The sequence below is a fragment of the Streptomyces avicenniae genome (assembly GCF_000719135.1).
GTDB lineage: Bacteria > Actinomycetota > Actinomycetes > Streptomycetales > Streptomycetaceae > Streptomyces > Streptomyces avicenniae.
In genome coordinates, this window is record NZ_JOEK01000008.1 from 167343 (window position 1) to 225013 (window position 57671).

Here is a 57671-nt window from a genome sequence, read left to right on the forward strand (position 1 = left end):
GGTCCCGGCCGTGGTGAGGTTCTGGCCCGACGAGCGGAAGACCGTGGAGTTGATGACGACGCGCAGGGCCTTCTCGAAGCGCGCGGTGGTGAGGCGGTCGGCGAGCGGCCCGGTGGGGTTGACGGGCGGCGGGGTGTCGGTGGTCAGCGACAGGTCACGCCCGGCCTCGACCTGGCGTCCGGCCGTGACCGGTTTCGGGTCCTCCCCCGGCAGGCCCCACAGCATCATCGCGAGGACGGTCACCGTCATCAGGAGCAGCAGCCAGCACATCGCGCGCGACGCGCGCAACCCGTAGCCGGACAGCGCCCAGTAGGCGGCGAGGAGGCCGCGTTCCGCGGGGGTCGTGCCGGTGCGGTCGTGGCGGCGCATCTCGCACTCGCCGTAGTAGAAGTCGGCGGCGCCCGGCTCGTCCTTGGCGTCCTCGAACGCCTTGCGCAGCTGCCGGTACGTCGCCGCGAGCGCCTCGGGGCCCGGCGTACGGCCCGGGTCGGGGTGGTGGGGGCCCGGGCGCCAGGCGCGGCTGGGCAGCTTGCGTCCCGGCACGTGGAAGGGCTGACGGCCCGCCGCCGCGCGCCAGTGGTGCTCCTCGGCGAGCGTGCGGCGGCGCGCCCAGCGCAGCGGCAGGAGGCGCCGGTGGTGCTGGCCCCTGGGCGGCGGGTCGAACCGGGTGCGGCCCTCCATGCGGATCTGGTCGAGGTGGAAGGCCCCGGCGAACAGGCAGTTCGACAGGTCGGTGCCGTTCAGCACGAGCAGCGCCGCGTCCACGCCGCGTACGGACGCGACCCGCACCGCGTCGTCCCGGCCCGCCAGGGCCGCCTCCCCGACCTCGACGGGCGAGCCTGGCGTCCACTCCCGGGTGAAGGGCGCGGGGTGGGCGGTCACGGCGATGGGCGCGGCGAGCACCGCGTCGGTGAGGTCCACGGTCGCGTGGCGCAGCCGGAGGGTGGCGGTCGATTCCCAGCGCGTCCGCACGCAGGAGACCTCGGCTGCCGCCAGCTCCAGCGTGACGGGCGCCCCGAAGAGCGCGCCGTCCAGCACGACACGGCCCGCGCCCACCAGCGGCCCGAGCCGCTGCGTGGCCTCGAAGCGCGCGCCGCCGAACACGGCGTCCCCGGCGAAGGAGGCCGCGTCGAGCGTGACGTCGGCGCGGAACGCGGCCCGCTCGAACGCGGCCCACTCGGCGAAGGACGCCGCCACGAAGACCGCGTCCCCGCCGAACTCGGCGCCGAGGAACAGCGCGTCCCCGCGGAAGTCCGCCTCCCAGAACCTGGCGCGCGTCAGGGACGCCTGGGCGAACACCGCGTCGCCCTGGAAGGTGGCCTTCCCGAACAGGGCGTGCCCCGCGAAGGACGCCGCCCGGAACACCGCGTCGCCGCCGAACGTCACGCCGCCGAACGCGGCGTCGCGCGCGAACACCGCCCCGTCGAACCCGGCGTCGCGCGCGAACGTGGCCCCGGAGAAGAGGGCTTCGCCCTGGAACACCGCACGGCCGAACCTGGCGTCGCCGCCGAACGTGACGTGTCCGAACGCGGCGTCCCCGGCGAACGTCGCCTCCTCGAAGCGGCAGTTGCCCAGGAGCCCCTGCGGATTCTCCATTGTCCGCGAGGCGTTGACGAGGCCGCGCAGCAGGCTGGGGGTGAAGGTGGTGCCGCGGTGGTCGAGGTCGGCGCCGGGGGCGAGCGCGGCGAGATGGGCGGTGCGGTCGGCGTCGGCGAGGTGGACGAGGCAGGCGGTGTGGCCGCCGACGCAAATGCCGCGGCAGCCCACGGGGTCGTCGGGACCGGCGCCGCGCCCGCAGTGCGGCCAGGGGGGCGGAGTGGTCATACGAGGGAGGACGAGCCCCGCCCGCCCGCCGGTTGCCGGTGAACGGCCGTGGTGGACAGGGCCGTTCAGCGGGCGTCGCCGTTGCGCCCCGGGTCGGCGCGGGTGCCGTCGCGTCCCGGGTCGGGGACCGGGCCCGGCACCAGGCTGCTGTCCGGGACGAGCGACAGCGGGACGGAGACGGGCGAGCTGCGGCCGGTCACGTCGAACTCCTTGGCGAGCCCGGTGGTGTGCAGTCGGCCGACGTCGCTGTCGTTCATGGTGGTCGGGCCGATCTCGATGCTCTTGCCGCTGTCCCAGTTGTAGCGGTCCCAGATGTTGACCTGGTACTCCAGGCGGGCCTGCGGCCTGCCGTCCGCGCCCGGCTCCACGGTCACCACGCCGGAGACACCGCGATCGAGGCCGCCCACCGCGAGGTTCCAGTTGTCGTCCTCGAAGGATCTGAACCCCCGGGCCCGGCCGTGCACCGGGATCGAGACGGGCTGACCGCCCGACTTCTCGAACGCCTCACCGGCCTTCTCGACCCACTTCGGGCGGCCCTCCGCGATCGCCGCGTCAACGGAGAACCGCAGCCCGGCGGAGTCCCTGAGCATCCGATCGACGTCCGCCTCCAGCGGGGTGCCGCGGCCGCTCAGGTAGTGGTCCATGAACCGGGACGCGTCCGGCATACCGGCGATGTCCAGGAGGGCGGAGCCGCCCCGCAGCTCGGCCCACAGGGCGTAGTCGCCGCGCCGGGCGTCCTGCGAGTCGTAAGGGCCGGCGCCGGGGTCGTGGTGGTTGTCCGGCGGGGCGGAGAGCAGCCCGGCGTCGAGCAGGTCGTCCCGGTGGGCCCGCCAGAACTCCGCCCGCGCCACCGGGTCCATCGCCGCGAAGGCCGTCCGCAGGGCCGCCTCACGGCCGGGCCGCGTGTCGTCCCCGGCGTCCTCGCGCGCCCACAGGGCCACGACCGTGCGCTGGACGTCCAGTTCGCGGGCCAGCTCGCCCCCGGGTGTGGCGGTGGCGGTGGACATCAGGTCGGCGAAGTCCTCGAACTGTTCCCTGCCCAGCTCCCCGGTGTCCCGGGGCGGCAGGTCGGCGTCGTCGTTCACGCCGAGGTAGGCGGCGACGGCGAGGGGGAGGCGGTCGATCGACCCGCCCACGGCGGGGTCGGTCAGCGTCACGACGCCGTCGGCGACGCGGCCGAGCGCGTCGGCGAGCGAGTCGCGGGCCGCGGGGCTCAGGACGTGGGGGCCGCCGCCGGACAGCGCGCCGAGAGCGGCCAGTTCACGGGCGTCGAGCGCGGCGTAGAACCGCTGGAGGTAGGCGATCTCCCCCGCGGTCAGCGTCACGCCTGGCAGGGGGCGGCCGGTGAGCGGGTCGTACAGCCGCGAGCCGATGGCCGCCAGGGTCGTCGTCCAGCGCTGCAACTCCTCCACGTCGGGCACGTCGCCGCGCAGCGCGTCCGTCAGCCGGTCGGCGGCGAAGGCGGCCATGCCGGTGGTGGTCCACAGGTCGAGGGGGCCGCCGGTGATGTCGTAGCCCAGGCCGTCGAGTTCGGTGCCGTACTCGGCCAGCTTCCGCCGGTAGGCGGCGAGGGCGTCGCCCATCTCGCGGTCGGTAAGGCTCGCACGGTCGGCGACCACGCCGAGGTGGCGGAGCCTGATCATGGCCGCGCGTGACAGCTCGCCGCCCGCCACGGCGCCGGGGGTGAGCAGGTCACCGCCCTCGTAGGTGCCGCCGGTCAACAGCAGCGGGGGCGCGGCGAGTTCGGCCCGCGCCGCCTCCAGTTGCGTCCGGTGGCAGACGTCGAGCCCGCACGGCCCCTCGACGAGGACGTCGATCTCCTCCACGGCCTCCAGGGCCCGGTTCATGGCCCGCACCAACAGGCCGGTCACGGCGTCGAGTTCCGCGCCGTTGCCGTGCAGCCCGCGTGCGGTGGAGTCGATCCGCTCGCGGTCGTCGATGAGGGAGCCGCCGTCCAGGTGCCCCGAGGTCTCCGCCGCCCGGGTCGCCGCCCTGGCCAGGTCCCCGGCGTCATCGGCCTCGGCCGCCGCCCGCGCGTACTGCGCGGCGGTCTCCGCCATGCCGTCGGGGTCGATCTCGTCGAGGAACGCGTGGCGGCGGCTCCACGGCCGCGCGTCGGCCGCCGTCTCGACGTCCTCGCGCGTGAAGTCGGTCTCTGCCACGGCTGGTCACCCCCGTTGCGCTGCGGTACGTCGGCCATCGTACGGACGCCATCCTGTCAGCAGCCGTGCGCCCGGCGGGAGGCACGGATCGGCGGAGCGGGTGTGGACGGGACGGGCGTGATGCAGCAGAGTGACGAATGTTGCCTTGTACACGTCATTACTCTGTCTCGAAGTGAGGACGCACCCATGATGCGGTCACGGCTCATCCCCGCTTCCTCCGCGGCCGTCACTGCCCTGCTGGCCGCCGGTCTCGGCGCGACACCCGCCGCGGCGCGCGACGCCACGACCGTCGGCGCCGACTGGTCCGGCCTCGTGCGGACCGTCACGTTCGAGGGCGGCCCCGAGGCCAACGACCTGCACGTCTTCCCGATGGACACCGGCGCCGAGGTGCGGCGCGTCGGGTTCCGCGACGTGGTGCCGATCGTGCCGGGCCCGCACTGCGCCCATGTCACGCCGGGGGACGCGACGTTCGTCGCCTGCGAGCTGCCGGTGGGCGGCGGCCTGGCGGAGAGCGTACGCGTCCGGCTCGGGGCGGGTGACGACGCGGCCGTGACGAGCGAGGACGCCGTCACCCTGGTCCAGGGCGGCGAGGGCGACGACGAACTGCACGCCCACACGGCCGAGTTGGTGCTCGGCGAGGGCGGCGACGACATGCTGATGGGCAACGGCGTCCTGTTCGGCGGCGACGGCGACGACCACCTGATGGGCCAGCCCATCGACGAGGTGTTCCACGGCGGTCCCGGCGACGACATGATCGAGGGCTGGGACGGCAGGGACCTCGCCTACGGCGACGCGGGCGACGACCACATCTCGGGCGGCGAGGGCGACGACGTCCTCGTCGGCGGCCCCGGGGACGACATGATCAGCGGCGACGGCGGACGGGACATCGTCATCGGTCGGCCGGGCAACGACCACGTCATGCCGTGACGGGCAGCGCCCGGCCACGTCGGCGCGCTACAACTGATCGCCGCGGCGCGCCGGTTCGGGAGGATGCGTCCCGCCACCGTCCTTGACGTCCTGCGCACAGGTGCGCCCCTGGTAGGACTGGTCGTCGGGGATCAACAGCACCCCGGCGACCCGGTCGGGGTGCTCGACGTGGAGCCAGTCGTCGCCCGTGCGGGAACCGTCCGGCTCGGGCCAGGCGCCGGACGCATGGACCGTCAGGCACATCAGCGCCACGCGCCTCCCATCGACCGCGCAGGCGTCCACCGCGGGGCCGCCGTCCGTCCCGGCGACGCCGTCGAAGCGGTAGGTGAAGTGGACCCTGTCCCCCTCGGTGGGCGTCTGCGGGTGCGGCTCCAGACGCCACCCGACGACCTCGGCGGTGACACCGAGAGCCTGCCCCGACGTGTCCACGATCCGCACGCTGGCGGTGGCCTCGCCGCGCTCCGCCCACGTGTCCGTGCAGCCCCAGGGGAAGGAGCAGCCGGGCAGCGCGAGGATCGCCAGGGCCGAGGCGGCGCCGACGAGTATCCGTGCGGGTGACACCGGGACGACCTCCGGTCGGGGAGAGGGGGCCTGGCGGCGTGTCCGGGGGCCGCCCGGCAGCCGCGGCTACGCCTCGGGCTCCTCCTGCGTGCGCGCCTGTGCGGCCAGGTTCCACACCTGACCGAGCGCCATCCCGGCGCCGGGGCCCGCCGGGTGACCGTCCGTCGTCTCGAAGTGGTCCACGTAGGCGCCGATGAACTCCTGCCACCTGTGGTTCACCGGGTCGTCGTCCAGCGCGGCCATCGCCGCGGCGAAGTCGTCGGTCTCCACGAGGTGGAACAGGTGGTCGCCGCTGCGCCAGATCGTCCAGTCGGAGATCCCGGCCGCGCGCAGCGAGGCCAGCAGGTCGGACGGCACCGTCGCGTGCACCGCCTCGTAACCGGCCTCCTGGCCCTGCCTGATGACGGAGTGGAGCGCGATCCGCATGTGCTCAGCCCTCCCGGGCGGTGGTGTCGTGGGGGACCGCGAGGGAGGCGGCCGGGCGCGGGAGCGCGGTCAGACGGTGGCGGGCCACCGTCGTCATCCGGTCCTCCGCCACGCGCGGGAGCGGGTCGGCGGCGCCGACCAGGCGGGCGCGGGCGCGGCGCAGGTGCGTGCCCATGCGGGCGGCGGCCGTCTCGGTGTCCTTCTCGCGCAGGGCCTCCAGGATCCGCTCGTGCTCCAGGCGGGTCTCCTCGGCCATGCCCTCCTCGAAGTGCAGGCGGTACTGGTGGGCGTGCGCGTGGAGGCGGGCGAGGGTGATGCGCAGCAGGCCGTTGCCGCTGAGCGCGGCGATCTGGTCGTGGAACAGCGCGTCGTGGTGCAGGTAGCGGATCAGGGTGGTGCGACTGCCGTCGTCACGGACCCGGCGCATCTCGGCGAGCTGCTCGGCGAGTTGGCCGAGGTCCTCGTGGCGTGAGCGCTCCGCCGCGTGGGCGGCGACGGCCGGTTCCAGGAGCATCCGGACCTCGAACAGCTCGTCCAGGTCACGGGCGTTGAGCAGGGGCGCGGCGGTGTAGCCCGCCAACGACCGCTTCACCACGAGACCTTCGGCCTCCAGGCGGGCGAGTGCCTCGCGGAGCGGGGTCGGGGAGACCCGCAGCTCCTGCGCCAGGGTGTTGATGTTCATCTTCGAGCCGGGCTCGATCTCGTGGTCCACCAGTCGCCGACGGATCGAGTCGTACACCATCTCCGCGAGCATCTGTCGCTGCGGTGCGGCCGTCATCGTGTTCCCTCCCGCTGCCCGTCTCCCATGACCGTCTTCACACAAGACCGTCATCGCGTCGCCATGCTTCGGCTGAATGTAGCGCACACCCAGGATCGTATTTTCTTGGCGCGATGTCGATGCCGATCACCCGGCCGCTGCCACGCCGGAGCCAAACTGCCGTCCGCGGCACGCCAGATCGGACATTCCGGGTGCGCACACGCTCTGAACTGTGGTTTCGCGCGCCCTGATCACAAGATGACTGCCCGGTTCGTCTCGATTGAGTAAACGGAGGGGAAGCCCTTGACACGCGTTCGAACAAAGCTAATCTCGTCAAACGTATATTATCCGGCGCAGCACAGCGAGGTCGCGGCATGGCCTCGACCGACGTCCCCGCCGGGCGGAAACACCAGGCGAGAGGGCACAGATGACACGGATTGTCCATGCGTGCGCCTACATGGCCGACCTTGAGGTGGAAAAGGTCAGGACCGACGCGGTGCAGGCGTTCCTGAAGCAGGAGACGATCTTTGTCGAACTGGGGACGAGCGACGGCCTGACCGGCGTCGGATACACGTACACCATCGGCACCGGCGGCAGTTCCGTCCTCGCCCTGCTGCGGGACCACCTGCTCCCCCGGCTCGCGGGCCGGGACGCCCGGTCGGTCGAGGCGCTGTGGCACGACCTGTTCGCGGCGACGCGGGCGACCACCGTGGGCGCGATCACGTCGCTCGCGCTGGCCGCCGTCGATACCGCCCTGTGGGACCTGCGGTGCCTGCGGGCCGGTGAGCCGCTGTGGCGGCTGGCCGGGGGGTTCCGCGACCGGGTGCCGCTCTACGACACGGAGGGCGGCTGGCTCCACCTCACGACCGACGAGCTGGTCGCCGGTGCCCTCGCCGCGCAGGCCGCCGGCTGGCCCGGCGTCAAGCTGAAGGTCGGGAAGCCCCGGCTGGCGGAGGACGTCGAACGGCTGGACGCGGTGCGCTCGGCGGTCGGCCCCGGCATGGACCTCATGGTCGATGCCAACCAGTCGATGACCCGCGCCGAGGCCCGCAGGCGTGCCGCCGCCTTCGAGCCGTTCGGCCTGGCCTGGCTGGAGGAGCCGCTGCCCGCCGACGACCCGCAGGGCCACGCGTTCCTCGCCCGCTCCACCTCCGTACCCGTGGCGGTCGGGGAGTCGCTCTACTCCCTGGGCCAGTTCCGCGCGTACCTGACGCAGGACGCGGCGTCCGTCGTCCAGGCCGACGCCGCCCGTGTCGGGGGCATCACGCCCTGGCTGAAGGTGGCGCACCTCGCGGACGCCTTCGGCAGCGACGTCTGCCCGCACTTCCTGATGGAACTCCACGTCAGCCTGGCCGCCGCGATCCCGAACGGCCGCTACGTGGAGCACATCCCCCAGCTGCGCGCCATCACCCGTGGCGAGCTGGAGATCGTCGAAGGCCACGCCGTGCCCCCGGAGACCCCCGGGCTCGGCATCGACTGGGACCGGGACGCCATCGACGACCGAAGAGTCGCCTGAGCGCCGACCGGCCGCGCCCCCCGTTCACCGAGGACCCCCCACCGTTCACCCGTCCACGCACGGCGCGTGGACCGCTACGACAACCGCGACCCGCCCGGCGGGCGCGCGTTCGACCAGATCATCAAGGAGGATGGCATGAAGCGCAGACGTTCCACGTTTGCCATGGTCACGGGGCTGATGACCGCACTGGCCCTGACGGGGTGCTCGACCAGCGAGTCCGGAGGCTCCGGGGGCGGTTCCGGCGGTTCCGACCTCACGTTCATGACGTTCGAGACCCCCGCGCTGACCGCCGACTTCTGGGACTCCTCCATAGCCGAGGCCGAGGAGGTGGCGGGCGTCCAGGTCAGCAAGATCGTCACCCCGAACGCCGACCGCACGGCCTATGCCAAGCAGCTCCAGGCGTCGGGGCAGTTCCCCGACATCCTGTCGTCGATCAACCCGAAGGACTTCACCGGCGCCGACCTGCTGGAGCCGTTCGACCAGGCGTGGCTTGAGGAGAACTTCACCGACCCCGACGGCAACGCGATCGACGGCGCGACGTACATCCCGCCGTCCAACTCGCAGATCATCCCGCTGGTCTTCTACAACAAGACGATCTTCGCCGAGCACGACCTCGAAGTGCCGACCACCTGGGACGAGTTCGTCAACGTGGTCACCACCCTGCGTGAGGCCGACGTGACGCCCGTCCAGCTGGCCGGCGGCGAGCCGTGGTCCGCGTCCCTCCCGCTGGCGGGCATCATCACCGCCGACGTGCTGGGGGCGAACCCGGACTGGATCCAGCAGCGGTACGCGGGCGACGTCTCCTTCACCGACCCCGAGATGGTCTCGGCCGTCGGCAAGTACCGCCAGCTCATCGAGGCCGGTGCGTTCGACGACAACGCCCTGGGCGTGAACTACGCCGACGCCAACGCCGACTTCCTGGCCGGTGGCGCCGCGATGTACCCGATGGGCAGCTGGTTCATCGGCCAGATCCCCGCCGAGGACGCCGCCGACTTCGGCACCTTCCTGCTGCCGAGCGAGACCGGCGAGGCCGTCGTGCCGTTCAACACCGGTGGCACCACGTCCGTCAGCTCAGGATCCTCGGACGTCGAGGGCGCGGTCGAGTTCGCCCAGGCGTGGTCCCTGTCCACGGACAACATGCGCACCCTCATCGAGACCGACGGCGCCTTCCCCATGCTGAGCAACGTTCCCTTCGAGGACTTCGGCGCCGAGGTCACCGAGGTCTACACGGACGCCTACCGGTTCGTGACCGACGAGCCCCTGCAGGTCAGCGCGTTCGGCCAGGTCAACAACGACGACGCCCTGCCGCCCGGCCTCGTGGACCAGTTCAACGCCCTGTCGCAGGCCCTGTTCACCGACGGCGACGTGGAAGGCCAGCTCGCCACGTTCGACGGCGCGTGGGACCAGGCGGCCTCCGCGCAGTAACCGCGGCCACCGGTCGGCGGGCGCGTGCCGGGGCACCGGCCCCGCGGCGCCCGCCGACCCCCCGCACCACACCGCACCGCACGCCTCACCGGCACGACACAGACCACCATCCCTGACGCCACGCCTGCTCCGCCCCGCCCGTCGCGGAGCAGGAAAGGACCTCGCCGTGCGCAGACGAACACCACTCTCCAGCCGAAGGCTCGGACTGGCCCCGGTCGCGTGGATCGCGTTCATCCTCTACGGGATGTTCCTGCTCTACCCGCTGGTGCGCAGCTTCCTCTTCAGCTTCACCGACCGGAGCCCGCTCCAGACCGACAGCGACTTCGTCGGGCTCGACAACTACCGGGAGCTGCTCTCCGACGACCGGCTCATGGACAGCCTGATGTTCACGGGAATCGTGGTCGTCTCCGTCACCGTGGTCGCCAACGCGGCCGGGCTGCTGCTGGCCATGATCCTCAACCGCTCCACCGCGAACTACCGCGTCATGCGGACGCTCATCTTCATCCCACAGGTGCTCTCGGGGGTCGTCGTCGGCTTCATCTGGCGCAGCCTCCTCACCCAGAACGGCCTGCTGAACCAGCTCCTGGAGCAGATCGGCGTCATCGACGAGCCCGTCGCCTGGCTCGGCAGCTCGGGGCTGGCGACGTTCTCCATCTGCGCCGTCGTGAGCTGGGTGACGATCGCCTTCGCCACCGTCGTCTACACGGCGTCCCTCCAGTCCGTGCCGCGCGAGCTGTACGAGGCGGCGCGCATGGACGGCACCGGCGCGTTCGGCCGCTTCCGCCACGTCACCCTCCCGATGGTGGCGCCCGGCATGACGATCAGCGTCGTCCTGTGCCTGATCACGACGCTGAAGCTCTACGACGTGATCGCCGTCCTGACCGGTGGCGGCCCCGCCAACTCGACCGAGTCCACGGCGCTCTACCTGGTCAACGTCGCGTTCACCGGCAACCGTTTCGGCTACGCCTCGGCCATCGCCATGCTGCTGCTCGCGCTGACCGCCGTCGTCTCCTACGTCGTCACGTCCCTCCTGCGCAGAAGGGAGGTCAGCCTGTGAGCAGGTCTGCCTCGATCCACCGGCCCTCGGCACAGCGGCCGTCCCTGCGCGGCGGCGCGCGGCTGACGGGCGCGTGGGCGGTCACGCTCGTCTTCGTCCTGCCCGTCTACGTCGCGTTCGTCAGCGCGTTCAAGACGCAGGAGCAGATCCTCTCCAACCCGGCCGCGCCGCCCGCGCCGTTCACCTTCGACAACATCACCGAGGCGCTGCAACGGCCCGACAACCTGGTGCAGGCCGGGCTGCTCAACTCGATCCTGGTGACGGTCGCCACGCTCGTCATCGTCATCCCGCTCAGCTCCGCCCTGGCCTTCTACGTCTCGGAGCGCTCCCCCAGGATCAGGGGCGCCCTCCTCGCGCTCTTCGCGCTGGGCCTGATGGTTCCGCCGCAGGTGGTGCTGCTGCCGATCGTGCTCCAGCTCCAGGACCTCGGCCTGTCCAACAGCTATACGGGGCTGATCCTGTCGAACGTCGGCGGCGGCTACCTGTCGTTCGCCGTCTTCGTCTACGTCGGCTTCCTGCGCAGCGTGCCGCGCGAGGTGATCGAGGCGGCCCGCGTGGACGGCGCCGGTGACCTGCGCGTGTGGTGGCGGATCATCTTCCCCGTCGTGCGCCCGGCCACCGCGACCGTGGGGATCTTCCTCGGCCTGTGGGTGTGGAACGACTTCCTGAACCCGCAGTTCATCCTCGGCCCGCTCCAGGGCCAGACGATCACGACGGGCATCTACGTGTCCCTCGGCGCCTACTCGACGGACTACAGCCACCTCTTCGCGATCATGTTCCTCGCGGCGGTCATCCCGGTGGTCGGCTACCTCGTCAGCCAGCGCGAATTCATCCACGGCCTGATGTCCGGAGCGTCCCGATGACCGAGCCCACGCCTTCCCTGCCGACCCTGTCCCTGCCGACCCTGTCCCTGCCCGCCCTGGACGAGCTGGCCGGTGCCTGGACCGACCGCTCCGCCCTCGCCCACCTCCCGTCGCTGCGCAACCAGTGGGGCCAGGGCCACGTCAACAACGACCTGACGTCCCTGTCCTGGGTCGCGTTCCCGCCCTACAGCGGCGGCTACCACACCGGCGCCCTGCGCATCGACGGCCAGTTGCCCGCCGCCACGCGCCTGCGCTGGTCCCCGTGGGGCGTCGAGCGCGCCGCCCGCGTGGGCGGGCTGAGCGTCACGACCGACACGCGCATGGGGTACGAGCGCAGCCGTCTGCTGTGGCGACTGACGCTGCGCAACGACTCGGCCGCGCCGGTCACCGCCGCCGTCGAGCAGGAACTGCTCGCGATGTTCGCCCACTCGGAGGTGGACTGGGGCTGGCTGTACGGCACCCCCTGGACCGCCGGGCACCACCACGACTACTACACGACCGAGCGCCTGCGCGCCGAGACCACGGCGCAGCGGCCCCGCCAGGTGCAGCTGGCGCCGCTCGGCCCGCGCTTCGTGCGGCTCGGCAGCCCCCGCATCCCCGGCATCCAGCGGGACGAGGACTCCGCGCCGATGCTGCTCGAATTCGAGCTGCCGGACCACTCCACGCCCGACTCGGGTCGCGTCCGCGCCCCCGGCGCGAGCTGCACGGTGCGCGGCATCGCCGTGGTGCGCGCCGACGGCGGCACGGAGCACGTCGGGGACGCCGCCGCGGAGCACGCCGTGCGGCCCGACACCGACCGGCGGCTCGACGCCGTCGAGCTGCGCACCGGCGACACGTTCCGCTTCGACGTGCTGGTCGGGCAGGCGGGCGGGTCGGGCGTCGTCCTGACCCACGGCAACCACCCCGACTCCCTCCAGGTCGCCCTGGAGGACGGGCGGCTGTCGCTGCGGATCGCGGGCGAGCACGAGACGGCGGCCGAGCCGCTGCCGACCGGCGTCTGGCACACCGTCACGGTGCGGCTGGACGACGAGGCCGCCGAGCTGTCCGTGGACGGCGCCGCGGCGCTGCGCACCACGCCCTGGTGGTCGGGCCGCCGCTGGAACGCGCGCGTGGACGGCGCGTCCGTCGTCGTCGAGGACGCCCGCAGCGCCGCCCGTTCCGCCTACTCCTTCGACACGGCGCCGACCTCCCTGGCCGCCGAGGGCGCCCGCGGCACGGCCCGCTGGGACGTGACGCTGGCGCCGGGGCAGGAGGTCGCCATCGGCTTCGTCCTCGACATCGCCGACTCCACGGGCGAGGCGCTCGCCGGCTCCCGCGCCACGGCCGACGGCTTCACCGCGGCGTTCGACGCCGTGGCCGACCGCTGGCGGGAGACGTGGCAGGCCGCGTTCACCCCGGGCAACGCCGAGTTCTCGGGCCACCTGCCGACGTTCCACACGCAGGACGCCGACCTCTCGCGCACCTACTACCTCGGCGCGCTCCTCGCCGTCTACATGCGCAACACCCAGGTCAGCCCGATCGGCCCGGTGTTCCTCACCGGCGGCCCGCGCCTCGGCCCCACGACCACGTTCTTCTGGGACCAGTCGGAATGGGCCCGCACCGCCGCGCTGCTCGACCCGGCGGGGGTACGCGCCTGGCTCGTCGCCTCGATGACCGTGCCGTACGACCACTGCCACTCGTTCGACACGCGCAACGTCCTGCCGGTCGGCAACCACTACGCGGCGAACGACCACGCCATCTTCCGCAGCGTCAAGGCCTACCTCGGCGTCACCGGCGACCTGTCGCTGCTGGACGAGACGGCGGGCGATCGCAGCGTCCTCGACCACCTGCGCGCGATGGCCTACCGGCCGCGTGAGCGCCGCGCCGCGTTCGGGGACGGGGTGCTCATGGACTTCGGCCGCGACGCGTGGGAGCTCCTGGAGTGCGTCCCCAACTACCGGGACGGCGTGGTCTCCCTGAACGCGGGCCACGTCGGGATGCTGCGCTCCCTCGCCGCCCTCCTGCGCGTCCTCGACCCCGACGGCGGGAACGAGCTGGAGGCCAAGGCGGCGCAGGCCGACGCCGACGAGCTGGCCCACGCCGTGCTCGGCCAGTACGCGGGCGGCGGGCGCTGGAACATCGCGCACCCCGAGGGCGACGAGGTCATCGGCCACTGCCTGGACTTCGAACTGGTCGTCGCCGACATGGGCGAGGACCTGCCCGAGCGGCACCGCGCCGAGATGGCCGACTTCGTCACCGGCCACCTCATCGACGGCGACTGGATGCGGGCCCTCGACCCCGAGGACCCGATCGCGCCGCTGTCCGACCGGCCCGACCACGGCGCGGGCGGCGCCTTCGCCGCCTGGCCGGGCGCCACCGCCTTCGGCCTGTGCCGCCTCGGCCGCCACGAGGACGCGGCCGGGCTGCTGCGCCGCGCGCACCGCGCCACCTCGGGCGCGCTGTGGGGGCAGGCGATGGAGGTCACCGCGGACGGCGGGTACCGGGTCGCGGAGCGCGGCGTGGCCAACCGCGACAGCAACGCCGCCGTCGCCGTGACGGAGACCGTCCTCGCCGGTCTCTTCGGCATCGAGGCCGGGATCGAGAGCCTGGGCCGCCGGGTCGGCCGGGTCGAGACCCCCTTCGGCCGCCTCACGAACGTCCGTGCCGTCGGCTTCTCCCTCCCCGTACGGGAGTCGTGAGCCGCCCGGCACGGCACAGATCCACCTCGCACTCCCCACCAGACCCCACTCGAAGGAGAGACATCATGGGGCAGGAGAGAACACCGCGCGAGACTCCGGGTTTCCGGAGGCGCGCGATGCTGGCCGCACCCTTGGCACTCGCGGCGGCCAGCCAGCTCGGGGCACCAGGATCGGCGTTCGCACAGACCACCGCCGTCCGGGCTGCGGCAGCCGCCCGGCCGACGGACGCCCAGCGCTGGGACGCGCTGCGGGCCAAGCTCGCCGGGATCGAGGGCGTGTGGACGAACCAGGCGTACGCCGGTGGCGTCAACAACGCGATGCCGGACACGGCGCTCCTCGGCAACGGTGACGTCGGCGTCACCTCGGGCGGCAGCGAGGGCGTCAAGACGTTCCGCATCTCCAAGGGCGACTTCTGGAACGGCAACCCGCGCCCGATACCGGCGGCGATCGGCGGCACCACCCTGGGCCCGGCGACCGCGCAGCCCGGCGGCAACCTGGCGCTCGGCGCCGCCGCGACGGCGAGCAGCAGCGACGGCGCGTTCCCGCCGGCCCGTGCCGTGAACGGCGAGTGGGGCAGCGGCTACGAGGGCTGGGTGTCGCAGGTCGGCAAGCCCCAGTGGATCAGGCTGGACCTGCGCGCCGAGCAGACGATCGCCCGCTGGGTGGTCCGCAACGACGAGGCGGCCCGCCCCGGCAACGGCGCGCACAACACGCGGAACGTGACGCTCCAGGTCAGCTCGGACGGCACCACCTGGCGCACCATCGACACGGTGACGGGCAACACCGCCGCCGTCATCCAGCGCGACGTCACGGCGACGCGGGCGCGTTACGTCCGGCTGAACATCACCGAGCCGACCCAGTCGAGCACGCCCGACACGACGCAGAACCCCCGCGCGCGGATCGGGCAGATCGAGCTGTACGCCCAGCCGGGCGGCAACCAGCCGCCGAGCCGCCCGTTCCGCGAGACGCAGCAGATCGTGGACGGCGACATCAACACCGAGATGTACATCGGCGACACGCAGCTGTCGCTGGTGACCCGGCTGGCCGCGAACAGCAACATCCTCATCACCTCGGTCACCTCGCGCGGCTCCCAGGCCGTGCGGCTCCAGTCCTCGACGTGGGCAGGCGCGGCCACGGCCAGGCCCGAGTACACCAACACCTCGGGCGTGGACGGCGCGACGATGTGGGCGCAGCGCACCACGGCGCCCGGCAGCAACTGGGTGTCCCGGGCGGCCCTGGCGACGCGCATCCTGGGCGGCGCGTCCGTGGAGACCCCGCGGGCCTCCGGGGCGACGGCCAGCGTGTACTTCACGCTCCAGCCCGGCGCGACGGCCCACATCATCACCGCGATCGCGGGCGGCGGGCGCAACCCGGCGAACCCGGCGGCGGACGCGAGGGCCCTGGTGGCCGCGCAGGCCGTCGGCACCATCGCGACCCTCGACACCGAGCGCGTCGCCTGGTGGCGTGACTACTGGATGCGGTCCGACGTCCACCTCGGGGACGCCGCCCTGGAGCGCTTCTACTACCCGGCGCAGTACTTCATCGGGTCCTCCGCGCGCGCGGGGAAGGTGGCGCCGGGGCTGTACGGCCTGTGGACGACGACGGACTACCCGCAGTTCAGCGGCGACTACCACCTCAACTACAACGCGCAGGCGCCGTTCTACGGCGTCTACTCCAGCAACAGGCCCGAGCTGTCGCGCCCGTTCCACCAGGTGATCATGGACTACGTGCCCGAGGCGCGGCGCCGTGCCCGGGAGGACCTGCGGCGGGTGAAGTCCGACTACGTGGGCGGGCGTTTCCCCTCGGGCGGCGTGCCCGGCGGTGTGCTGTTCCCCGTGGGCATCGGCCCCTGGGGCTCGACCACCGACGACCAGTACCACCAGCAGGTGTCGAACGCCCTGTTCTCCGCCTCGCAGTTCGTCGAGTACTACGAGTACACGCAGGACCGCACGTTCCTGCGGGACCAGGCGTACCCGTTCCTGGTGGACGTCGCCACGTTCTTCGAGCACTACCTGGAGTACGACGCGGCGGCCGGGCGCTACCGCCTGTGGAGCGGCCCGCACGAGGGCACGTGGGGCCAGGACTCGTCGGCCGACATCGGCCTGCTGAAGCAGGTGTACGGCGCGGTCATCAGCGGCAGCCAGACGCTGGGCGTGGACTCGGGACGCCGCGCGACCTGGCAGAACATCCTGAACCGGCTCCCCGAGCAGGCGACGATCGTCCGGAACGGGACCACCGTGTACTCGCTGGTGCGCGGCGGCACCATGCAGGGCGACGACACGCGGGACTTCCGGCCGGGCGACAACACCATCAACCTGGAGTTCGTCCACCCGGGCGACGTGCTGGGCATCACCTCGGCCCAGGCGCAGCGGCAGATCGGCATCAGCACGCTGGACGCCATGAACTCCTGGGGGCAGAACAACAGTTTCCCGAAGGTGTTCACGCAGGCGGCCAGGGTCGGCTACCCCGCCCAGTCGCTGATCGACCGGTTCAAGACCGTCATCTCCACCCGCACGGCCGCGAACCTCCGCATCACCGACCCGTACCACGGGATCGAGAAGTCGGGCACGACCGAGGCCATCAACAACATGCTGGTGCAGGGCCACGGCGGCGTGATCACGCTGTTCCCCGTGTGGCCGTCCGCGCGTGACGCGAGCTTCAACCGGCTGCGTATGCCGGGGGCGTTCGTCGTGTCCAGCGCGCGGCAGGGCGGCGCCGTGCTGTACGCCGACGTCGTCAGCCAGGTCGGCGGCACGCTGCGGCTGACCAACGCCTGGCCGGGCCGGACGATCGCCGTCACCAACGCGGCGGGCCAGCCCGTGTCCTTCACCACCACCGGCGGTGTCATCACCGTCCAGACCGCCGCGGGACAGACGTACCGCGTGGACCCGGTCTGATCCGAACGTGGCCCGTGGCGCGCGCACCACGCGTCACGGGCCACCCCCCACGCCACCCCCCATCCGTCACCTCACACAGTCCCCCTTCCTCACGCGTGCGCTCACGCACGCGCAGTTCACCGCACAGACCCCGCTCGAAGGAGAGACATCATGGGGCAGGAGAGAACAGCGCGCGAAACACCCGGGTTCCGTAGGCGCTCGGTCCTGGCGACCTCGGTGGCGCTCGGCGTCGCCGCGCCGCTCGCAGGTCAGGGGCAGGCGCTCGCCCAGTCGTCGGCCGGTGGCCGGCACGGGTCGGGCGGCTCGCGCCCGTCGGAGCGGGAGCGCTGGGACACGCTGCACGCGAAGCTGGCGGCGATCACCGGCGTCTGGACCGACGAGAACTACGTCGGCGGCGTCAACAACACGATGCCGGACACGGCGCTGCTGGGGAACGGCGACGTCGGCGTCACCTCGGGCGGCAGCCCAGGCGTGAAGACGTTCCGCATCGCCAAGGGCGACTTCTGGAACGGCAACCCTGGCCCGGTCCCGGCAGCGGTCGGCGGCGTGAGCATCGGCTCGGCCGTGCCGCAGGACTTCGGCAACCTGGCGCGCGGCGCCACGGCGACCGCGAGCGCAAGCCACGACGCGTTCACGCCCGACCGCGCGGTGAGCGGGCAGTGGACCGGCGGGTACGAGGGCTGGGTGTCCCCGGTCGGCAAGCCGCAGTGGATCGCCCTCGACCTGGGCAGCGAGCAGACGATCGCCCGCTGGGTGGTCCGCAACGACGAGGCGGCCCGCCCCGGCAACCGGTCGAACAACACGAAGGACCTGGTCTTCCAGACGAGCGCCGACGGCGCCTCCTGGCAGGACGTGGACGCGGTGACCGGCAACAGCGCCCCGGTCATCGACCGCGACATCGCGCGCGTCACCGCCCGCCACGTGCGGTTCTTCATCACCGAGCCCACCCAGGCCGACACCGAGGACTCCACCGCGAACCCGCGCGCCCGCGTCGGCCAGATCGAGCTGTACGCGGAGACGAGCGCCGAGAACCCGAACACCCCGCCGGAGGGCGCGCCGTTCCGCGAGGAGCAGCACATCCTGGACGGCAGGATCACGACGAAGCTGACGATCGACGGCACCCCCCTGGAGCTGACGACCCGCCTGGCCGCCGAGCGGAACGTGCTGGTCACGACGCTCACGTCCCGGGGCGACGCGCCGCTGCGGCTCCAGCTGTCCACCTGGGCGGGCACCCCGATCGCGCGCGCCCAGTACACCAACGCCTCCGGTGCCGACGGCAGCACCCTGTGGGCCGAGCGCACGACCGCCCCCGGCGACAACTGGGTGTCCAAGGCCGTCCTCGCCACCCGCGTCCTCGGCGCGTCCGTCGAGACGCCCGAGGTCTCGGGCGCGACGGTGAAGACGTACGTCACCGTCAGGCCGGGCCGCACCATCGACATCGTGACGGCGATCGCCGGTGGCGGACGCGCGCCGCGCGACCCGAAGCGGGAAGCCCTCGCCCTGGCGGGCGCGCAGAACAGCCGCTCGCTGCGCGACCTCGACAGCAGGCGCGTCGCGTGGTGGAAGGAGTACTGGCTGCGCTCGGACGTCCACCTGGGCAAGGCGACGCTGGAGCGTTTCTACTACGCGGCGCAGTACTTCCTCGGCGCCTCAAGCCGCCCGGGCAAGGTGTCCCCCGGGCTCTACGGCCTGTGGACGACGACGGACTTCCCCCAGTTCAGCGGCGACCTGCACCTCAACTACAACGCGCAGGCGCCGTTCTACGGCGTCTACTCCAGCAACAGGCCCGAGCTGGTCCGCCCGTTCCACCAGGCGATCCTGGAGTACGTGCCGGAGGCCAAGCGCCGCGCGCGGGAGGACCTGCGGCGGCTGAAGGAGGACTACATCGACGCGCGCTTCCCCTCGGGGGGCCTGCCCGGCGGTGTCTTCTTCCCGGTCGGCATCGGCCCCTGGGGCTCCACGACCGACAACAGCTACTGGCAGCAGGTCTCCAACTCCCTCTTCTCCGCCTCGCAGTTCGTGGAGTACTACGAGTACACGCTGGACCGTGACTTCCTGCGCGAGGAGCTGTACCCCTTCCTCTCCGAGGTCGCCGAGTTCTTCGAGCACTACCTGGAGTACGACGCGTCGGCCCGCCGTTACGTCCTGTGGAGCGGGCCGCACGAGGGCTCCTGGGGCAAGGACTCGACCGCCGACATCGGGCTGCTGCGGCAGACGCTCGGCGCGCTGATCAAGGCGTCCGAGGAGCTGCGCCGCGACGCGGGGCGCCGCCGTACCTGGCAGCACATCCTGGACCGCCTCGCGGAGCCCGCCACGGGCGAGTACGACGGCCGGACGGTCTACACGCTCGCCGAGGCGGGCAGCATGGTCGGCGACACCCGCGACATCCGTCCTGGCGACAACACGGTCAACCTGGAGTTCATCCACCCGGCCGACTACCTCGGCGTCACCTCGGACGAGGAGCGGCGGCAGATCGCCATCGACACCCTCGACGTCATGAACTCCTGGGGCAACGACAACAGTTTCCCGAAGGTGTTCACGCAGGCGGCCAGGATCGGCTACCCGGCCCAGTCGCTCATCGACCGCTTCGTCGGCGTCGTCGAGGGCGAGTTGGCGGCCAACCTGCGCATCCGTGACCCGCACCACGGCATCGAGAAGTCGGGCGCGACCGAGGCGGTCAACAGCATGCTGGTGCAGAGCCACGACGGGGTCGTGTCCCTGTTCCCCGTGTGGCCGTCCGACGCCGACGCGCACTTCAACGACCTGCGGCTGCCGGGGGCGTTCCTCGTCTCCAGCGCGTTGAAGGGCGGCACGGTGCGCTACGCCGAGTTCACGAGCGAGGCGGGCGGCACGCTGAAGCTGGCCAACCCCTGGCGGAGCGACCGCGTCTCGGTGACCGACTCGCGCGGCCACCGCGTGGACGCCTCCGTGCGGCACGGGGTCATCACGGTGCGGACCGGCAAGGGCCGGACGTACCGCGTCACCCCGCGCTGACCGGCGGCGCCTGAGAACGGCCGGGCCCGGTGGTGCCCTCCCGTAGCACCGGGCCCGGTCCTCCCCCGCCGCCTCCGCGCGGCAATTGACCCGACCTCTTCGCCCCTTTGAACCAGACATCCAGGGGTGAAGCGGCACATTACAAGATATTGGTCCGATGAATGTGTCCTACCATGGGTGACGCGGCTGCCACGGATCTCCCCCGGGAGACCGCGCGACGAGACCGCCCCACCCCGACACCTTCACGCGAGCCTGAAAGGCAAACCGTGCCCCCAGCCCTGTCGCGCGTCACCGCGCTGGACACGTTCGACATCAGGTTCCCCACCTCCCGGTACCTGGACGGCTCGGACGCCATGAACCCCGACCCCGACTACTCCGCCGCCTACCTGGTGCTGCGCACCGACGCGGGCGACGGGGCCGAGGGACACGGATTCGTCTTCACCATCGGCCGCGGCAACGACGTGCAGGTCGCCGCGATCGAGGCCCTGCGCGCCCACGTCGTCGGCCTGCCGGTCGATGCCCTGTGCGCGGACCCCGCCTCGCTCAGCCGCGCGCTGGTCGGCGACAGCCAACTGCGCTGGCTGGGCCCGGAGAAGGGCGTGATGCACATGGCGATCGGCGCCGTCGTGAACGCCGTGTGGGACCTGGCCGCCAAGCGCGCCGGCGTCCCGCTGTGGAAGCTGCTCGCGGACGCGACACCCGAGTGGCTGGTCTCCCAGCTCGACTTCCGCTACCTCACGGACGCGCTGACCCCCGACGAGGCCCTGGACCTGCTGCGCCGGGGCAAGAAGGGCGCCGCCGAACGGGAGGAGCAGCTGCGCGCCCAGGGCTACCCGGCGTACACCACCTCGCCCGGCTGGCTCGGGTACTCGGACGAGAAGCTGACGCGGCTCGCCCGCGAGGCGGTCGCCGACGGCTTCGCGCAGATCAAGCTGAAGGTCGGCGCCGACCTGGCGGACGACATCAGGCGCTGCCGGGTCGCCAGGGAGGCGGTCGGCCCCGGCGTGCGCATCGCGATCGACGCGAACCAGCGCTGGGACGTCCCCGAGGCCGTCTCCTGGACGCGCGCCCTCGCCGAGTTCGACCCGTACTGGATCGAGGAGCCGACGAGCCCGGACGACGTGCTGGGCCACGCGGCGATCCGGCGTGAGGTCGCGCCCGTCAAGGTCGCGACCGGCGAACACGTCCAGAACCGCGTCCTGTTCAAGCAGCTGCTCCAGGCCGGGGCCATCGACGTCGCGCAGATCGACGCGACGCGGGTCGGCGGCGTCAACGAGAACCTGGCGATCCTGCTGCTGGCGGCGAAGTTCGGCGTCCCGGTGTGCCCGCACGCGGGCGGTGTCGGGCTGTGCGAACTCGTCCAGCACCTCGCCATGTTCGACTTCGTCGCCCTGTCGGGCAGCACGGACGGCCGCGTCATCGAGTACGTGGACCACCTGCACGAGCACTTCGTGGACCCGGTGGTGATCCGCGACGGGCACTACGCCGCCCCGACCGCCCCCGGCTTCTCCGCCACGATGCACCCGGGCTCCCTCACCGACCACGTCCACCCGGGAAGCGGGGCACCGCAGCATGACTGAGCCGACGCACACGCCCGGCGCCGCCACCCCCGCCCTGCCGCGCGCCACGCTGGGCCGCGGCGCCGTCCCCGTGACCCGCCTGTCGTTCGGCGCGGCGGCCCTCGGCAACCTGTTCGCGCCCGTGGACCCGGCCGCGGCACGCGCGGCGGTGGACGCCGCCTGGGACAGCGGCATCCGCTACTTCGACACGGCGCCGCACTACGGGCTCGGCCTGTCCGAGCGGCGGCTCGGCGAGGCGCTGGCCGACCGCCCGCGGGACGCGTTCACCGTGTCCACCAAGGTGGGCCGCCTGCTGGTGCCGGGGCCGGGCGAGGGCGACGACCTGGCGAACGGCTTCGCCGTCCCCGCGACGCACCGCCGCGTGTGGGACTTCAGCGCGGACGGCGTGCGGCGCAGCGTCGAGGAGAGCCTCGAACGGCTGGGCCTGGACCGGGTGGACGTCGTGTTCCTGCACGACCCGGACGACCACGCCGAGGAGGCGTTCGGCGAGGGCTACCCGGCGCTGGAGCGGCTGCGCGCCGAGGGCGTCGTCGGCGCGATCGGCGCGGGCATGAACCAGGTGGCGATGCTGACGCGGTTCGTGCAGGACACGGACGTGGACGTCGTGCTGTGCGCCGGGCGGTACACGCTGCTCGACCAGTCGGCGCTGACCGATCTGCTCCCGGCCGCCGCCGACCGCGGCACGTCCGTCGTGGTGGGCGGCGTGTTCAACTCGGGCCTGCTGGCCGACCCGAGGCCGGGCGCGACGTACGACTACGCCGCCGCGCCCGACGCGTTGCTGGAGCGGGCGCAGCGGATGGCGGCCGTGGCGGCGCGGCACGGCATCCCGCTGCGGGCGGCTGCGTTGGCGTTCCCGTCCGGGCATCAGGCGGTGTCGAGCGTGCTGGTCGGCATGCGGTCGGAGGCCGAGGCGCGGGACGGGGCCGCGCTGTTCGGCGCACCGGTGCCCGCCGCGTTCTGGGCCGAGCTGGTCGCCGAGGGCCTGCTGCACGAGGACGTGCCCGTACCGCAGGGGCGGTAGGCGGGCCGGGGGCAGGGGAACGCGGGGGCGGTCCCCTGCCCCCCGGGCGGCGCCGCTATCGTGGTCCCGCTCGATCCCACCACTCAACGTTTCTGCCCGGCGCTGGAGCCGACGCCGACGAGGGCCGCGTGTCCGTCCCGTCCGCGTCACCTGGACGACTCCTGGCGGCGGGAGGCCGCGCCCACGACGGGCGCCGCCTCCCCGACCGTCCCACCGCGCAGCGGAAGGTTCGCCGTGACGCCGCGGCTCCGGTTCCGTACCCCCACGCACGCCCCCGCCCGTACGACGGGCACCGCCTCCTACCGTTCCGCCCTACGGGTCCCGGGCGCCGCGGCCTTCTTCCTGGCCGCGGCCCCCGCCCGGGTCGGGGTGGCCATGGCCGGTCTCGGCATCGTCTGGATGGTCCACGCGGGGACCGGGTCCTTCGGGGCCGCGGGGCTGGTCACCGGCGCGTTCGCCGTGGCCGAGACCCTGGTCGGCCCGCAGACGGCCCGCCTCATGGACCGTTTCGGACAACCGCGCGTCCTCGTCCCCCTGTTGTGCGCGCACGCCGTGGTGATCGCCGCGCTGGTGGCGCTCGCCCTGTCGGAGGCGTCCGCCGCGGCGCTGACGGCGGCCGGTCTCGCCGCCGGGGCGACCGTCCCGCAGTTCGGCGCGCTCTCGGCGGCGCGCTGGTCGGCGCTGCTGCACGGCAGGCCGGAGCTGACCCCGGCGTTCGCGCTCGAAACGCTCAGCAACGAGGCGGCGTTCCTCGTCGGCCCCGCCCTCGCGGTGCTGGTGGCGACGCAGGTGCACCCGGCGGCGGGCACGGTGCTCGCCGGGGCGCTCGTCGTCGGCGCGGGACTCGTCTTCGCGGCGCTGCGCCGCACGGCCCCGCCGCCCGCCGCGCCGCCCGCCCGCGACCGTGACGCCGCCCGGGGCCGACGGACGCTGTGGACCCGGACCTTCGCCACGCTGCTGGTGGTCAACCTGGCCCTCGGCGTCTTCTTCGGCTCGACCCAGGTGTCGGTGAGCGCCTTCGCCGAGGCCCACCACGCCCCCACGGCCGCCGGGTTCCTTTACGGCCTGATGAGCGCGGCGAGCCTGCTGACCGGTCTGCTCCACGGACGACGCGGCGGGCACCTCCCGGCCGGGACCCAACTGCCCGTGATCCTGACGCTCCTGGCCTGTGCGTCGCTGCTGCCGCTCCTGGCCGACTCCCCCTGGCAGCTCGGCCTCGCGCTGCTGCTGCCCGGGGCGTGCGTCGCGCCGTGCATCATCGTGGCCTCGACACTCGTCGGGTCGGCGACGGACAGGTCGGTCCTCACGCAGGCGTTCACCTGGACGAACTCCGCGAGCGCGGCGGGCATCGCCGTGTCCGCCGCCGCGACCGGGCGGCTCATCGACGGTTCCGGCGGGGCGCGGGCCGGGTTCGCCGTCCCCCTGCTCGTCCTGACGGCGACGGCGGCGCTCGCCTGGTACAACCGTCACGCGCTCACGGCCGGGCAGGCCGGTCCGTCGGGCGACCACACCGGAGGGACTGGGCAAGGCACATGAACAACGGCAGACCGGCCGACACGGACGGCTTCGACCTGACCGGGCAGACGGCGCTGGTCACGGGGGGCTCGGCCGGTCTCGGCCTGGCCATCGCGCGCACCCTGGCCCGGGCCGGTGCCTCCGTCGTGATCGCCAGCAGACGTCGGGACGCGTGCCGGGAGGCCGCCGCGCAGCTCACGGCGGCGACCGGGCGACCGGTGCTCGGCCTGGCCTGCGACGTGAGCGACGAGCGCGCCGTCCGCCTGCTCACCGACGAGGTGGTGGACCGTCACGGCCGCCTGGACGTGCTGGTGACCAGCGCCGGTGTCCAGGCGCGCGGGGAGATCACCGACCTCGACGTCGCCGCACTCCGGCACGCGTTGGAGGTCAACGTCGTCGGCACCTTCCTCGCCTGCCAGGCCGCCGTGCCGGTGATGCGCGCCGCGGGGTACGGCCGCATCGTCACGCTCGCCAGCGCGCTCGGGCTCGTGGGCGCCGCGGGCCGCGCGGGCTACGCCGCGACCAAGGGGGCGGTGGTCCAGCTGACACGGAGCCTGGCCGTGGAGCTCGCGGGTTCCGGCGTCTGCGTCAACGCGCTCGCGCCCGGGCCCTTCCGTACGCCGCTCAACGAGGGCATCGACGACGATCCGCGCGTCCAGGACTTCCTGGCCCACCAGGTCCCGGCCGGGCGCTGGGCGCAGCCGGGCGAACTGTCCGGCGCGGCGTTGCTGTTGGCGAGCCCCGCGGCGTCCTACCTCACCGGCGCGGTCCTCCCCGTCGATGGCGGCTGGACGGCCCACTGACGCGGCGAGGAGCAGCGGGGAGGGCGCGGGCGGAAGCCGCCCGCGCCCTCCCCCCGTTCAGGTCACGGCCGTTACGGGACGCGCGGGAAGCGGGTTGTTGCGGTAGCGAGGGAGCCGATCCACGCACCCCCAGTGGCGGCGCATGCCCTCCTCCTCCCCTCCCCGATGCCACAAGGACACCTCCATGGGCCTGCACGCACTCCGGCGACCAGCTCTCCTGCTGCTCGTCTCCCTCGTCTCCCTCGTCACCGCGACCGGCACCTCGGGCGCCGCGGCCGTCCCCGGAACGAGTCCGGTCGTCGCCGTCGGACAGTCCCCGCTGGCCGTGCCGGGCGAGTACATCGTCACGCTCGCTCCGGACGCCTCACCCGGTGACGTGCTGACGAAGTTGGACGTCGAGCCGATGTTCACCTACGGCACGGCGCTGCGCGGGTTCGCCGCCCGGCTCACACCGGCCCAACTGCGGCTGGTCCGTGCCCTGCCGGGCGTCGGCGCAATCGAGGAGAACGGCCGCGTCGGCCTCGACACGACGGAAGGACGGGCCCGGGCCGACACGCAGGCGGAAAGCTGGGGGCTGGACCGGATCGACCAGCGGCACCTGCCGCTCGACGGCCGCTTCGGCACCGTCGGCACGGGCGAGGGCGTCACGGCCTACATCCTCGACACCGGGATCGAGACCGCGCACGAGGAGTTCGCCGGGCGCGCCACGACCGGGTTCGACGCCGTCGGGGACGGTCGCGACGGCCAGGACTGCCACCTCCACGGCACGCACGTCGCCGGAACCGTGGGCGGCTCCACCTACGGCGTGGCGCCCTCCGCGTCCCTCGTCGCCGTCCGCGTACTGGACTGCCAGGGCGAGGGGACCGTGGCGCAGACCCTCGCGGGCCTGGACTGGATCGCGGCCGACGCCCGGGGGCCCGCCGTCGTCAACGCGTCCATCGGCGAGCCCGCGTCCGAGGCGCTCGACAACGCCGTCAACGCGACCGCGGGCCTCGGGGTCCTGCCGGTCGTCTCGGCCGGGAACAGCGCCGAGGACGCCTGCGGCCACTCCCCGGCCCGCGCGGAGAACGCGCTCACCGTCGGCGCCGTTGACCGGCACGACGAGCAGGCCGACTTCAGCAACTTCGGCCCCTGCCTGACGCTGTACGCCCCCGGCGTCTCCATCACCTCCGCGCAGCTCGGCGGCGGCTCCCGTACCCTCAGCGGCACGTCCATGGCCGCGCCGCACGTCGCCGGAGCCGCCGCCCTCCTCCTGGAACAGGCACCGCAGTCCTCTCCCCGGGAGGTCGTCCGCCGTCTCACCGCCGCGGCCACCGAGGGCGCCGTCACCTCCCCCGGCGTCGGCTCGCCCGACCGCCTCCTGTACACCGGCGGCCTGTGACGCGGCCCGGCCCGCCCCGGTCGAGGGACCGGAGCGGGCCGGGGCGGGGACGTCACACGTTCCAGCGAGGTTCCGCGGGACGGGGGACGGGGCGGAAGGACGCGGGTGTCGGCGGTGGCGCGCCGCCGCGCCCACGCCCCGGCGCGCGGCCAGGCCCGGTCGTCCCCACCGCCGGTCCCGTGGCCCCCACGGACGTGACGTCCCGTGGTGCGAGGCGTTGAGCAGCCGTACGGCGAAGCCCCGACCTCGATCACGTGGGAGTCCTGATGGATCTTGAGATGGCGTCTGCGGACCATCCGCTGGAGATGCGGCCCGCGACTGCCGGCGAAGGGGGGCAGTACGAGGGCGACAAGGCCCCCATGGGCCCTCCGCTCCTCTTCGCCGGGCAGGCGGACCTGGAGGCCGGCGAGACCCCGCAGGCCGTGGAGGGGATCCCGCTGGTGGACGCCGGTGAGGACCCCGGCTACCGCATCCCCCAGGACATCGCCGCCGCCGGACTGGCCAACGACGCCGAGCGCGTGGACAAGTGGACGTCCTCGCTGACCGACGGGCAGCTGAGTGAGCTGAGGTCCCTGGCCGGGGACTGCTTCAGCGACTACGAGTTCGCCAAGGGCGGGGGCGTGACGTTCATCGACTCCACCTCGACCAACGAGGCGGAGAAGTACATCTACGACCACTTCGGGGACTTCCTCGAAGCGGCCGGTGGCGCCAACCGCCTGGTGACCTCGGGCACGCTGGACGTGCGCTACCCGTGGGCGGTGTCCACCGACACCGCGCAGGGGCCCACGAAGCTCAGCTTCACGGTCACCAACACCATCAGCAACACCCACAGCGAGACCGACGGCTACTCGGTGGGAGGCTCCTTCAAGATCTCGGTCGGAGGCATCGGAGACCCCTCCTTCTCCGGCAGCTACACCCACAGCAGCACCAACAGCACCACCTGGACCTCGACCGGTGCCGTCGGCTCCGACCTGACCGTCGCCGACAAGCAGTGGGGCCGCATCGACCTCTTCAAGGTCGGCGGGACCTACGAGCGCTACCTGTTCTTCATCCTGCGCGGCCTGCCGGTGGACGGCGACGACCCCCGCTACAGCGTCTTCTACTTCAACCGGATCCGCTTCCGGTGCGCCTCGGGGCTGATCGCCTTCCCGATCAAGAACTTCTTCGTCAAGTCCCCCGACAGCCCCTCTCCCTCCGTACGTCTGCAACGCCTGTGGGCCGACGGCGAGACCCCGCCGGGCAAGGACTTCCCCACGTCCTGACACCCGGCACAGGAACGGGCCCGGACCCGGCGGACGGGGCTCCGGGCCCGTCGTACGGCACGCTCAGGCCTGGAGCGACCTGCCGGACAGGACCTAGGCGCGGGGACCGGCGCCGCGCAGCAGGGTGTCGATGATGCGGGCGGCGAGGGCGTCCGGGTCGGCGCCGTCCGCGGTGCCGCGCAGGGACTCCCCGATGAGCGCGTAGTAGACCCGGCGCACCCAGTCGAGGTCGGCCTCCGCGTCGATGAGCCTGTCGGCCCGGGCCCGCTCCAGCACGGCGGTGCAGCGCCGGGCGATGGCCTCGTGGAGGGCGGCGGCCTCGCTGCCTCGGTCGGCCGACTGCTCCAGGGCGAACGCCCAGGCGCTCTTGACCTGGAGGACGTTGGCGGTGATCCGGTGCATCGCCACCAGCGGCGGCGCGGTGTCCGGCCTGCCGTCGTCCACGGCCTGGGCGAGTTGGCGGGCCGCCGACAACGCCAGTGCCTCGATCAGCGACTGACGGTTGGCGAACCGCCGGTGGATCGTCGTCCTGGCCACCCCGGCGGCAGCCGCGATCTGCTCCATGGAGGCGCCGGGGTCCTCGGTGAGCACCCGCTCGGCCGCCTCCAGCACCGCGCGCACGCTGCGCTCCGCGTCCGCCCGCAACGGGCGTGCCGCCGTCTCATCCATCGCGTCTCCCGCTCGACCGCGTGCCGACCTGTCCACTTGCCACGGTAGATCCTACATCGCAGATGCGTTCATGGACTCAACCGCATCATGCATGTTGCAGTTCTGCGGATTAAAGGTACTGTCTCTTCTCAGTTACTGCCCGCCGCCGACCACGGACGGCGGCCATCGTCCCTGTGCCCAGGAGGAGTTCATGTACAGCACCGCCCTCGTCACCGGAGCCTCGTCCGGCCTCGGCGCCGAGTTCGCCGAGCAGCTCGCCGCCCGGGGAACCGAGTTGATCCTGGTGGCGCGGTCGGCCGACAGGCTCGCCGCGCTCGCCGAGCGCCTGACCGCCGAGCACGGCGTCCGCACCCACGTCCTGGTCCAGGACCTCGCCGAGCCGGACGCGGCCCGCCGCGTCGCCGAGTGGCTGGCGGCCCGCGGGCTGCGCGTCGAGCTGCTGGTCAACAACGCGGGCTTCGGCACCTGCGGCCGGTTCGAGGAGATATCCGGTGCCAGGGACCACGACCAGCTGATGGTCAACGTCGTCGCGCTCGTCGATCTCACCCACCAGTTGGTGCCCGGCATGCTGGCGCGAGGCCGTGGCGCGGTCCTCAACGTCGCCTCCAACGCCGGGTTCCAGCCGTCCCCCTATTTCGCCGTCTACGGCGCGGCCAAGGCCTTCGTCCTCAACTTCGGCCTCGCTCTGCGCCAGGAGTACCGACGCCGAGGCATCCGCGTGCTCACGCTGTGCCCCGGCCCGGTGGAGACCGCGTTCTTCGACACCATCGGCACCCGGAGGGCGGCCGTCACCGGTTCCATGACCACGCCGGAACCCGTCGTACGCGCCGCGCTGCGGGCGCTGGAGCGCGACCGCGGCTACGTCGCCCCCGGATTCGGCAACGCCCTGGGCGCGCACCTGACGCCCCGCCGCCCCCGGACCCTGGTCGCCGCCATCGCCGAACGCGTCACCCGCAAGGTGCTGACCCCTTCGGCTTCGGCCGCCGCCTCGGCGCCGGGTCGGGAAGACGCCGCATGAGGTCCGTTCCCGCCCCGGTCGGCGCGGCCTCGGCGATGCTTCTCGTCGGCACCTCGACGGCCGTGTCCGCCACCATCGCCGACTACCCGGTCCTCGCCGGACAGGCGCTGCGCTACGCGCTCGCCGCCGCGATCCTGCTCGCCGTCGTGCGCCATCGGCGCCTGCCACGCGTCCGCCTGACGCCACGCGACGTCCTGCTGCTGGCGGCACTGGCCGCCACCGGTCTCGCCGGGTTCAACCTGTTCCTCGTCGAGGCCACCCGCCACGCCGGGCCCGCCATGATCGCCACCGTGGTCGGCGCCGTCCCGCTCGTACTCGCCCTCGTCGGGCCGCTGACGGAACGCCGACGTCCCGCCGCCCGCACCGTCGGCGCCGCGACCGTGGTCGCGCTCGGCGCGGCCGTCGCCGCCGGCCTCGGCTCGGGCAGCGCGACCGGGCTCCTGCTGTCGCTCGGGGCCCTTGTCGGCGAGGTGGCCTTCTCCCTGCTCGCCGTCCCGCTGCTCCCCAAGCTCGGCCCTCTGCGGGTCGCCGCCTATCCCGCCGCGCTGTCGGTGCCCCTGCTGCTGGCCGTGAGCCTCGTGGTGGAGGGCGCGAGCGCGCTGCGAGTGCCCACGTCCGGCGAGGCGGTCGCGTTCGGCTACCTCGGGGCGGTCGTCACCGCCGCCGCGTTCTTCCTCTGGTACGACGCGTTGCGTCGCCTCGGCGCCGACCGTGCCGGTCTCTTCGCCGGTCTCGTGCCGGTCGGCGCGCTGCTCACCACCGTCGCGCTCGGGCTGGACCGGGCCGGGCCAGCCGACATCACCGGCGCGCTGCTCGTCGCCGCGGGCGTCGCCATCGGGCTCCGACGGCCCACGGCCGACGGGGCCGCGCAGAGCGCGCCGGTTCACGCGGCGGCCCGGGACGACTGACGTTCCCGGACCACCCGCGGGCAGGCCGCGGCTGTCCCCGGGGGCGGAAGCGATCGTCGCGGCCGGTGGCGGGCGGGATCACCGGCTTCAGAGGGAGGACCGGGCGATTTTTTTCGACACCGGACGAGTTCCCGGCGGCCTGCGCCGTCCTCCACCTGCGATCGGCCTCCGCGACGTCCGTGATCACGATGCCGGACACCGCCGCGGAAGGCCCGGCGGTCGAGCACGGTGTCGTCCGCCCCGGCCTCCGCGGAGAGCTGCGGGCCCCGGGCGTCTTCACGCCCCGCAGCGCCGGTGGGCGTGCGTCCGCGCGGTTTCAGGGGGAGTCGGCGGAAGAGGTGCAGCGGGGAGACGCGGCGCTCGCCGAAGATGCCGGAGGGACCGTGTGCGAGGGCGACCGTGACCTGGTGGTCCAGGTACGTCGAGCGGAGGCAGGCGGGGACGTCGAGATCCGTGAACCAGTCCGCATCGACCAGCGGGTCCCCGTGGTGGACGGGGACCTGCCAGTCGGCCACCGTCACATCCTTTCGGCCCCGGACGTCCGCCTCGGCGGCCAGGCGGTCGAGCACGGTGTCCGCCAAGCCGCGGCGCACGCAGTCGGGCTTGAGCAGGACGACGCCCCACCGGCTCCAGTCGATCCCGCCGAGGACCCCACCACGCCCTTCCGGGGGCCGTCTCACCGGGCGCCCCTCACGCTGGGCGGGACGTGCTTCGGCCACTTGTTCACGACCAGCCGGCTCAGGCCAGGCGACAGGCCCGACGCGGACTGATCGACCGTCAGGTGACTCGGCATGGGCCAGCAAGAAGTCCGGTAGCCCCTGTCACACCCGTTCGAACCTGAGAAGCGAAGCCCCCCGTTCCTGACCATCCGGATCCTGGTCAAGCCCGGGGGACGACGCTCGGAACAGCTTGGGACAGAGCACGCTCAGCGAGGTGTCCGGACAGCTGGCGCACGGAAGGAAACCGCAGGTCAGCGGGCGCGGCCCCGGGGTTTGAGCGGGGTCGGCGGGAGGGGCGGGGCGTCGAGGCGGGGGCCGTCGTAGCCGTGGACCTCGCCGAAACGGTCGCCCGTGGCCCAGTCCTCGCGGGCCCGCGCGATCTCCTCGTGCGAGCGGCCGATGAAGTTCCACCACATCTCACACTGTCTCGGTGTATCTGCAGGTCAAGCGGGGTGAGGACCTTAGAGGGTCAGCAAAAGGTCAGCATGGCGGCCACGGCGATCACGTTGAGACCTGACTGCGACAGAGCACGCCACGATCTCAGGCTGTCAGACCTACGTCGAGGAGCTTGGCCGCCCTGCCGATCGAGCCAGGCAAGAGGTGACGGTAGATCTTGAACGTGACGTCGATGCTGTTGTGCCCCATCCACTCAGCCACATCGGTTATCGGGATGCGCTTAGAAAGGCAGTTCGAAGAAAAGAAGTGACGGAAACCGTACATGACCATCCCCTCGGGGATATCAATCTCCTCAGACCTCTTTATTCGCTGCCACTGGTTCGAAAGGTAGTAGTACGGGAACGTGCGCCGGTCAGCGCCTTCTACTGGTGGAAGGGGGAGGTCGAAGCGGCGCAGGAGTGGCGGATCTCCTACATGACTTCAACGGACCGTCTCCCGGCGCTGGAGGCGTGGTTGCACGAGAACCATCCGTTTGACGTCCCCCAGTGGATCACCCTGCCCGTGACCGGAGGATCGGAGGCGTACCTGTCCTGGGTGGTCGAAGAGACTCATCCGCAGTAAGGCACGCCACGGCGCCTCACGTCACCGGACCTGCTCGCCGGGATTGCTCACGACGCGAACGCCAGCAAGTAGCCAGCGAGGTCGCGCTCGGTGTCGGGGAGCCAGGCAGCGAGGCACGCGGCAACTTCCCTCCGTACGCGCACTCCGCGGCCGATGTCGCGCGGGAGGCGGGGAACGCACGGAAGATCGCCAAGCAGTGCGCGACGTCGAAGACGTCGTGGATGCTGCCGCACACCACCACCGCGAACACCGCGCGTGACATGGACCGGATCCGGGCCGCGCTGGGAGAGCGGAAGCTCTCGTACCTCGGTCACTCCTACGGCACCTACCTCGGTGCGGTGTACACGACGCTGTTCCCCGGCCGCAGCGACCGGATCGTGCTCGACAGCAACGTGGGTCCCGGCGGTTACGACGTCACGGCCATGCGGCTGTTCGGCCGTGGGCTGGAGGACCGGTTCCCGGACTTCGCGAAGTTCGCCGCCGCGCACCCGGAGTACGCACTGGGCACCACCCCGAAGCAGGTGAAGGCCAAGTTCTTCGAACTCGCCGAGCGGCTGGACAAGAAGCCGTCCCACGGCACGGACGGGACGATGTTCCGGGCCATCACGTTCGGCAGCCTCTACGGCGACGGATCCATGCCCCATCTGGCGAGGTCTGGCAGGCGCACGACACCGGCCAGAAGCCGCCGCCGGAGCCGCCGGTGCCGAACCCGGAGAACTTCATGTCCTCGCGCTTCTACGTGGTCTGCGGTGACACGCGCTGGCCGGACAAGGTCCGGGACTACCAGCGCAACGTCGCCGTCGACCGGCTGAAGTACCCGATGCTGGGCGCGTCGTCGGCAGGTATCGGGCCGTGCGCGTTCTGGCCGGACGAGCGGGTCGAGCCGCCGGTTCGGATCGGTGACCGGGGGCCGTCGAACGTACTCCTGCTACAGAACGAGCGCGACCCGGGATCGCCGCTGGTAGGCGCCCAGAAGCTGCGGCGGGCATTCGGGAACCGGGCCACGCTGGTGACCGCCGACCAGGGCGGCCACGGTATCTACCCCTGGGGCCGCAACACCTGCGCGAACGACTCGGTGACCACGTTCGTGACCACCGGACAGCGGCCGGAGCGCGACCTCGCCTGCGCGGCGGAACCCGCCGAGTAGGGCGCGCCCGGCCGAGCCGATCGAGTAGTGAGGGAGCGGGAGTCATGTTCGGAACGTCGCGGCAGCGTCGGGCGGTGCGGCGGGTCAAGCCCGGGGACGGGCGAGCGCTCGAAGAGTTCCGCTGGTGGCAGTCGCTCAGCCGCGTACTGCTCTACCTGCGACTGCCCGGCCACAACGGCCAACAGACCGTCTACGCCGTCGACGCCAAGCGGTGGGGGGATCAGCAGACCGGCGAGTACAAGGCCGATCTGTACCTCCACGGCAGGCATCACGCACGGGCCAGGCTCCCTGCCGCCTTCCCCGTCCCGGGCGGCGTCATCGAAGTGAGGATGAGCACCTTCGGGCTCAAGCGCTGCCACTACGTCACCGCCGACGGAGCCGAGTACCAACTCGACCCGGACCCCCGCTCCTCCGAAGGACGCCGCGCCCGGTTCGACCGCGAGCACCCCGCGCTCAGCGGCCTCATCGGCTTCCTCTCGGCGACCGTGCTGGTCATCGCCCTGCTTCTCCTCATCCCGCAGATCGCCGAACCGCTCAGCGAGGTACCTCCCGTGGCAGAGCGCTTCGGGACGTTCACCTCGCCCGTCCGACTGCCGGCCTGGCTCAACGTCACGGTCGTGGTCGCCAGCGTGGTGTCCAGCACGGAGCGAGCCCTGCGGCTGCGTTACAGCCGGCTCCTCGACGGCGCCGCGGGCTGACCCCCGCCGCATCCGAGCAGGGGTGCCGCCGGGGCGTAAGCCCCGACGGCACCCCGCCGCACCGCAACGACCCGGACCTCCGCCACTCGACGCGAGAACACACAGAAACCGGTTGCCGAGGGCTCGACCACGTGTCTCCCGCCGAGTTGAGGCGCTTCACCGAGTCGCTTCACCGAGGCGCCACGCGAGCATCACGCCGAAGGCGCTACGCGTGGTCCCCGTGCGAGGCCAGGCCGGCCAGGAGGAGGCGCATGCCGCGGTCGAAATGCGAGTCCCAGTCGTCGTCCTCCAGAAGCGGGAAGTGGCCGGCGAGGGTGGGATACGCGTCGGTGTGCGCACTGATGTGGGCATCCATCGCCGCGCGGGTGGCGGCTTCGTCGGTTCGCTGCTGCCACACGGCTTCGGAGGACGCGGAGCCGATCACGTAGTGGCTGATCGCCGCCGCGGCGGACGCGAGGTACGCGCCGTGGAAGCCACCGGCGGCGAGTGCGGTGTAGGCGAACTCCGAGGAGCGCAGGGCGTTCGGTCCCACGAGGGGCCGCGAATTCGCCAGGGCCGCGGCCCACGGGTGCCGCAGCAGTACGCCGCGCAGCCCGGTCATGAACGTCTCGATGTCGTCCTGCCACGAGGCGCTGTGCGCGGCGGGGATGTCGAGTTCGGCGAAGACCGCGTCGAGGGCCAGGTCCAGGACGTCGTCCTTGGTGGCCACGTGCCAGTACAGGCTGGTCGCGTGCGCGCCGAGCCGGTCCGCGAGCCGACGCATGCTCAGTTTGGTCACGCCGTCGCGGTCGAGCAGTTCGACGGCAGTCGCGATGATCCGTTCGTGCGACAGGTGAGGTCGCGTCCGGGTGGTCTTCTCCGCGCGGAACCATACGGCTCCCGGCGCGTCTTCCAGCGTCTTGTTTCCCTCGTGCTTGTTCGGCTTCGCGCTCACGAGGCCGCAGCCTACTCCGTTGCCGACACCCGTCCACCTCCCCTACAGTGGTGGAGAAAATCCAACACTGTTTGAGAACGAGGGAGGGACATGAGCGACGAAGAAGGTCACCCGCGCCGGTGGGCGATCCTGGTCGCGCTGTGTGCCGCGCTGCTGGTGATCGTCATCGACAACACGGTGCTGCACGTCGCGGTGCCCGCCATCGGCGAAGCCTTCGACGCCTCGACCGGACAGCTCCAGGCGGTGATCGACGCGTACGTCGTGGTCTTCGCCGGTCTCCTCATCACCGCGGGAGTGCTCTCCGACCGGTACGGCAGGCGACGCACCGTCATCGTGGGACTGCTGGTCTTCGGGGCGGCCTCGGCCCTCGCGGCCGCCGCGCCGTCGGTGTGGTGGCTGATCGCGATGCGGGCTCTGATGGGGGTCGGGGCGGCGCTGGTGATGCCCGCGACGCTCGCGGTGCTCGTCGCGGTCTTCCCCGCGAAGGAACGCCCGCGCGCCTTCGCGGCGTGGAGCGCGGTCGCCTCCGTCGGCATGGCCGCGGGGCCCCTGCTCGGCGGCGCGCTGGTCGACGCGTGGAGTTGGGCCGGGGTCTTCCTGATCAACGTCCCGGTCGTGGCGCTGGCTCTCGTCGGGGTGGCCCGGCTGGTGCCCGAGACCCGGGTCGCCGGCAGTCGTGGACCGGACCTGTACGGCACCCTCCTGGTCACCGCGGGCATGATCGGCCTGGTGTGGGCTCTCATCGAGGCCCCGGCATACGGCTACACCGCGCCACCGGTACTGGCCGGGGCGCTGGTGGCGGTGGCGGCGCTCGTCGCCTTCGGCGTACGGCAGGTCCGCTCCCCGATGCCCATAGTCGATCTGCGGCTCTACCGCGACCGGCGGTTCTCCGGGGCGAGCTTCGCGGTGGCGGTGATCACGATCGCCACGGGCAGCACCCTGTTCGTCCTGAGCCAGTATCTGCAACTGGCCCTGGGCTACAGCGCCTTCGAGACGGGGCTGGCCGCGGTACCGCTCGCCGCGGGCGTCGTCGCGGGCTCGGCCGTGGGCGGCCGGGCACCGGCCAGGTTCGGGACGCGGACCTGTATCGTCGCCGGGTTCATGATCACCGCGGCCGGTTTCACGGTGCTGGCCTCGCTGAACGAGGGCAGCGGCTATGTGGCGGTGTCCATCGGGCTGGCGCTGGCCGGTGCGGGATCCGGTATCGCGGGGCCCTCGGCGACCAGCACGGTGCTGGGGGCGGTGCCGCCCGAGCGGGCCGGTATGGGCTCGGCGCTCAACGACACGCACCAGCAGCTCGGCATCGCGCTGGGCGTGGCCGGGCTGGGCGGTCTGCTCGCCTCCGTCTACCGGAACTCGCTGCCGGACGCCCTGCCCGAGCACGCGATGAATTCGCTCGGGGCCACGCTGTCGTACGCCACGGGCCTCGCGGACGGCGGAGAGCTGGCCGAAGCGGCCCGTTCGGCCTTCGCCCACGCCCAGTCCGTCACGATGAGCGTCGGGGTGGTGGCCGCCCTGACCGGTGCCGCCGTGGCAGCGATCGCACTGCCGGGCCGCACCGCCCCGGCGACGGCGGAGCCCAAGGAGGCGGGGACACCCGGCTGAGGAGGGCCGCACCGGCACCGGGTGAGCGACGTCTGGGCGCCAGCTCACCCGGTGCTCGGGCCCGTCGATCGGTGCCTCGGGCCCGTCGATCGGGCCCGACGCTCCGCGCGGACAGTGCCTTTCGCCGAGCCGCCTCAAGAAATCGGCGCGGACAGTGCGGAAGCCGGTCGCGGTGGGCTTCCGTAGAAATACCGGAGCGTCAACGCACGCCGGTTCGGAATACCTTCTTCCGGTCTACGGATCCGCCATTTTCCATGATGGCTCCACGGTAGTGGGGCGATAGAGATCGCACAGCACATCCATGGAAGCACCCGGTAGCGTGTACTCCCGGACGGGCGTTCCGCAGTAAGGTCAGCAAAGGGTCAGCAAGTGTTTGATTAAACCTGGTCACAGGTGCCAACACCTGCAACAGCAACCTCCACCAAGAAGGCACAAGCAGCGGACACAACCGCGCCCCCTCGCCACGCTGGCGAGGGGCATGGCGAAGACCACGAGGCGGGCTGCGACGGGATCAATCAGGCCAGGTCAGCGCACCCGACCACGTGGTTTCAGGGCTACCGGGGGGAGTTCCGGGGCCGGGAGGCGGGTGCCGTCGTAGCCCTTTACCTCGCCGAAGCGGGGGCCCTCCATCCAGTCCTTGCGGGCCGCCTCGATCTCCTCGTGGGAGCGGCCGATGAAGTTCCACCACATGACGAGGTGTTCCTCGAACGGCGTGCCGCCCAGCAGCATGAACGACGCGTCCGCGTCCGCGCGTACCGGCAGTTCGCGGCGGCCGGTGCCGAGGTAGAGCAGGGCGTCCGGGCCCAGCGGCACGCCGTCCACCTCGCAGACGCCCGACATCGCGAGCGCCGCGTACTCGAACTCCTCCTCGACCGGCAGCCGCGCGGCGGTCCCGGCCGCGACCGTGACGTCGGCGCCGACCAGCGGGCTGTGGACGGTTCCCGGCGAGGTGGCCCCGTCGAGGGTGCCGAGGATCACCGTCGCGCGCAGCCCGCCGCCGCCCGCGATCTCCGGCAGGACGGCGTGGTGTTCGAACGCCGGGTCGCGGTGGCGGTGCCCGTCGGGCAGGGCGACCCACAGCTGGGAGCCGTGCAGCGTCGGGCCGTGGGCGCGGGGCGACTCCTCCGAGTGCGCGATGGCGCGACCCGACGTCATCAGGCCGAGTTCGCGCGGCCGTACGGTCCGCAGGCTGCCGAGGCTGTCACGGTGCAGCACCTCGCCCGCGTGCAGCCAGCTGACGGTCTGGAGACCCATGTGCGGATGCGGCGGCACCTGCATCCCCGGCTCGTCCGCGATGTCGTCGGGGCCGTACTGGTCCACGAAGCACCAGGCGCCGACCATGCGGCGTCCCATCGCCGGGAGCAGGCGGCGGACCACCGTGCTCTCGCCGAGCGGCACGGACTTGCCCGCCAGGAGTTCGCGTACGGGCCCCGTCCCGTGGGTCCCGCCGCACGGGGTCGGGACCGGCCTCAGATCGAGATTGCTCATGCCCTGATCCTGCACCAATCCCCCCGCCGGGGGCGGCTGTCAATTGTCGGGGTCCGTCAAAAAACCATGTACACGTTTACATCAGTCCCCGCACGCCGCCAGCTGCCGCTCACCGAGGGCGAGTTGGCCTCCCGCGGCTGATTCGGTCCGGTCACAAGATCTTTTCCTGCAAGCGATTGCATTCTCTCCGCAGTCGGCAGTACGTTCGGCTCACCGCCGTGATCGGAGGGTTATGGCCGCCAGCATCACCGACGTCGCCCGGCGCGCGGAAGTGTCCACCGCGACCGTGTCGCGCGCCCTGCGCGGACTGCCGAACGTCTCCGAGGCGACTCGGGAACGGGTGCTGCGGGCCGCCGAGGAGTTGCAGTACAGCGTCTCCCCGCACGCCTCCCGCCTCGCCTCCGGCAGGACAGGGACGGTCGGCGTGATCCTGCCGTTCGTGAACCGGTGGTTCTACAGCCAGGTGGTCGCCGGGATCGACTCGGTCCTGCGCGCCAACGACCTGGACGTCCTGCTGTACAACCTGGGCGACGAACGGGTGCACGAGCGGTTCTTCGCCCGGATGCCGCTGCGCCGCCGGGTGGACGCGCTCATCGTGCTCAACCTGCCGCTGTCGGCGGCCGAGTGCGAGGCGCTGGTCTCGATGGACGTGCCGACGGCCGTGCTCGGCACCCGTATCCCCGGCTGCTGGCACGTCTCCATCGACAACGCGGAGGGCGCGAGCACCGCCGTCCGTCATCTCATCAACCTCGGACACCGGCGCATCGGCATGATCACGGGGGCACTGGGCGACCCCCGCGGGTTCACCACGCCGATCGTCCGGCAGCACGCCTACCGGACCGTGCTCGCACAGGCCGGGGTGGCGTACGACCCGGACCTAGAGGTGCCGGGTCACCTGGAGATAGAGGCGGCGGCCTCGGCGATGGCCAAGCTGCTCAGCCTGCCGGACCCGCCGACAGCCGTGTTCGCGGAGTCGGACCAGATGGCGTTCGGCGCGCTGCGCACCCTGACCCGCATGGGACTGCGGGCACCGGACGACGTCTCGGTGATCGGCTTCGACGATCACGAGGCGGCCGAGCTGCTCGACCTCACCACCGTCGCCCAACCCGTAGCTCACCAGGGGGAGCTGCTCGCCCGCCAGATCCTGGACGCGCTGTCCGGGGCGAGCGAGGAGCCGACCCGGGTGGTGGTGCCGACCCGGCTCGTCGTCCGGGGCACCACGGGCGCGGCCCGCGTCGCGCGATCCCTGTATCACATCTCCTCACCTCGGCCGGGACCTGAACCGGACCAGCACAGCCGCACTACTGCGCGGTGAGCCGCTCGATCCGCGCATTTTCCAGGGTCAACTCGCAAGAGGAATGGAAGATACGTGCCCCGCACCCGTAATTCCCAGAAACCGGCAGCCCCCTGGTGGAGCACCGCCGTCGTCTATCAGGTCTACATCCGCAGCTTCGCCGACGGCAACGGCGACGGCGTCGGCGACATCGCCGGCCTGCGCGCCCGCCTGCCGTACCTCAGGGAACTGGGGGTGGACGCCGTGTGGATCACCCCGTGGTACCCGTCGCCGATGGCGGACGGCGGCTACGACGTCGCCGACTACCGCGCCATCGACCCCACGTTCGGCACGCTGGCCGAGGCGGAGGAGATGATCGCCGAGGCGCACGCGCTCGGTGTGCGCGTCCTCCTCGACATCGTCCCGAACCACACCTCGGACCGGCACCGCTGGTTCGCCGACGCCCTGGCCGCCGGGCCGGGCTCGCACGAGCGCGACCGGTACGTCTTCCGCGACGGCCGGGGCGAGGGCGGCGCGCTGCCGCCGAACGACTGGCGCAGCGAGTTCGGCGGCCGGGCGTGGACCCGGGTGACCGAGCCGGACGGCACGCCGGGGCAGTGGTACCTGCACCTGTTCGCGTCCGAGCAGCCGGACCTCAACTGGTCGAGCCGGGAGGTCCGTTCGGACTTCGAGGCGATCCTGCGCTTCTGGTTCGACCGGGGCGTGGACGGCTTCCGCATCGACGTGGCGCACGGCCTCGTGAAGGACCACACGCTGCCCGACCTGGGCATCGCGGACGACGCCGTCTTCGAGCACGAGGGCGGCAAGGAGGACCATCCGCACTGGGACCAGGACGGGGTCCACGAGATCTACCAGACGTGGCGCAAGGTGGCCGAGTCGTACGCCGGGGACCGCGTGTTCGTGGCCGAGGCGCACGTCCGTGAGGACCGGCTGCCGCTGTACCTGCGCCAGGACGAGCTGCACAGCGCGTTCAACTTCGCGTTCCTCAAGTCGGCCTGGGAGCCGAACGTGCTGCGCGAGGTGATCGACCGGGGCGTGCGCACCCCGGCCGAGGTCGGCGCCCCGCCGACCTGGGTGCTGTCCAACCACGACGTGCCGCGGCACGTGACGCGGTTCGGGCGCGGCGACACGGCGTTCGGGCGGCGCGACGAGGGCGCGGCCGTGACGGACCGTGCGCTCGGCACCCGGCGGGCGCGGGCGGCGGCGCTGCTGATGCTGGCGCTGCCGGGCGGCGCGTACCTCTACCAGGGCGAGGAGTTGGGCCTGTGGGAGGTCGAGGACCTGCCGGACGAGGCGCTCAAGGACCCGACGTGGGAGCGCAGCGGGCACACGGTGCGCGGCCGTGACGGCTGCCGCGTGCCGCTGCCGTGGTCGGGCTCCGACGCGCCGTTCGGCTTCGGTCCCGCGGGCGGCGAGGCGCCGTGGCTGCCGCAGCCGGGCGAGTGGGAGTACTTCAGCGCGCAGTTCCAGTCGGGGGCCCCGGCGTCGATGCTGGAGCTGTACCGGGCGGCGCTGCGGCTGCGCAGGGAGCAGCCCGGCTTCGACAGTGGGACGCTGCGCTGGCTGGACGCCCCGGAGGGCGTGCTGGCGTTCGAGCGCTCGCCGGTGCTGCGGTGCGCGGTCAACTTCTCGGGCGAGCCGATGCCGTTGCCGCGTGACTGGGGTGTGCTGCTCACCAGCGACCGGATCACCGGCGGGCTGTTGCCGCCGGACACGACGGTGTGGCTGTGGGGCGGCGGCGCGGCGCTGCGGTAGGCGGCAAGGTCAGCCGGTCAGTCCGCCGGGTCGTACGCGGCCCGCAGCGCGTCCCGTACGGCGGCCTGGGCTTCCTCCCGGTCCAGGCCGAGCCGCCTGACGTGCTGCGCGTACGCCTGGGCCGCCGCCGCCGCTTGCCGCGCGGCGGCGTCCCCGGCGGCGGCCACGAAGGTGCCGTGGCGGCCCCGGGTCTCGACGACGCCGTCGCCCTCCAGGGCGCGGTACGCCTTGGCGACGGTGTTGGCGGCGAGGCCGAGGTCGTCGGCGAGGCCGCGGACGGTGGGCAGTCGGTGGCCGACGGGCAGGTCGCCGCTGCTCGCGAGGGCGGCGATCCGGGCGCGCAGTTGCTCGTACGGCGCGACGGGCGAGGCGGGGTCGATGGTCAGCTTCACCCGCCCGATTGTGCCGCAGGGCGGCCGGCCCGGTGGGGGGCCGGCCGTGCGCGCGGCGGGTGGGACGGGGGGTGAACCGCGTCAGCCGAAGGTCTGGAACGCGGTGCGTTCCGGGGTCCTGAAGACCTGGCGGCCTGTCACGGTGTTCAGGACGGTCGCGCCCCGGTAGGCGCCGATGCCGAGGTCGGGGGCGGCGGCGCCGTGGGTGTGCAGTTCGGCGTTCTGCACGAACAGGCCGCCGGTGACCTCGGGGACGGTGCGGACGCGGTGGCCCGCGTCGATGTCGTACCGGCCCTGGTCGTCCCAGGCGATGAGTTTGTCCACCGGCTCCAGGCAGTCGGGGCGGCGGGCCGTGTAGCCGGTGGAGGCGATGACGGCGCCGGTGGCCAGCTCGCGTTCCGTGCCCGTCTCGGCGTGCGAGGTGGTGAGGCGGACAGTCCCGTCGTCGGCGGAGCGCGCGCCGAGGAGGGCCGTGCCGGGCAGAAGGGTGACCGGGGGGCGGTCGCCGTCGAGCATGTGGTCGTACAGCTCGGCGTGGATGAGGTCGATCGTCTCGGTGTCGATGCCCTTGTACAGCTGCCACTGCGAGGCGACGAGGCGGTCGCGGACGCCGGGGGCGAGGCCGTTGAAGTACCGCATGTAGGCGGGGGTCGTGTACTCCAGGACGAGCTTGGAGTAGTCGAGCGGCGCGAAGCCCCAGGAGCGCGTCAGCCAGGTGAGGGACCATCCGGCGTCGCGCTGGCGGCGCAGCAGGTCGAGGAAGACCTCGGCGCCCGACTGGCCCGAGCCGACGACGGTGATGTCGCGTACGCCCTGTTCGCGCAGGCTGTCCACGCGGTGCAGGTGCTCGCCCGAGTGGAAGACGCGGTCGGGGGTGCGGGCGGCGGGGACGGCGAGGGCCGTGGGCAGGTGGGGTTCCGTGCCGACGCCGAGGGCGATGTTGCGGGCGTACGTGTCCGTGGCGGCGGCGCCGTCCGTACCGGCGGTGGGCGTGAGGGTCAGCCGCCACAGGGCGCGGTCGGCGTCCCAGTGGACGGCGGTGACGTCCGTGCCGAAGTGGGCGCCAGGCAGGCGGGCGGCGGCCCAGGCGCAGTAGTCGGCGTACTCGCGGCGCGGCACGTGGAAGCGCTCGGCGATGTAGAAGGGGTACATCCGGTCGTGCTCGGCGAGGTAGTTGAGGAACGACCAGCGGCTGGTGGGGCGGACGAGCGAGACGAGGTCGGCGAGGAAGCCGACCTGGAGCTTGGCCCAGTCGAACATGAGGCCCGGGTGCCAGTCGTAGGCCGGGCGGCGGTCGTACGCGGCGTAGGCGAGGTCGTCCACCTCGTCGGCGAGCGCGGTGAGGGAGAGGTTGAACGGGCCGATGCCGACGGCGGCGAGGTCGAGGACCGGCGGTTCGGCGTGCGGGGCGGGGCTCACAGATGTTCTCCGGTGCTCTCGACGGCTTCACCGGCGGCGACGACGGCGGCGAACAGTTCGTCCAGATCGGTCTTGGTGGCCTGCGGGTTGAGCAGGGTGAGTTTCAGGCGGACGGCGCCGCCCGGCAGGTCGGTGCGGCCGATGAGGGCGCTGCCCTGGCGCAGCAGGCGGCGGCGGAGGGCGCCGTTGACGGCGTCGGGGTCCGCGCCGGTGCGGGGCAGGTAGTGGAAGACGACCGTGGTGAGGACGGGTTCCGTGGTGAGTTCGAGACGGGGGTGGGCGGTCACGGCGGCGGCGGCGTGACCCGCCAGGTCGTGGCAGGCGTCGAGCATGGCGCCGATGCCCTCGCGGCCGAGGGCGAGGAAGGTGGCGGCGACCTTGACGGCGTCGGCGCGGCGGGTGGTGGCGAGGGAGTTGCCGAGCAGGCCGTCGTACCCGGCGGCGCCGTCGTCGTCGGGGTTGAGGTAGGCGACGCGCAGCCCGGTGGTGGCGGCGAGGTCGCGGGCGTCCCGGACGAGCAGGACGCTGGCGGCGGCGGGCTGCCAGGCGGTCTTGTGCAGGTCGATGGTGATCGTGTCGGCGGACTCCAGGCCGGTGAGGAGGGGGCGGAGCCGGTCGGAGAAGAGGGCGCCGCCGCCGTAGGCCGCGTCCACGTGCAGCCGGATGCCCTCGCGGCGTGCGATGACGGCGAGTTCCGGCAGGGGGTCGATGGAGCCGTAGTCGGTGGTGCCCGCGGTGGCGACGACGGCGAGGGGGATCTCGTCGGGCGCGCGGGAGGCGAGGGCGTGCTCCAGCGCGGCGACGTCCATGCGGTGCTCGGCGTCGGCCGGGACGGCGCGGACGGCGTGCTCGCCGAGGCCGAGCAGGGCGCAGGCGCGGGCGACGGAGAAGTGCGCCAGCTCCGAGCAGTAGACGACGGGGCGGATGCTCAGGCCGGTCAGCCCCGTGCTGCGGATGTCGCCGCGGTCGCGCAGGACGGCGTCGCGGGCGATGAGGAGTGCCTGGAGGTTGGAGGCGGTGCCGCCGGGGGTGAGGACGCCGTCGGCGCCGGGGCCGTGGCCGACGAGGTCGGTCAGGGAGCGGACGAGGCGGCGTTCGAGCTCGACCGCGTAGGGGCCGCTGTCCCAGGTGTCCACGGAGGCGTTGAAGACGGAGGCGAGGACGTCGGCGGCGGCGGCGACGCTCAGGGCGGGGGGCTGGAGATGGGCGGCGGCCCGCGGGTCGGCGAGGTCCACGGTGTGGGCGGCGTAGGAGCGGGCCAGCGCCAGCACGGCGTCGCGGCCCTTGCCGGTGCGCGGGAGGGGGCCGTCGGGGAGCTGGGCGTCGATGAGATGTGACAGCTCGTCGGGAGTGAGGGCGGGGAGGGGTCCGCTGCGGCGGCGGAGCGCCCCGGCGGCTTCTCTGGTCAGCTCGGTGACGAGCCGTCCGACCTCGGCGAGGCCGGCGGGGTCGGCGGCCAGGAGGTCGGGCTCCAGGAGGGCGGAGGGTGCGGGGGCGGGTGGTGCATGGCCGGGCATGCTCATGGGTTCTGTGGGTGTCCCTTGTATCGGCGGCTGATCGGTGACATGGGGGCGCGCCCGGGAGCCGGTGGTCGGCTGACGAGGGCCGGACGGACGGTCTCCGTTCACCCGGATCAATTTAGGTTAGGCATACCTAACCATGTCAACAGGGCCTCGGTGTGCGGGGGGTCACGGCGGCGGAGCTGTCAGTGCCGGGGCGTAAGCTCGGTGAGGTGCGGAGGAGGCCCGCCGGGACGGGTGGGCCGGGACGGGAGGTCGCCGGTGGACACGGACACGTGGGAAGCGACGGAGGGCGGCGGGGTGCGTGACGTCACGTCGGAGGCGGAGCTGCGGGAGCTGGTCGGCGAACCCGCCCCGTACACCCGCGACAAGACCCGGACCACGCTGCACGCCCTCGACCGCGCCTGGCTGGCCCGCTCACCGTTCTGCCTGATCGCCACGTCCGCCGCGGACGGCACGTGCGACGTCTCGCCCAAGGGCGATCCGCCCGGCTTCGCGCTCGTCCTGGACGACCGCACCCTCGCCCTCCCCGAGCGGCCGGGCAACAAACGGATGGACGGCTTCCGCAACATCCTGGCGAACCCCCGGGTCGGCCTGATCTTCCTCATACCCGGGCGGGGCGACACCCTGCGGATCAACGGGCGGGCGCGCATCGTCCGGGAGGCGCCGTTCTTCGACCGCATGACGGTCAAGGGCAACCGGCCGCGGCTCGCCCTGGTCGTGGAGGCGGAGGAGATATTCACCCACTGCGCCAAGTCGGCGCTGCGCTCAGGACTGTGGGACCCGGCCACCTGGCAGCCGGACGCCCTGCCGTCCCGCGCGCGGATCTCCAAGGCGCTGGAACGCCCGGACGACGCGCTGGAGGTGCTGGAGAAGCACTACGGACCGCAGTACGTGGAAGGGCTGTACAAGGGCTGACGGACCGGCAGGCTGACGGCCTGACGGGCCGACGGCTCCCGTGTCCTCAGCCCGCGATCCGCGCGCGGGCCTGCGCGAGGGCGACGCCGGGCGCGTCGGCGGCGGCGCACGGGATGTCGGGCAGCACGCCCATGCCCTCCCAGTTGGTGCCCGAGACCGGGTTGACCGCCCGCGCGATCGGGACGGTCAGCTCCAGGTGCGGGTGGACCTGCCAGCTGTCGCACGGGTGCGCGCCCCCGGCGGTGCGCTCGCCGACGACCACGGCGCGGCCGGGCTGCTGAAGGTCGTAGGCCAGCTCCTCGGCGGCGGAGAACGTGACACCGCTGGTCAGGACGTACAGCGGTTTCGTCCCGCCGAAGCGCGGTCCCGGCACGTGCGGCAGCGTCCAGAACTGCTCGTGGCGGTCGCCCTCGCGCCGGTGCAGGGTGTTCAGGTGCGTCCGCCCGTCGAACAGATAGGTGCAGACGTACGAGACGGCGCCGGGGGAACCGCCCCGGTTGCCCGCAGGTCGAGGATCAGGGCGCGGGCGGGCGCGACCAGGGTGAGCGCGGCGGTCAGCGGCCCGGCCGACCGGTCGGGCGGGAACAGCTCAGGCCCCAGCTCCAGCAGGGCGACGCCGCCGTCGAGCAGTTCCACCTTCGGCACGCCGCCGAGGGATCCGTCGAACGTCAGGCGCTCCTCGGCCACGTGGGGCGCGCCCTGCCCCGGGGACGCCGAAGCCGGATCGGCTGACGGGGCGTCGGTGATGCCATGGGGACAGCTGAGCACACGGCGCGAAGGGGCCGCGGTTCAGGCCGCGTCGAGCTGTCCGGCGGGCCCGGCGGCGCGGGCGCCGAAGCGGCGCCTGGCACGGTCGGCCGCCGCCTCCGCGCGGCGGCGGCGTTCGTCCGCCGGGTCGAGGGAGAGCTGCCGGGCGCTGTGCGAGACGTCCGTCAGGTCCTCGGCGCGCAGCGCGACCGCGCGGACGCGGGCCCGCTGGAGGCCGAGCGCGTCGTGCAGGGCGTAGGCGGTGCCGGCCAACGCCGGGGTGTGGGCGGTCGGTTCGGTCAGGGTGCGGCGGCGCGTGGAGACGGTGCGGTCGGCGTAGCGGACGGTGAGGGTGAGGGCGCGGGTGGTCTGCCCGGTGTCGCGCAGCCGGAAGCCGAGCCGGTCGGCGAGGGTGAGCAGGGCGCGGCGGCGTACGGCGGGGTCCAGCTCGTCGTGGCCGAACCGGTGCTCGGCCGCCGTGGACCTGGCCGGTGTGCCGGGGACGACGGAGGTCGGGTCGATGCCCCGGGCGAGGTCCTGCACCCGGCGGGCGGTGGAGGCGCCCAGGATGCGCTGGAGCGTGAGGGCCGGGGCGGCGGCCAGCAGGCCCGCGGTGCCGATGCCGTACGCGGCGAGGGCGCGGGCGGTGGCGGGGCCGACGCCGTGCAGGTCGGCGGCGGGCCGGTCGGCGAGGAAGGCGGCGATCGCGTCCGGGTCGTCGGGCACGGCGGCGATCCCGGGGCCGCCGCCGGGCCGGGCCGCGGCCAGCCGCGCCAGCAGCGGGTTGGGGCCGACGCCGATGGCGCAGTCGGTGCCGTGCAGGGCGAGGCCGCGCACCCGGACGAGCCGTGCGAGCCGTACGGCGTCGAGGCCGAAGTAACGCAGGGCGCCCCGGACGTCGGCGAGCGCGGCGTCGGGCGGCAGCGGCTGGACGACGGGGGTGATGCCGTGCAGGACGCCGAGCAGCCCGGGGTGGGCCGAGCGGTCGGCGCCGTCCGTGGCGCGCGGGCCGGTGAGGTAGCGCACGTAGAGCACGTGCCGTCCGGTCATCCCGCGCTCCCCGGGCTGGAGTGCCACAGCTTGCGCGGGGCGGCGGAGCCACCGGCCGGGCGCAGGTCGGCCCAGGGGTGGAGGGTGTAGCCGTTGCCCAGGTCGATGCGGCGGGTGACGCCTTCGGGGGCCTCCGTGTCCGCGGGGTTCGCCGTGAGGCGTTCGGCGACCGCGTCGAGGCCGCCGGTGCGGCGCAGGTCGGCCAGTTCGGCGAGGTCCCACGCGGCCTCGCCGACCACGGTCAGCGTGCGCGGGCCGCGCCGCTGGACGGTGCCGCGCACCAGCAGCAGCCAGGAGTGGAAGACGGTGTGGGCGCAGGCGGCGTGGCTGTCCTCGAAGAAGGCCAGGTCCACGAGCCCCGTGGTGTCGTCGAGGGTGGCGAAGACGACGCGCCTGCCCGAGCGGATCGGCGGGGTCTGGGTGGCGGCCTTGGCCCCCGCGACCAGCACGGTGTCGCCGTGCCGCGCCTCGCGCAGGCGGCGGGCGGTGAGCACGCCGAGTTCGTCGAGGAACGCGCGGTGCCCCGTCAGCAGGTGCTGCTGGGTCTCCATGCCGAGCACGTCGAGCTCGGCGCCGAGCCGTTCGTCCGCGCCGAGGTCGGGCAGCCCGGCGGGGGGCGTGCGGGCGGCGTCGTCGCCGAACGGGAGCTGGCCGCCGCCCGGCCCGCTGCCGACGCGCTGCCGGTGCAGTTCGGCGATGTGCAGCAGCAGGTCGCGGCGGTTCGCGCCGAAGGCGTCGAGCGCGCCGACCATGGCGAGCCGTTCGGCGACCGGCCGGGACGGCGCGGCGCGCGCGAAGAGGTCGGTCAGCGAGCCGTACGGGCGCCCGGCGGCGATCCGTTCCGCCTCCTCGCCGCTGATCCCCCGGACGTCGCCGAGGGCGAGCCGGACACCCCACCGCCCTGATTCGGACTCCAGTTCGATTCGATAGGCGGTGTCCGACGCGTTCACGTCCAGCGGCAGCACCGGCACCCCCCGCCGCCGCGCGTCGGCGAGCAGCAGCCGCTTCGGGTACATGCCCGGGTCGTGCGTGAGCAGCCCGGCGTAGAACGCGGCCGGGTGGTGCGCCTTGAGCCAGGCCGACTGGTAGGTGGGCACGGCGAACGCGACGGCGTGCGCCTTGCAGAAGCCGAACGAGCCGAAGGACTCGACGATCTCCCAGGTCCGCGCGACGACCTCGGGCGCGTACCCCCGTTTCCCCGCCTCGGCGGCGAACCAGGCGCCGACCCGCCCCTGCCGCTCCCGGTCGGACAACGCGCGGCGCGCCTCGTCCGCGAGCGCGCGGTCGCAGCCGGTCATGCGGGCGATCACGCCGATGACCTGCTCGTGGAAGACGACGACGCCGTGCGTCTCGCGCAGAATCGGCTCCAGGTCCTGGTGCGGGTACCGCGCGGGCCGCCGCCCGGCCCGGCTCTCGATGAACGGCCGCACCATGTCGGCGCCGACCGGCCCCGGCCTGAACAGCGATATATCGACAACCAGGTCGTGGAAGTCCTCCGGCTGGAGCCGCCCGATGAGATCGCGCTGCCCCGGCGACTCGATCTGGAAGCAGCCCAGCGTCTCGGACGTCCTGATCAGCCGGTACGTCTCCGGGTCACCCTGCGGCACGCGGTCGAGGTCGATGCGCTCGCCCCTGGCCCGTCCGGTCTCGGCGACGGCGTGCGCCATGGCGGACTGCATCCGCACGCCGAGCACGTCGAGCTTGAGCAGGCCGAGATCCTCCACGTCCTCCTTGTCGAACTGGGACATGGCGAAGCCCTCGCCGCTGGTCGGCACGACGGGGGTGCGGTCGCGCAGCGACACGTCCGACAGCAGCACGCCGCAGGGGTGCATGGCCACGCCGCGCGGCAGGGCGTCCAGCGCCTCGACCAGGTCCCACATGCGCGGCCCGTACGCGTCGGCGTCGAGGCCGCGCAGCTCCGGCAGCTCGGCCAGGGCGGCGCGCGCGTCCCTGGCCCTGATGTGCGGGAACGCCGTGGCCAGCCGCCCCGTCTCCGCCGGGTCGAGGCCGAGGGCGAGCCCGACGTCGCGGATCGCGTGCCGGACGCGGTACGTCTCCGGCATCGCGACGGTCGCGACGCGCCGCTCCCCGAAGCGCTCGAAGATCGCCCGGTACGCGTCGAGGCGGCGGGCGGACTCCACGTCGATGTCGATGTCGGGCAGCACGGCGCGGCGCGGCGAGAGGAACCGTTCCATCAGCAGCCCGTGCTCCACCGGGTCGGCGTGCGCGATGCCGAGGAGGTGGTTGACGAGGGAGCCCGCGCCCGAGCCGCGCGCGGTGACGCGGATGCCGAGGCCCCTGACGTCCCGCACGACCTGGGCGACGGTGAGGAAGTACGACGCGAACCCGAGGCGGGCGATCACGTCCAGCTCGGCGTCGAGCCTGGCCCAGCGCCCCGGGTCGCGTTCGAGGCGGCGGGCCAGCATCCCGGCGGCGCAGCGCGAACGCAGGACGCGGTCGGCCGTCCGGTCGGCCGCGCCGACGAGGCGCGCCTCCGGGAAGTGGACGCTGCCGACGCCGAGGTCGCCCTCGGGATCGACGCGGCAGGACTGCGCCGTCTCCTCGGTGACGGTCAGCAGGCGGCGCGCCTCGGTGGCGCCCATCCCGGCCGCCGTGGCGACGGCGTCGGCCGCCTCCGCCATGGCGGCCGGGCCCTTGAGCCAGCGCTCGCCGTTGTCGTGCGGCCCGCGCGGGTCGATGGGGACGAGGCGGCGGGCGGCGTCGAGGACGTCGGCGACCTGCCCCTGCCCCGGGTCGGCGTAGCGCACGCCGTTGGTGAGCACGGGCGGGACACCGGCGGTGGCGGCGAGGCCGAGGGTGCGGGCGGCGGTGCGCGGCGGGCCGCTGGCGTCCACGGCGAGGCGCAGTCCGTCACCGGCGGTCTCGCGCCAGGGGGCGAGCAGCCGCGCGGCACGGTCGGGGCGGCCCGCCGTCAGGGCGCGTCCCGGCGGGGAGTCGGGGCCGAGCAGGACGACGAGGCCGTCGAGCCCGCCGCCCGTCACCTCGTCCCAGGGCAGCAGGGGGCGTTCGCCCGTCCCGGCGACGGCGGCGTGCGCGGCGGTGATCAGGCGGCACAGCCGGGCCCATCCGGCGGCGCCGTCGCGGGCGAGGAAGGTGACGCGGGGCGCGGACTCGTCGGTGAACGCGCCGCCGCGCGCGGGCGTGCGCCGCCGGGCGGCCGTGCCGGGGGGGCCGTCGGCGGGGTCGGGGGCGGCGACGGCCAGCTCGACGCCGTAGACCGGCCTGATCCCGGCGGCGGCGCAGGCGCGGGTGAAGCGCACGGCGCCCGCGAGCGTGTCGCGGTCGGTCAGGGCGAGGGCGTCCATGCCGCGCTCAGCCGCCCGCTCGGCGAGGCGCCCGGGGTGGGAGGCGCCGTAGCGGGCGGAGAAGCCGGAGACGGCGTGCAGGTGCGTGAAACGCGGGGTCATCCGCACCTCCCGTCATGCCTCGGCCCCCCGCCCCTCGCGTCCCTCGCCGGCCCTGGGGTCCACCATAAACCAGCCATCGAACATGTGTACGAGTGATAAGCGCCGCAGGTCAGCGGCGACCGTCCCCGCACCGTGGCCGGAATCCGTACGCGTTAGGCTGCCCGGGTGGCGCTTCCCCTTGAACTGGTGATCTTCGACTGCGACGGCGTGCTGGTGGACAGCGAACCCCTCGCGCTGCGCGTGTGCGTCGAGTTGGGCGCCGAACTGGGCTGGCCCCTCACCGAGCACGAGATCATCGACCGCTTCCTCGGCCGCTCCGAGCAGTCCGTCCGCCTCCAGGTCGCGCAGCGGCTCGGCGAGGCCCTGGCCGCGCGCTGGGGCGAGGAGTACCGGCTGCGGCTGGCCGACGTCATCGACGCGGAGCTGACCGAGATCGAGGGCATCTCCGAGGCCCTGGACGCGCTCGGCCCGCTCCCCCACTGCATCGCCTCAAGCGGCGGACACGACAAGATGCGCCGCACGCTGAGCCGTACCGGGCTGTACGACCGGTTCGCCGGGCGCATCTTCAGCGCGACCGAGGTGGCGCGCGGCAAGCCGGAGCCCGACCTGTTCCTGCACGCGGCGGAGCGGATGGGCGTGCCGCCCGAGCACTGCGTCGTCGTGGAGGACAGTCAGTACGGCGTACGGGCCGCCCGCGCGGCCGGGATGCGCTCGTTCGGCTACGCGGGCGGGCTCACCCCTGCGGAGTGGCTGGCGGGCCCCGAGACCGTCGTGTTCGACGACATGCGCGCGCTGCCCGGGCTGCTCGGCATCGGCGTCTGACTCACCCGTCGGCGGCGGGCGGCGCGACGGCCCGCGCGCTCATGACCAGCGCGTTGTCCGAGGTGTACCCCACGCGCACGGCCGCCCCGCCGCGGACGGCCGCCGGGTAGACGTCCGTCCCCTTGCGATCGGCGCCGTCCCCGCCGATGCGCCCGGCCGTGATCACGCGGCCGTCCGCGGTCCGCAGCCGTATCTCCCACCGGGTCGCGCCCTCCGGCGCCCGCCGGGCGAACGCCTCCCCGTAGGGCAGGGTGAGCAGCAGCCGCTCCCCGTCGAGGGCCTCGGCCGATACGGGGAAGTCACGCCCGGTGTCGAGGGCGCAGGCGGCGAAGACGCCCTCCACCTGCCCGGGGGCGAGGCCGCCGAGGAGCCGCACGGTGACGGTGGCCGCCTCCTCGTGCGCCGCTACGCCGATGACCTCCGCGTGGACGGGGCGCCGCCAGACGCGGATCGTGAGGTTGCCGTCCTTGGTGGTGTAGGGAATCCAGGAGGTCACGCCCCCCGCGTCCACGGCGGGCGGCGCGGTGACGAGCGCGGCCTGCTCGACGAGCGCGGCGGCGACGCGCCGCGGCTTGCCGTCCCCCGTCGCGAGGAAGCAGTCCCACCGGCCCTCGGCGAGCGTGTGGGCGGCACGCGGGACGGCGGCGCGTCCGTCACCGTCCCCGGTCAAGGGAACGCGTATCTCCCGGCGCGGGGACGACCTGCGCAGCCGCAGCACCAGCTCTCCCCGCGCGGAGGGCCCGAGGGCGACGGTGAACCCGCCGTCCGGGGTCGCGGCGCAGCGGGCGGACGGCGGCCCCGGCGCGGGCTCGGCCGTCACGGGGGCGGCGGCCCGCCGCTTCCGCCCGCCGAGCAGGCTCCGCAGCTTCCCGGCCGGGCGCAGCGCGGGCCGCAACTGCCAGAACAGTTCCTCGTAGCGGCGGGCTATCGCGTCCGGCCGGTAGCGCGCCGCCGTGACCTTGCCCTTCGCGCCCATGCGGTGGCGCAGCGCGGCGTCCGTCATCAGCGTCCGCAGGCCCTGCGCGACGGCGTCGGGGCCGCCTTCCGGCGGGACGAGCAGGCCGTCCTCGCCGTGCGTGATGATCTCGCGCGGCCCGACGGGGCAGTCCACGGAGACCACCGGCACGCCGCAGGCCATCGCCTCCACGACGGTGAGGCCGAACGACTCGTACTCGGAGGTCACGGCGGCGATCGCGCCCTTGGCCCACTCGGTCTCGACGGGCGCCGCCGCCCCCATGAGGCGGGCGCGGTCGGACAGGCCGAGCCGTTCGATGTGCTCCCGCAGCTCGGGCTTCGCCGGGCCACGGCCGTAGATCCGCAGCTCCCAGTCGGGGAACTCGCCGGTCAGCTTGGCGAACGCGTCGAGGAGCCGGTCGTAGCGCTTGGTCGGGGTCAGCCGCCCGGCGGCGACGATCACCCGGCTGTCCCCGGTGGACGGCGCGACGGCGGGCGCGGGCGAGGCGTTGGGGAGGGGGAGGATGCGGGTGCGGACGCCGGGCAGCGCCGCGCGGTAGTCGGCGGCGTCGGCGGCGGTCACGGGGAGGAACGCGTCCAGCAGCGGCACGACGGCCAGTTGCAGGTCACGCGACACGGCGGACCGTGTGCCCAGCTGCGAGTGCTCCTGCGCCACCCGCAGGTAGCGGGCGTCGCCGAGCCGTCCGAGGTAGGTGTTGAGCGGGGGCCGGGTGCCGATCACGACGTCGGCGTCGGTGTCCGCGAGGAACGCGCCCATCCGCTCGTCGCTGAGCCGTGACCCGTTCAGGTCCCACTCCGGCAGCACCCGGCTCGGCCCGGCCTGCGCGAGCAGCGCGGCGTCCTGCGCGCCCTCCCGCCCGTCGATCAGCGGCACGATCCTGACGCGCGGGTCGAACGTGAAGCTGGTGGCGTCACGGTGCCGGTGGAGGCTCACGACCGTGACGGTGTGCCGCTCGGCGAACGCGGCCGACAGGTTCGAGACGGCACGGATGGTGCCGCCGATGCCGTAGGCGTTGTTGAGCAGGAACGTGATGTTCACGGCGACTTCCCCTACACATTCCCCACATGTGGGGACTTTCCCCTCACGATCAGCGCTCAACGCTGCTACATGCACGATACACGCAACACGCCCTATCGCCATGTCGGCAAATAAATTACCTACAACTACCACATAGCACGCTCAAAACATGAGAAAGACCACAGATGACCTTATCCGCGGACACGTCATCGACTCGCACTCGTCCCGCTTCCCTCGTACCCCCGTCACGGACCGGCGTCGCAGTGAAGCGGACCGTCGCAAGGCGTAAGACGATGGCGCGGGAGACGGACAGGGACAGTTCCCCTGTCCACCGCGCCGCTCTCCGGACTTCTGCCGACTTCGTCCGAACAGACACGGAGCGCGGAGGCCATCGCCCTGGCCGAGGCGCGGGCCAGTTGCGACCGGGCAGTTCCCAGCGTTGTGGACCTCGATTCGACATGGCAACGGATGGGGTTCACGAATCGCTCAGAATTTGGTGATATGGCGTGGGGCGGTCGGAGCCTCGCAGACGCCAGCAGGCTCAAGACTCCTGAGCAGGTAGAGGTAATGAGGGCGATCGGCATGACCCGCGATGACGCCCAAATCTGGCGAAACTTTCATCAAGACATTCACGACAGGTCAGCGGAAAAGTTCCCCGACAACCCGGAAAGAGTCAATCCCAGCACCGGATCAAGAGCAGATTTGTTCCAGTACCACATGGACAACCTTCAAGGATGAAAATGAGATTCACCATGCGCACGGACCGGCACATTGCAGTGGCCTTCGAGCCGACAGCAGCTGAGTACATGTTGGAGCCAGGCAGACCCATCGCGGTGGAATGGTTCGGAGGAGGCGATGACGGCATGGTTTCCATGGAATCGGGGGCTCTCATCGTGGCTGCCCCTGCTGGTGGTCACAGCAGGGCATGGGATGCCGACGGAAGGGAAATTTACATCGGTCCTGAATCGGGACCGGACGCGCACTGATCCCGACAGCAAAGGCTCGCGGAGTCACGCAATCCACGAGAGGTCCGGGAGGCCGGGCAACCCCGCCTCATGCATCCGGAGTTCGCCCGGCTCGGAGAGGTGCCGCCACCGTCGATGGCAGAGTGATCCGACACGAACGCCGCCGAACCTCCAGTCACCCACGCACACCGGAGCGCCATGCCTGCCATCGAACTCACCGAAGAGAATTCGCCGCAACTCGCCGAAAGGTTCGGTGGATTCGAGGATGCGGTCATCGTAGGTACTCACATCCACTCGCCGCTGCCCCCCAAGGACGGCAGAAGCCTCACCGTGGACATCACGGCGGCAGATGCAACGGATGGCCACACATGGCGGCTCGTCCGGTTCACCCTCGACGGACTCACGGCCTATCGTTTCGTCCTGGGCGAGGCATACTCCTACTACGTTCTGTCGGACGGGCTGAAACTCGACTGCTCGCCCACCGGTTGCCTCCTCGACCTCGACCCGGGGCCCGACACATGGTTCCCGGAACAAGTACAGCAGGAGGGCGAGTACTCCAAGCAGTACGCCATCGGCGCGCGGTGTGCGTACGAGATAATCGGTGGCCCTCTCACATGACGGTGCGCCGAAGCTTTCCGGGGGGAGGCCGCGCGGAGTGTCCGGCCGAAGCGAAGAACCGGTGACGACCGACCACCGGCTCGAAGTACCGGCGGAAAAGGCTGCGCGAAGTACGCGAAATTCTCCCCCGATATGCGGCACCCCGGCATCCGTACGGAAGCCTTCTGGTCCACTCCCCAGCTCGACGCCATGCCGGACGACGAGTCGCGGGTGACCGGCCACGGCTTCGTCCGGCTGGGGGACGTGCTGCGCGCCATCGGTGGCGAAGTGCCCTGACCCGTCGCCCGGCCAGCCCCTACGCCACCACGCCCAGGTGTTCCGCGCCCGCCGTGAGGAGGCGGCGCAGCGCCAGGCCGTCCGCCGCCACCGCCGTCACCAGCGCGGCGGAGGCGGCCAGCGGCGTCACCACCGCCGTCCCGCCGAGCAGCGCCGCCTCGGGCGGCTTGTCGGCGAACGCCGGGTCGGCGACGAGCAGTTGCCCCACCGCCCGGTGGCCGCCCAGCACCGCCCCGCCGTCGTAGCCCGGCACCCCGGGGCCGTACGCCAGTTCCTGGTCCAGCGCGACCACCCCGCCGATCCGCAGCACCAGCCGCGCCACGAGCCGCCCCGGCTCCTCCCCCGCCCGCCCGAGGATCTGCTCCTCCCGGTAGACGAGCCGCGCCGTGTCCGCCACGTCCACACGCGTCGTCATCCGCAGGTCGCTGCGCGCCGCCGAGACGACGGGCTCGGGCAGCCACCACAGCGACGCGTCGGCCCCGACGGTCAGCGCCGTGTCGTACGTCGCCCCGTCGCCGTCCCGCCCCGGCAGCGCGATGGTCGCCGCCGCCGAGGTGACGCGCAGCGCCGCGCCAGGCAGCGCCTCGGCGGTGAGCCGCAGCCGGTCACCGCCGAGCGGCGCGCTCATCGCGCCGACCACCGTGACCTGGCTCCAGGGACCGGCCGCCCGCGTCCGCCGCAGCGCGAACGGCCCGTCGCCCCGCAGCAGCGGCAGCGAGCCGTCCGGCGCGGCGGTGACGCGCGCGTGCGCCGTGACTCCCGTCATACGGCGGCGGCCCGCACCGGGCGCCCGGCCGTCCAGGCGGCGAGCCGCTCCAGCACCCAGTCCGCGACCGGCCGCACGCCGTCCTCGCCGCGCAGCGACGTGAACGCCACGGGCAGGTCGCCGCGCTGCGCCTTCGCGTCCCGCGCCATGCCGTCGAGGTCGGAGCCGACGTACGGGGCGAGGTCGGTCTTGTTGACGACGAGCAGGTCGGCCGTGGTGACGCCAGGACCGCCCTTGCGCGGGATGTCGTCCCCTGCGGCGACGTCGATGACGAAGACCTGCGCGTCCACCAGCCCCGTGGAGAAGGTCGCGGTGAGGTTGTCGCCGCCCGACTCGACGAGCACGAGGTCGAGCGGCCCGGTGCGCTCCTCAAGCTCCTCCACCGCCTCCAGGTTGGCGGAGATGTCGTCACGGATGGCGGTGTGCGGGCAGGCGCCGGTCTCGACGGCGGCGATGCGCTCGGGCGGCAGGACGGCGTTGCGCAGCAGGAAGTCGGCGTCCTCGCGCGTGTAGATGTCGTTGGTGACGACGGCGATGGACAGCCGGTCGCGCAGCGCGCGGCACAGGGCGGCGACGGTCGCGGTCTTGCCGGAGCCGACCGGCCCGCCCAGGCCGATCCGCAGGGCGCGCCGTGTCCCGTCCGGGAGGGTCGGGGCCGCGCTGCTCCAGGTGTGGCGGTGCGGGAACGTCTCGGGGTGGTCGAGGTGCATGGGGCGGGGCTCCCTAGGAGGCGAAGAGACGCACGGGCCAGGCGGCGTGCTGCTGGGCGGTGATGTCGAGGAGGGGCGCGGAGGCGGCGGGCAGGTGGTCGGTGCTGCCGGTGGCGAGGACGGCCTCGGCGGCTGCGGTGGCCTGCGCGGCGACGGCGTCCATGGCGTCGGCGAGACCGGCGAGCACGGCCGTGGCGTCGAACGGGTCGAGGCTGAGCAGCCGTACGGCGGCGGTCGCGGGGCTGCTGACGGTGTCGTACGCGGCGGCCTGCGCGACGTCGTGCGGTGTCAGCCCGGCGGCGCGCGCGGTGAGGCCGAGGACGACGGGCTGGTGCAGCCCGCGCGGCCTGGTTGCGGCCACGGCGTGCAGCTCGGGCGCGGGCCAGGTGGCGCGGGCGGCGCGCAGGAGCTGGCGTCCGAGCTTGCGGGCGGTGTCGCGCAGGGCGGGCGTGGGCGTACGGGCGTCGGCTGCGGCGTCGAGCGCGTACGGGTCGCATCCGGCGCAGGCGGCTGCCGCCAGGGCGGCGGCGACCAGTCCTGTGGTGTGGAGGCGGCCCCGGCAGAAGGCGGCCAGGGTGGCGGGGCCGTCGATGCGGCCCGCGCGGACGGCGGCCTCGGCGCCGCCGGAGTGGGCGTGTGCCCCGGCGGGGAAGCGGCCGTCCGCGAGGAGCAGCAGGGCTGTGCGGCGGGTGCTCATCGCGTCGCGCCTTCTAGAAGAGGAAGTAGCGCTGGGCGAGGGGCAGTTCGGTGGCGGGCTCCGGGACGATCGCCTCCCCGTCCACGGTGACGGTGAACGTGTCGGGGTCCACCGTGACGGACGGCCGCGCGTCGTTGAGCCGCATGTCGGCCTTGGTGACGCCCCGGGTGTTCGTGATGGCGGTGAAGGTCTTGGCGACGCCGAACCGCTCCCCGAGGTGCGCGCCGAGCCCGTCCTCCAGCGCGAGCGGGGTGACGAAGTTGAGCGAGTTGGCGGCCGGGGCGCGCCCGACGGCGCCGAACATGGGCCGGGGCAGGACGGGCTGCGGCGTGGGGATGGACGCGTTGGCGTCGCCCATCTGGGCCCAGGCGATCTGGCCGCCCTTGAGGACGAGCTGCGGCTTCACGCCGAAGAACGCGGGGTCCCACAGCACGAGGTCGGCGAGCTTG

46 protein-coding genes and 2 pseudogenes (2 of these 48 cut by a window edge) are annotated in these 57671 nt (G+C 73.1%); 26 read left to right on the plus strand and 22 right to left on the minus strand.

Annotated elements, in window-relative coordinates; translation table 11 throughout:
* Together IF27_RS14615 and IF27_RS14620 are read right to left on the minus strand one after the other, a co-directional pair.
* A protein-coding gene (locus tag IF27_RS14615) for a pentapeptide repeat-containing protein (RefSeq protein WP_052850005.1) crosses the window boundary here: on the minus strand, nucleotides 1-1824 show its 5' portion. 84 nt of this gene lie to the left of the window's left edge; 1824 of the gene's 1908 nt are visible here — the first part of the coding sequence; the start codon lies at nucleotides 1822-1824; its stop codon lies beyond the left edge, outside the window.
* A 65-nt stretch (nucleotides 1825-1889) separates the two neighbouring features.
* Nucleotides 1890-3986, minus strand: a complete 2097-nt coding sequence (locus IF27_RS14620; RefSeq protein WP_052850006.1) for a TPR repeat domain-containing protein — start codon at nucleotides 3984-3986, stop codon at nucleotides 1890-1892.
* Nucleotides 3987-4172: 186 nt separating this feature from the next.
* Between IF27_RS14620 and IF27_RS14625 the strand changes: the two genes are divergently transcribed.
* A complete protein-coding gene (locus IF27_RS14625) occupies nucleotides 4173-4913 on the plus strand; it encodes a calcium-binding protein (protein ID WP_052850007.1) in 741 nt (246 codons plus the stop codon).
* 27 nt (nucleotides 4914-4940) lie between these two features.
* Here the strand turns inward: IF27_RS14625 and IF27_RS14630 are convergent, their stop codons facing one another.
* The 3 genes from IF27_RS14630 to IF27_RS14640 all read right to left on the minus strand — a co-directional run bounded on the left by IF27_RS14630 (nucleotide 4941) and on the right by IF27_RS14640 (nucleotide 6678).
* The gene (locus tag IF27_RS14630; RefSeq protein ID WP_190232962.1) at nucleotides 4941-5474 is read right to left on the minus strand and encodes a hypothetical protein; all 534 of its coding nucleotides are present in this window, start codon (nucleotides 5472-5474) and stop codon (nucleotides 4941-4943) included.
* A gap of 66 nt (nucleotides 5475-5540) precedes the next feature.
* The gene (locus IF27_RS14635) at nucleotides 5541-5900 is read right to left on the minus strand and encodes an L-rhamnose mutarotase (protein ID WP_052850008.1); all 360 of its coding nucleotides are present in this window, start codon (nucleotides 5898-5900) and stop codon (nucleotides 5541-5543) included.
* A 4-nt stretch (nucleotides 5901-5904) separates the two neighbouring features.
* Nucleotides 5905-6678 (minus strand): GntR family transcriptional regulator, encoded by a 774-nt coding sequence (locus IF27_RS14640; RefSeq protein ID WP_190232963.1) that lies wholly within the window; start codon nucleotides 6676-6678, stop codon nucleotides 5905-5907.
* A 406-nt stretch (nucleotides 6679-7084) separates the two neighbouring features.
* Here IF27_RS14640 and IF27_RS14645 point away from each other — a divergent pair, with 406 nt between their 5' ends.
* The 13 genes from IF27_RS14645 to IF27_RS14705 all read left to right on the plus strand — a co-directional run bounded on the left by IF27_RS14645 (nucleotide 7085) and on the right by IF27_RS14705 (nucleotide 27649).
* Nucleotides 7085-8173, plus strand: coding sequence for a mandelate racemase/muconate lactonizing enzyme family protein (locus IF27_RS14645; RefSeq protein WP_052850010.1), 1089 nt, complete (start codon nucleotides 7085-7087; stop codon nucleotides 8171-8173).
* A 66-nt stretch (nucleotides 8174-8239) separates the two neighbouring features.
* A complete protein-coding gene (locus IF27_RS14650) occupies nucleotides 8240-9598 on the plus strand; it encodes an ABC transporter substrate-binding protein (protein WP_223291058.1) in 1359 nt (452 codons plus the stop codon).
* A 166-nt stretch (nucleotides 9599-9764) separates the two neighbouring features.
* Nucleotides 9765-10655 carry a carbohydrate ABC transporter permease gene (locus IF27_RS14655; RefSeq protein WP_052850011.1) on the plus strand — a complete coding sequence of 297 codons (891 nt, stop codon included), beginning with the start codon at nucleotides 9765-9767 and terminating at the stop codon, nucleotides 10653-10655.
* Complete coding sequence (locus IF27_RS14660; RefSeq protein ID WP_223291059.1) at nucleotides 10652-11518, plus strand: carbohydrate ABC transporter permease; 867 nt, start codon at nucleotides 10652-10654, stop codon at nucleotides 11516-11518. Before IF27_RS14655 ends, IF27_RS14660 begins: the two co-directional genes overlap by 4 nt.
* Nucleotides 11515-14196, plus strand: coding sequence for a laminin G domain-containing protein (locus IF27_RS14665; protein ID WP_052850012.1), 2682 nt, complete (start codon nucleotides 11515-11517; stop codon nucleotides 14194-14196). The genes IF27_RS14660 and IF27_RS14665 overlap by 4 nt, the downstream gene beginning before the upstream one ends.
* Nucleotides 14197-14312: 116 nt before the next feature.
* A complete protein-coding gene (locus tag IF27_RS14670) occupies nucleotides 14313-17093 on the plus strand; it encodes a discoidin domain-containing protein (RefSeq protein ID WP_052850013.1) in 2781 nt (926 codons plus the stop codon).
* Between the two features lie 150 nt (nucleotides 17094-17243).
* Nucleotides 17244-20087: a discoidin domain-containing protein gene (locus tag IF27_RS14675; protein WP_110945895.1), complete on the plus strand. Its 2844-nt coding sequence runs from the start codon at nucleotides 17244-17246 to the stop codon at nucleotides 20085-20087.
* A gap of 266 nt (nucleotides 20088-20353) precedes the next feature.
* Entirely contained in the window at nucleotides 20354-21667 is a 1314-nt protein-coding gene (locus IF27_RS14680) for an L-fuconate dehydratase (RefSeq protein WP_052850015.1), read from the plus strand.
* Nucleotides 21660-22688 carry an aldo/keto reductase gene (locus IF27_RS14685; protein ID WP_190232964.1) on the plus strand — a complete coding sequence of 343 codons (1029 nt, stop codon included), beginning with the start codon at nucleotides 21660-21662 and terminating at the stop codon, nucleotides 22686-22688. Before IF27_RS14680 ends, IF27_RS14685 begins: the two co-directional genes overlap by 8 nt.
* A gap of 234 nt (nucleotides 22689-22922) precedes the next feature.
* A complete protein-coding gene (locus IF27_RS14690) occupies nucleotides 22923-24224 on the plus strand; it encodes an MFS transporter (RefSeq protein WP_223291060.1) in 1302 nt (433 codons plus the stop codon).
* Nucleotides 24221-25006, plus strand: a complete 786-nt coding sequence (locus IF27_RS14695) for an SDR family NAD(P)-dependent oxidoreductase (RefSeq protein ID WP_052850016.1) — start codon at nucleotides 24221-24223, stop codon at nucleotides 25004-25006. Before IF27_RS14690 ends, IF27_RS14695 begins: the two co-directional genes overlap by 4 nt.
* A 184-nt stretch (nucleotides 25007-25190) precedes the next feature.
* A complete protein-coding gene (locus IF27_RS14700) occupies nucleotides 25191-26387 on the plus strand; it encodes a S8 family peptidase (RefSeq protein WP_052850017.1) in 1197 nt (398 codons plus the stop codon).
* A 278-nt stretch (nucleotides 26388-26665) separates the two neighbouring features.
* Nucleotides 26666-27649, plus strand: a complete 984-nt coding sequence (locus IF27_RS14705) for a hypothetical protein (protein WP_052850018.1) — start codon at nucleotides 26666-26668, stop codon at nucleotides 27647-27649.
* Between the two features lie 93 nt (nucleotides 27650-27742).
* Here the strand turns inward: IF27_RS14705 and IF27_RS14710 are convergent, their stop codons facing one another.
* Complete coding sequence (locus tag IF27_RS14710) at nucleotides 27743-28318, minus strand: TetR/AcrR family transcriptional regulator (protein WP_052850019.1); 576 nt, start codon at nucleotides 28316-28318, stop codon at nucleotides 27743-27745.
* A gap of 190 nt (nucleotides 28319-28508) precedes the next feature.
* On the opposite strand from IF27_RS14710, the gene IF27_RS14715 reads away from it, so the two are divergent.
* Together IF27_RS14715 and IF27_RS14720 are read left to right on the plus strand one after the other, a co-directional pair.
* Nucleotides 28509-29336 carry an SDR family NAD(P)-dependent oxidoreductase gene (locus IF27_RS14715; protein WP_052850020.1) on the plus strand — a complete coding sequence of 276 codons (828 nt, stop codon included), beginning with the start codon at nucleotides 28509-28511 and terminating at the stop codon, nucleotides 29334-29336.
* On the plus strand, nucleotides 29333-30244 hold the full coding sequence (locus IF27_RS14720) for a DMT family transporter (protein WP_052850021.1): 912 nt from the start codon (nucleotides 29333-29335) through the stop codon (nucleotides 30242-30244). The genes IF27_RS14715 and IF27_RS14720 overlap by 4 nt, the downstream gene beginning before the upstream one ends.
* Before the next feature lie 970 nt (nucleotides 30245-31214).
* Here IF27_RS14720 and IF27_RS30315 read toward each other — a convergent pair.
* Together IF27_RS30315 and IF27_RS30320 are read right to left on the minus strand one after the other, a co-directional pair.
* Nucleotides 31215-31379 (minus strand): annotated as a pseudogene (locus IF27_RS30315) (pirin family protein); the annotation flags it as partial.
* Between the two features lie 124 nt (nucleotides 31380-31503).
* Complete coding sequence (locus IF27_RS30320; protein WP_338058207.1) at nucleotides 31504-31689, minus strand: tyrosine-type recombinase/integrase; 186 nt, start codon at nucleotides 31687-31689, stop codon at nucleotides 31504-31506.
* Between IF27_RS30320 and cutA the strand changes: the two genes are divergently transcribed.
* The 3 genes and pseudogenes from cutA (at nucleotide 31666) to IF27_RS14740 (ending at nucleotide 33825) form a co-directional block, all read left to right on the plus strand.
* Nucleotides 31666-31980, plus strand: a complete 315-nt coding sequence (gene cutA, locus IF27_RS14730; protein WP_110945898.1) for a divalent-cation tolerance protein CutA — start codon at nucleotides 31666-31668, stop codon at nucleotides 31978-31980. The genes IF27_RS30320 and cutA overlap by 24 nt on opposite strands.
* A 116-nt stretch (nucleotides 31981-32096) precedes the next feature.
* Nucleotides 32097-33127 (plus strand): annotated as a pseudogene (locus tag IF27_RS14735) (alpha/beta hydrolase); the annotation flags it as partial.
* Nucleotides 33128-33171: 44 nt separating this feature from the next.
* Nucleotides 33172-33825 (plus strand): hypothetical protein, encoded by a 654-nt coding sequence (locus IF27_RS14740; RefSeq protein ID WP_052850023.1) that lies wholly within the window; start codon nucleotides 33172-33174, stop codon nucleotides 33823-33825.
* Nucleotides 33826-34030: 205 nt separating this feature from the next.
* Here IF27_RS14740 and IF27_RS14745 read toward each other — a convergent pair whose 3' ends face one another.
* Nucleotides 34031-34759: a TetR/AcrR family transcriptional regulator gene (locus IF27_RS14745; protein ID WP_110945899.1), complete on the minus strand. Its 729-nt coding sequence runs from the start codon at nucleotides 34757-34759 to the stop codon at nucleotides 34031-34033.
* A gap of 90 nt (nucleotides 34760-34849) precedes the next feature.
* Between IF27_RS14745 and IF27_RS14750 the strand changes: the two genes are divergently transcribed.
* Nucleotides 34850-36364: an MFS transporter gene (locus tag IF27_RS14750; protein ID WP_052850024.1), complete on the plus strand. Its 1515-nt coding sequence runs from the start codon at nucleotides 34850-34852 to the stop codon at nucleotides 36362-36364.
* 525 nt (nucleotides 36365-36889) lie between these two features.
* On the opposite strand, the gene IF27_RS14755 is transcribed toward IF27_RS14750, so the two are convergent.
* Entirely contained in the window at nucleotides 36890-37852 is a 963-nt protein-coding gene (locus tag IF27_RS14755) for a pirin family protein (protein ID WP_052850025.1), read from the minus strand.
* A gap of 232 nt (nucleotides 37853-38084) precedes the next feature.
* Here IF27_RS14755 and IF27_RS14760 point away from each other — a divergent pair, with 232 nt between their 5' ends.
* Both IF27_RS14760 and IF27_RS14765 read left to right on the plus strand, forming a co-directional pair.
* Nucleotides 38085-39167, plus strand: coding sequence for a LacI family DNA-binding transcriptional regulator (locus IF27_RS14760; RefSeq protein ID WP_052850026.1), 1083 nt, complete (start codon nucleotides 38085-38087; stop codon nucleotides 39165-39167).
* Nucleotides 39168-39221: 54 nt separating this feature from the next.
* Nucleotides 39222-40901: a glycoside hydrolase family 13 protein gene (locus IF27_RS14765; protein WP_052850027.1), complete on the plus strand. Its 1680-nt coding sequence runs from the start codon at nucleotides 39222-39224 to the stop codon at nucleotides 40899-40901.
* Between the two features lie 17 nt (nucleotides 40902-40918).
* Here IF27_RS14765 and IF27_RS14770 read toward each other — a convergent pair whose 3' ends face one another.
* The 3 genes from IF27_RS14770 to IF27_RS14780 all read right to left on the minus strand — a co-directional run bounded on the left by IF27_RS14770 (nucleotide 40919) and on the right by IF27_RS14780 (nucleotide 44235).
* Nucleotides 40919-41293 carry a GntR family transcriptional regulator gene (locus IF27_RS14770; protein WP_420822010.1) on the minus strand — a complete coding sequence of 125 codons (375 nt, stop codon included), beginning with the start codon at nucleotides 41291-41293 and terminating at the stop codon, nucleotides 40919-40921.
* A gap of 81 nt (nucleotides 41294-41374) precedes the next feature.
* Nucleotides 41375-42712, minus strand: coding sequence for a lysine N(6)-hydroxylase/L-ornithine N(5)-oxygenase family protein (locus IF27_RS14775; RefSeq protein WP_052850029.1), 1338 nt, complete (start codon nucleotides 42710-42712; stop codon nucleotides 41375-41377).
* Nucleotides 42709-44235: a pyridoxal phosphate-dependent decarboxylase family protein gene (locus IF27_RS14780; RefSeq protein ID WP_052850030.1), complete on the minus strand. Its 1527-nt coding sequence runs from the start codon at nucleotides 44233-44235 to the stop codon at nucleotides 42709-42711. The genes IF27_RS14775 and IF27_RS14780 overlap by 4 nt, the downstream gene beginning before the upstream one ends.
* A gap of 258 nt (nucleotides 44236-44493) precedes the next feature.
* Here IF27_RS14780 and IF27_RS14785 point away from each other — a divergent pair, with 258 nt between their 5' ends.
* The gene (locus tag IF27_RS14785) at nucleotides 44494-45150 is read left to right on the plus strand and encodes a pyridoxamine 5'-phosphate oxidase family protein (RefSeq protein WP_223291061.1); all 657 of its coding nucleotides are present in this window, start codon (nucleotides 44494-44496) and stop codon (nucleotides 45148-45150) included.
* Between the two features lie 46 nt (nucleotides 45151-45196).
* On the opposite strand, the gene IF27_RS31575 is transcribed toward IF27_RS14785, so the two are convergent.
* From IF27_RS31575 to IF27_RS14805, 4 genes are all read right to left on the minus strand, one after another.
* On the minus strand, nucleotides 45197-45604 hold the full coding sequence (locus tag IF27_RS31575) for a S41 family peptidase (RefSeq protein ID WP_223291066.1): 408 nt from the start codon (nucleotides 45602-45604) through the stop codon (nucleotides 45197-45199).
* Complete coding sequence (locus IF27_RS31580) at nucleotides 45580-45837, minus strand: hypothetical protein (protein WP_052850032.1); 258 nt, start codon at nucleotides 45835-45837, stop codon at nucleotides 45580-45582. The genes IF27_RS31575 and IF27_RS31580 overlap by 25 nt, the downstream gene beginning before the upstream one ends.
* Nucleotides 45838-45939: 102 nt before the next feature.
* Nucleotides 45940-46947: a DNA polymerase Y family protein gene (locus IF27_RS14800; RefSeq protein ID WP_052850033.1), complete on the minus strand. Its 1008-nt coding sequence runs from the start codon at nucleotides 46945-46947 to the stop codon at nucleotides 45940-45942.
* Nucleotides 46944-50375: a DNA polymerase III subunit alpha gene (locus tag IF27_RS14805; RefSeq protein WP_052850034.1), complete on the minus strand. Its 3432-nt coding sequence runs from the start codon at nucleotides 50373-50375 to the stop codon at nucleotides 46944-46946. Before IF27_RS14805 ends, IF27_RS14800 begins: the two co-directional genes overlap by 4 nt.
* Nucleotides 50376-50540: 165 nt before the next feature.
* Here IF27_RS14805 and IF27_RS14810 point away from each other — a divergent pair, with 165 nt between their 5' ends.
* Entirely contained in the window at nucleotides 50541-51197 is a 657-nt protein-coding gene (locus IF27_RS14810; RefSeq protein ID WP_052850035.1) for an HAD family hydrolase, read from the plus strand.
* Nucleotide 51198: 1 nt separating this feature from the next.
* On the opposite strand, the gene IF27_RS14815 is transcribed toward IF27_RS14810, so the two are convergent.
* A complete protein-coding gene (locus IF27_RS14815; protein WP_052850036.1) occupies nucleotides 51199-53211 on the minus strand; it encodes a glycosyltransferase in 2013 nt (670 codons plus the stop codon).
* A 1142-nt stretch (nucleotides 53212-54353) separates the two neighbouring features.
* Between IF27_RS14815 and IF27_RS14820 the strand changes: the two genes are divergently transcribed.
* Together IF27_RS14820 and IF27_RS31095 are read left to right on the plus strand one after the other, a co-directional pair.
* Nucleotides 54354-54773, plus strand: coding sequence for a hypothetical protein (locus tag IF27_RS14820; RefSeq protein WP_052850037.1), 420 nt, complete (start codon nucleotides 54354-54356; stop codon nucleotides 54771-54773).
* A gap of 132 nt (nucleotides 54774-54905) precedes the next feature.
* Entirely contained in the window at nucleotides 54906-55049 is a 144-nt protein-coding gene (locus IF27_RS31095; protein WP_190232966.1) for a hypothetical protein, read from the plus strand.
* A 19-nt stretch (nucleotides 55050-55068) separates the two neighbouring features.
* On the opposite strand, the gene IF27_RS14825 is transcribed toward IF27_RS31095, so the two are convergent.
* The 4 genes in view from IF27_RS14825 to IF27_RS14840 are tightly spaced (at most 13 nt apart) and all read right to left on the minus strand, a layout consistent with a single transcriptional unit that may run on beyond the window.
* Nucleotides 55069-55815 (minus strand): urease accessory protein UreD, encoded by a 747-nt coding sequence (locus IF27_RS14825; RefSeq protein ID WP_052850038.1) that lies wholly within the window; start codon nucleotides 55813-55815, stop codon nucleotides 55069-55071.
* The gene (gene ureG / locus IF27_RS14830; RefSeq protein WP_052850039.1) at nucleotides 55812-56525 is read right to left on the minus strand and encodes an urease accessory protein UreG; all 714 of its coding nucleotides are present in this window, start codon (nucleotides 56523-56525) and stop codon (nucleotides 55812-55814) included. Before ureG ends, IF27_RS14825 begins: the two co-directional genes overlap by 4 nt.
* A gap of 13 nt (nucleotides 56526-56538) precedes the next feature.
* Nucleotides 56539-57222: an urease accessory protein UreF gene (locus IF27_RS14835; RefSeq protein WP_052850040.1), complete on the minus strand. Its 684-nt coding sequence runs from the start codon at nucleotides 57220-57222 to the stop codon at nucleotides 56539-56541.
* A gap of 13 nt (nucleotides 57223-57235) precedes the next feature.
* A protein-coding gene (locus IF27_RS14840) for an urease subunit alpha (protein WP_052850041.1) crosses the window boundary here: on the minus strand, nucleotides 57236-57671 show its final stretch. The gene runs 1298 nt beyond the window's last position; the window shows 436 of its 1734 coding nt (coding positions 1299-1734); the start codon falls outside the window, past its right edge; the stop codon is at nucleotides 57236-57238.

Coding starts and splice junctions, on each gene's coding strand:
- IF27_RS14695 (WP_052850016.1), top strand. CDS start 24,221: ATGAACAACGGCAGACCGGCCGACACGGACGGCTTCGACCTGACCGGG.
- IF27_RS14700 (WP_052850017.1), top strand. CDS start 25,191: ATGGGCCTGCACGCACTCCGGCGACCAGCTCTCCTGCTGCTCGTCTCC.
- IF27_RS14635 (WP_052850008.1), bottom strand. CDS start 5,900: ATGCGGATCGCGCTCCACTCCGTCATCAGGCAGGGCCAGGAGGCCGGT.
- IF27_RS14750 (WP_052850024.1), top strand. CDS start 34,850: ATGAGCGACGAAGAAGGTCACCCGCGCCGGTGGGCGATCCTGGTCGCG.
- IF27_RS14835 (WP_052850040.1), bottom strand. CDS start 57,222: ATGAGCACCCGCCGCACAGCCCTGCTGCTCCTCGCGGACGGCCGCTTC.
- IF27_RS14675 (WP_110945895.1), top strand. CDS start 17,244: ATGGGGCAGGAGAGAACAGCGCGCGAAACACCCGGGTTCCGTAGGCGC.
- IF27_RS14720 (WP_052850021.1), top strand. CDS start 29,333: ATGAGGTCCGTTCCCGCCCCGGTCGGCGCGGCCTCGGCGATGCTTCTC.
- ureG (WP_052850039.1), bottom strand. CDS start 56,525: ATGCACCTCGACCACCCCGAGACGTTCCCGCACCGCCACACCTGGAGC.
- IF27_RS14645 (WP_052850010.1), top strand. CDS start 7,085: ATGACACGGATTGTCCATGCGTGCGCCTACATGGCCGACCTTGAGGTG.
- IF27_RS14825 (WP_052850038.1), bottom strand. CDS start 55,815: ATGACGGGAGTCACGGCGCACGCGCGCGTCACCGCCGCGCCGGACGGC.
- IF27_RS14685 (WP_190232964.1), top strand. CDS start 21,660: ATGACTGAGCCGACGCACACGCCCGGCGCCGCCACCCCCGCCCTGCCG.
- IF27_RS14740 (WP_052850023.1), top strand. CDS start 33,172: ATGTTCGGAACGTCGCGGCAGCGTCGGGCGGTGCGGCGGGTCAAGCCC.
- IF27_RS14705 (WP_052850018.1), top strand. CDS start 26,666: ATGGCGTCTGCGGACCATCCGCTGGAGATGCGGCCCGCGACTGCCGGC.
- IF27_RS14760 (WP_052850026.1), top strand. CDS start 38,085: ATGGCCGCCAGCATCACCGACGTCGCCCGGCGCGCGGAAGTGTCCACC.
- IF27_RS30320 (WP_338058207.1), bottom strand. CDS start 31,689: ATGGTCATGTACGGTTTCCGTCACTTCTTTTCTTCGAACTGCCTTTCT.
- IF27_RS14755 (WP_052850025.1), bottom strand. CDS start 37,852: ATGAGCAATCTCGATCTGAGGCCGGTCCCGACCCCGTGCGGCGGGACC.
- IF27_RS14670 (WP_052850013.1), top strand. CDS start 14,313: ATGCTGGCCGCACCCTTGGCACTCGCGGCGGCCAGCCAGCTCGGGGCA.
- IF27_RS14625 (WP_052850007.1), top strand. CDS start 4,173: ATGATGCGGTCACGGCTCATCCCCGCTTCCTCCGCGGCCGTCACTGCC.
- IF27_RS14640 (WP_190232963.1), bottom strand. CDS start 6,678: ATGACGGCCGCACCGCAGCGACAGATGCTCGCGGAGATGGTGTACGAC.
- IF27_RS14820 (WP_052850037.1), top strand. CDS start 54,354: ATGCCTGCCATCGAACTCACCGAAGAGAATTCGCCGCAACTCGCCGAA.
- IF27_RS14665 (WP_052850012.1), top strand. CDS start 11,515: ATGACCGAGCCCACGCCTTCCCTGCCGACCCTGTCCCTGCCGACCCTG.
- IF27_RS14710 (WP_052850019.1), bottom strand. CDS start 28,318: ATGGATGAGACGGCGGCACGCCCGTTGCGGGCGGACGCGGAGCGCAGC.
- IF27_RS14715 (WP_052850020.1), top strand. CDS start 28,509: ATGTACAGCACCGCCCTCGTCACCGGAGCCTCGTCCGGCCTCGGCGCC.
- IF27_RS31095 (WP_190232966.1), top strand. CDS start 54,906: ATGCGGCACCCCGGCATCCGTACGGAAGCCTTCTGGTCCACTCCCCAG.
- IF27_RS14780 (WP_052850030.1), bottom strand. CDS start 44,235: ATGAGCATGCCCGGCCATGCACCACCCGCCCCCGCACCCTCCGCCCTC.
- IF27_RS14805 (WP_052850034.1), bottom strand. CDS start 50,375: ATGACCCCGCGTTTCACGCACCTGCACGCCGTCTCCGGCTTCTCCGCC.
- IF27_RS14800 (WP_052850033.1), bottom strand. CDS start 46,947: ATGACCGGACGGCACGTGCTCTACGTGCGCTACCTCACCGGCCCGCGC.